This window comes from Flavobacterium sp. P1_E4, from assembly GCF_056405915.1.
On sequence record NZ_JBFUBE010000002.1, the window covers coordinates 346,029 to 403,699 of the forward strand.

Sequence of the window (57,671 nt, forward strand, 5' to 3'; positions counted from 1 at the left end):
ACAATAGATATCAACTTATGAAAACAGAAGAATTAACAAATAATGTTTTAAGAGCGCTAGACGAAATCAGACCTTTTCTGAATTCAGATGGTGGAGACATTACGCTTATTTCAATTGATGAAGGAAAACACGTAAAAGTACGCCTTGAAGGGGCATGTACAAGTTGTAGTGTAAACCAAATGACGTTAAGAGCTGGAGTGGAGACTACCATTAAAAAGTATGCTCCTCAAATAGAAACGGTTGTTAATATTATTTAAGGCGCTGAAAAATAGATTAATATTTGTTTTTATTAATTTTTAGAATAACTCTTTAATGAAAAAAAACCAAGTATAAAATGACAAAAATCATATTGACTCTTGTTAAATAGATGTCTCATACTTGTTAAAAATCAATAAAAAGGTTTTTTTAAAAGATTATTAATAGCAAATTACCAATAAAACCACTGTTTTTTTTGTTATACACAAAAAACAATGTGAATAATTCAATATTTTTTTCTTTGAAAATTCAAATAAAAATTTACATTTGTAGCACTAACCTATAAAATTTGAATTATGAAAAAGCAGTACTTATTAATTATTCTATTTTTGTGTTTTTCTAAAAATTATGGACAGGAACCGATTCAAGAGGCATATGTATCAAAAACGTATGTAAATGTTGATGAAGAATGGAGTGAATTAAATTTTAGTTCCATGGTTGATGTGTCATCAAATAGACAAGGACAATTAAAGATAGCCAATGCTGAATTTTTGACTGAACTAAGTGGAGGCAAGGCTAAAATGTTGGATAAAAGTGCATACATTACAGCAGTTTTGGACGCACAAATATTGACTAAAACTAAAACGGAAAAAAATGGTTTACTAAATTTGACGTATGAGGGAAAGTTAGTGTTTAAAACCTTTGAAGGTTCATATGCACCACCTGTGAAAATTACTTTCATAGTGAATCAGGCTGATGTGGTTGGCTTAAAAATTCATAATAACGAGAACAATAAAGATTACGCATTAAATCTTACAATAAAAGATTAAAATCGAAGTTTAAACAACTCCGATTTTTTAATAAAAAAGTTAAATTATATAATGGACGTTTTAATAAAAATTAAAGATAGAGAAGGAGTTGTTCATGAATTACAGGCCCCAACAGATATGGCGATGAACATAATGGAATTATGCAAAGCCTATGAGCTTCCAGTTGAGGGAACTTGCGGAGGAATGGCGATGTGTGCTTCTTGTCAATGTTATGTTCTTAATGATATTCCGTTGCCGGATATGGGTGATGATGAGGAAGCTATGTTATCTGAAGCTTTTTACGTAAAATCAAACAGTCGTTTGGGTTGCCAAATTCCTATTACAGAAAGTCTTGAAGGATTAGAGTTGGAATTGGCTCCAGAAAATTAAGGAAGTATTTTACTAACTATATAAATTAAAAAAAACTGTCTTCGAAAATTATTTTTGGAAGACAGTTTTTTTGTTTATATAATTGCGAATTATTAAGCAGGAAGAATTTTTACAAATCTATTAAGAATGCAAAATTCTATTTTATTGTATTAAACCATTTCGGTTTTTAGGATAATTTGTTCTTCGATAGCATCCCAAAGACCTATTCTTTTTTCTAAAGCCAAAATCGAAATCGCTTCAACTTCTGACCATTTTTTTGGATCTTCGCCGCAAAGTTCGGTAACCATTGTCATTGCCATAGGGCCATGCTCATCAGCATCCAATTCGATATGTCTTTCAAAGTAATAAAGTAATTTGCTTAGGTCATTATCAGGGAATTTGGACTGAAAATTTTTCAAAATTTCTGTAAACATCTTTGGAATTAAATCTTCTCGTCCAAACGTAAATGCGGCGGCTATTTTGTGTGGCTTTCCTTCTTCAATAACTCTAAATGTAAAATCAAGAAACTCTTTTATATTTGGATGTAAATCGCTTTTTTTGATGGCAACAAATATATTGTGAAGTGAGTTTACTTCGTCTAAAAAAGCCTCAATACCAGTTGTTTTGGCGCCGCAATCTTGCATTGCCTCTATATACATTTCAAAATGACTTAAACGTCGACCGTCAATACTTAAATCACTTTCTTCTGCCAGTACAATTTCATTAATTAAATATCTGGTTTCAGGATGTGGTGTGGCAAACCAAGGCGTTGAAGTACATGTTAATTTGTTTTGCAAAGCTTTTAACAAAGACATAAAATCCCAAACTGCATATACGTGATTTTCTAAGAATTGATTTAAATCTTCAAGAGTATTTATTTTTTGATATAAAGAATGGTTTAATAGTTGTTGTTTTTGGGTTTGAATGCCTGAATTGATTGTTGCAATATTCATTAGTTTTCTTTTTTTGTGTAAAATTAGAAAAGCTTCTTGTTACCAAGAAGCTTTGACTATCAATTTTATAAATACTTTAATAGTTGTTTAGTGCTATTTGAAAGCAGGAATTCCAGTAACGTCCATTCCTGTAATCAATAAATGAATGTCATGTGTACCTTCGTATGTAATTACGGACTCTAAGTTCATCATATGACGCATGATGGAATATTCTCCGGTAATTCCCATTCCCCCTAGTATTTGTCTGGCTTCACGTGCAATATGGAGTGCCATATCCACATTATTTCTTTTAGCCATTGAAATTTGGGCAGTTGTTGCTCTTCCTTCATTTCTTAGGACTCCAAGTCTCCAAGTTAGTAATTGAGCTTTGGTGATTTCGGTAATCATTTCTGCCAATTTTTTTTGCTGCAATTGAGTTCCTGCAATAGGCTTGTCAAACTGAATTCTTTCTTTAGCATAACGCAAAGCAGTATCATAACAGTCCATTGCAGCGCCAATAGCTCCCCATGCAATTCCATAACGAGCTGAGTCTAAGCAGCCTAATGGTGCTCCTAATCCAGATTTATTTGGCAATAAATTCTCTTTAGGTACTTTTACATTGTCAAATATCAATTCACCAGTAGATGAAGCTCGAAGCGACCATTTGTTATGCGTTTCTGGAGTTGTAAAGCCTTCCATTCCACGTTCTACGATTAATCCGTGTATTCTTCCTTGTTCATTTTTTGCCCAAACGATGGCAATATCTGCGAAAGGAGCATTTGAAATCCACATTTTGGCACCATTCAAAAGATAGTGGTCTCCCATATCTTTAAAATTAGTAATCATGCTTCCTGGATCCGAACCATGGTTGGGTTCAGTCAAACCAAAACACCCCATGAATTCTCCAGTGGCTAGTTTTGGTAAATATTTCATTCTTTGTTCTTCGTTTCCGTATTTCCAAATAGGATACATTACCAATGATGATTGTACTGACGAAGTAGAGCGAACCCCTGAATCACCACGTTCAATTTCTTGCATAATTAATCCGTAAGAGATTTGGTCTAATCCTGCTCCACCATATTCTGCAGGGATATAAGGTCCAAAACCACCTATTTCACCTAGTCCTTTTATAATTTGTTTAGGAAATTCAGCTTTTTGAGCGTATTCTTCTATAATGGGAGAAACTTCGCGTTTTACCCAAGCACGGGCGGAATCACGAACAAGTTTGTGTTCCTCACTTAATAAATCATCTAGATTGTAATAATCTGGGGCTTGAAATAAATCGGGTCTCATAATATAACTGTTTTATTGATACAAATCTACATAAAGAAATATAACAAAACTAAAATAAATTGTTATAAAAATAAATTTAAAAGAAGAGTAATTTCATAATGTAAATATACGGCAATGTATTTGAAAGCATTTCAAAATGATACAATTATTGGTAGTCAAACAACTGGAGTTGATGAAGAAAATAATAGTTTGAAATAACTAAAGAATTTCAAACATTATTTCAGTGATAAAGTGTTTTTATTTTTTAAAAAAAGTAATATAATACATAATATTGTTGCTTATGTATAAGTATAACAGATGGTTATGTTGTGGTGAGAAAGTAAAGATTAAGTATTGGATGGAGCTTTACAATTTTGTAATATTGCTAAATAAACGGATAGATATTTATCCTTTATTTTTCCCTCAAATTAACCCAAATCAAAATTATGAAAAAGAAAATTGTACTTATTTTATTTCTAGTAGTAGGAGCAATAGGGTATTCGCAAACCTTAGATTRTAGTAAATTAAAAAACATAAAAGCGTATAACCCAGATTATCCTACTAGGACTTTCGTTATAAAGGGAGCGACCCAAGAAAGTTATGATAAAGGAGCACTTCAGTTGGTTTGGAATGTTAAGTGGACAACCGACTGTGAATATGAAGTTACTTGTGTAAAAAAACTTGGTGAATCTCAGATGGAGGTAGGTGATCGAATTATTATGACAATTGTGAGTATTGACGGTGATTGTTTTACCGTTAAAAGAACCTTTTTTGCTAAAAATTTTCCAGAAGGAGATGTTGATCCAGGAAGCACATATTGTTTAGCAAAATAGTAGATAGAGTCATCTAATAAATGTTTGCTGTTGAGGATGGTCTTTTTGTATCTAAATGTAATCCATCCAAATATTTTCAGCGAAGATCAGTTTGCTTGATATAAGGTATAAGCCCTAGTATTGTTGTGATTTTTTGAATCTCAATATACTAGGGTTTGTTTTTTACCAGATCCACCATTCGACCTTTCCGCCTATATATTGTCCCCAATTTTTGATGCCACTTTGAGCGAGATAGGGCGAATAGAGATTGTTGGAGGCAAATTTGTTATAGTGTGCCACACTATAAACAAACCGAAAATGAGGTCTAGACCAAACACTTCGCTCAGATGTTGGGACTAATGTTGGAGCAATTGTAAATTTTGTCATTTGGGCAAAATCCTGTGTACCATCCTTTCGCCAGGCCAGATCAACTTCATGGAGCAAATGCAGCCAGTTTTTGATATACCAAGTACCTCTTGCCCCAAAAGCAATATCCTGTTTTCTGTTGAACAATATTTGTTTGCCCAGATAATCTGTTGTGGTGTTTAGACTGTCACTCGCTCCTCTGCTTTTGGTATAAATTGCGTATCCATTCAGGGAGTAATTTTTGTTGAGATTTAATAAAAAAGTTTCGGTAAGGGCTAGTGAATAGGCTTTCCTAAAACTATTAGTTTCCAGATTAGGGCCTCCATAGGTGACATAAGTTTTACTACTACCTCCATCACCTCCGTTGGCAATTCCTGCGCCATAACGGGCACTTATCGCGTTAAAGGAGCCAGGTAGTTTTGATGTAATGTTTTTATAATATTTGGCACCCAATACATAACCAATATCAGCTGGGTAATTGTATTTTGTCGTTTCATCTTGACTAGTTCCTGAAGGAAGCCTTTGAAATTCACCAAGTAATTTCACATAACCTTTCTTAGTTATAAGGGAGTGCTCTAGAATGGTGACATACCTGTTGCGTAAACCTAAGGAGGGTGTCCCGTTTACAATGTTAAGATAGAAATTGGGAGGTAACGTCGATGTAGTGTCAATTGAACCTGTAAAAATAACAGAAACTTGAGTGTTTTTGTATTTTATACCAACACCTTGCCCTGAATGATCGTCAAAATAATAATGGTCAATAATATGTATGTCATCTCCACGGAATAATCTCGCTCCTAACCATACACTCCAATTACTGCCCATTATATTATTGGCTTCGGCAAATAATTCGGGTAGAGCTGTTGTGATTCCTCCAATAGATTTATTGGATACATTGCCTATTAATTGGCCCTGAGTTGTGTAAAAAGCAAAACGTGCCTGAACATTGATTTGTGTAGTGTCTTTACTGGCGATAGTGGGTGTAAAGTGCATTGCAGTTGCCAACTCAAAATAATCGTTTTCCTCAAATCTTCCTCCAATAGACCCCATTCCATTTAAATTAAGGGATTGTGGAAATTCACTGTTTGGTGTTCCAAGGCTATAAGCTATTCCTGCTCGTCCGTAGCTTCCAATTGAAAATTTTTTGTTGGAAATAGTTGGAGCTGGAGTTTGACAAAATAATTTTAGTGACAATAAAAAAAAAGTTAGGAGAAATAAATGTTTTTTCATTCGGTTCTATTTTTAAGATGACTTTGAGCTACTTTTTAAAAATTGATATTTTGCTATAATGGTCGCTAAACCTTTTCTGAAATTGTTTTTATGGGTAATATAATGACAGTTTGAAATTCTTGATTTATCTCATTCTAATCAAATTTATGAATTTTTTTGTAATAAAAATTAACATTTAATTGTAAAGGATTGATGCTGAAAATTAATTTTCATTAAAGAGACTAGAGTAATTTATGATACAGTATTACGCAAAAAGATATTTCTCAAAGAAAAAATGCCTAGGGTGCTGTCACGGTAAATTAGATAAGAGTAATATTCTGGAAAGAGAAATGAGGATTTGAAAAAAAAGAAGAATGTACTACATTTTCAAATAAAAGTCTTTTGTCAATTCGATGTATTCGGGAGTATAGATATGTCTGCCTGTTTCGATAATTAATTCATCTTTCAAAACGGTATCACTTTCATTTCGGCTGAAAGCCAATAAGCTGCGTTTTATATCAGAGGTTGGATTGCCTTTAACTCTAGTGATTTTAAAGGGGTGTAATTCATATTCTTTGGCAATAGCCACAAAACTTTCTTCTTCTTTAAAAGGAATAATGACGCTAAAGATTCCATTTTCCGAAAGCAATAATGCGGCAACTTCAATTAAATCTTCAAAAGGCAAAGCGTCGGCGAAACGAGCCAAATCACGTTGGTGGTTGTCTGTTTTGTAATCTTCTGTATAAAAGGGAGGATTGGAAACGATTAAGTCATATTCGTCTTCAGGTTCTTCTACAAATTCATCCACTCCGGCATGAAAGCAAAATAAACGATCGCCCCAAGGTGAATTTTCAAAATTGTCTACGGCTTGTTCATAAGCATCTTCGTCAATTTCCAGTGCGTCAATTTGCTCGGCATGGCTCCTTTGTGCCAGCATCAAAGCTATAATTCCAGTCCCGGTTCCAATGTCTAAAATGCTGAAAGGATTATTTTCAATAGGAGTCCAGGCTCCAAGCAAAACACCATCGGTACCAATTTTCATTGCACAACGATCTTGTTCCAGTGAAAATTGTTTAAATTGGAATTTAGACATAAAGATTCTAGATTTTTTAGATTAACCGAATTAACAAATTATCGATTAAACTTTCTAAAGATACATTTCAATCAAGCCTTCCGGTAAATCCATAATGACTTTTTTGTTTTCCCTGTCAATTTTTACAAGGAAATGATCAATCATTGGAATTAAAATCTCGGTGTCTCCTTTAAGTACTTCGAAAAGTGGTTGAGCAGTAGTGTCGTTGATAGATTGAATTTCTCCAACATATCCCAAACGTTTGTCTTCTACTTCAAAGCCAATAACTTCATGAAAGTAGAATTTGTTACCTGTAAGTTTGGGTAACATTTTTAAAGGAAGGTATAAGTCATTACCTAATAAGGCATCGGCTTCTTCTTCGGTATTGATATCTTCAAAACGAATTCTGAGGAAATCATTTTTGTGTAATGAGCTATTTTCAATAAAAAAAGGAACCAAGTGTTTGTTGCATTCAACAAACACTGATTCCAAGTTTTCGTATAACTCAGGTTCGTCCGTGTCTAAATAAGCAAGAACTTCCCCTTTGAAACTAAATTTTTTGGCGATTTTACCCAAATAGAAACAATCTTCTTTACGCATTTTCGCCTTCTAAATTATGCTTCAGTTGTTTCGTTATTTTCTTCTGCAGCAGGAGCTTCTTCAGCTTCAGCAACAACTTCTTCTTCAATAGCAGGAGTTGCAGCAGCAATAGCGTCAGCTTCAGCTTGTGCAGCAGCAGCTAAACGTTTTGCATTTACTTCTTGTTCTGCTTTAAAAGCTTTAGCTTTAGCATCAGCTTGCGCTTTAGATAAACCATCTTTTTTAGCATCAACTTTTCCAGCTTTAGCTTCTAACCAAGCAGCTAATTTTGCATCAGCTTGTTCTTGAGTCAAAGCACCTTTACGAATACCTCCATCTAGGTGGTGTTTCAATAAAGCACCTTTGTAAGAAAGAATAGCTTTTGCTGTATCAGTTGGTTGAGCACCATTGTGCAACCATTTTACTGCGCTATCCAAGTTCAATTCGATAGTTGCAGGGTTTGTGTTTGGATTGTAAGTACCAATTTTTTCTAGGTATTTACCATCTCTTTTTGAGCGAGCATCTGCTGCTACAACCCAGTAAAAAGGTTTTTGTTTTTTACCGTGTCTTTGTAATCTAATTTTTACTGACATAATCGTATGATTAAATTTTGAGGTACTCGACCTCGATTAATTAAGGGTGCAAAGATACATCTTTTATCGAAATTATCTAAAAAGTTTATTATTTTAGTGATTAATAGTTTATTAGCTGTTTTTTTGTCTTTATTTTAAATAAGAAAACTCACAAATTAGCTCGAAAACCTTTATGTTTGTGAATCAAAATCAATTTTATGAGTAGGTTCTTTTCGGTTATAGCCCTGTTTTTTGTTTTAGTATCCTGTGAGGATCAAGTCAAATTTAATAATCCTGCCGTTCAAGGATTAAAAAACAATGTGCTTTGGCAAGCCACTTTGTTTAATGCTGTTCAGGCTGCTGACGGTTCTTTGACTATTCAGGCATATCAAAAAAATGAAATTTTAACGCTGACAACTTCGGCTACATCGGTTCAAACTTATCCTTTAGGAGTTAATCTTATCAATAAAGCTACATTAGTAGAAAAAGTTGGTGATGTAAATACTATTTTTTCAACGGGCATAAATAGTGGCGATGGCCAAATTGTAATCACAGAGTTGGATGTGGTAAATCATACCATTACAGGTGAATTTAAGTTTAATGCAATAAACATAGCTATTGATCCTTTGACGAAATCAAATGTAAATTTTCAGAAAGGGATTTTTTATAAAGTGCCATTAACGATAGCCACAAAATAGTCAATATTTAAATGTAAAAACCGATTTTGGATAAAAAGAAAAGGGATTGTTTTTTTTGTTAAAAAAATAATAATTGAGGGTCTTTGAGGAACTATTTCGGTTGATTTTTAAATTAATAAAGAAATAAAAGTTAGTTTTTTATCGTAGAAATAGAGATTTGTTAAAAAGCAAAATAGAGGCATATCATAAATTATATCATAAATAAGCTAATTTATAGTTGTTTAGAAAAAAAATAGAGTACATTTGCTTCAATTATTATAAATAAGTACTTATGAATATTTTTGTTGGAAGCCTTCCATTCAGTATTGAGGAAGCAGATTTAAGAGAGTCTTTCGAGGCTTACGGAGCAGTTGATTCAGTTAAAATTATCACAGATAAATTTACAGGAAGAAGTAAAGGATTCGGATTTGTTGAAATGACAAATGACGATGAAGCTCAAAAAGCAATTGACGAATTGAACGGAGCTACTGTTCAAGGACGTGCAATCGTTGTAAACAAATCTGAACCAAAACCAGAAGGCGAAAGAAGAAGTTTTAACAACAACCGTGGAGGTGATTCTCGCGGAGGTTATGGTGGAAACAGCCGTGGTGGAGACAACCGTGGTGGTGGAGACAGAGGAGGAAGATATTAATATTCTTTTCAATCATATATAAAAAGGTGTCAATGTAAATTGACACCTTTTTTGTTGCGTTATGTTTGTAGTAGTAGAGGTACATTAAGGTGTACCTCTACATATAACTTATAAATTTGCTACCAACCAATCACCAACTTCACTGGTAGAATATGCTTTTGATCCTTTAGCTACTAAATCTTCGGTTACGATTCCTTGTTCCAATGATTTGTTAACTACGGCTCTGATCGCTTCTGCTTCTGCTTTCAATCCAAAAGCATCTTCAAACATCATAGCGGCTGACAAAACTGTTGCCAATGGATTAGCAATATTTAATCCTGTAGCTTGTGGATAAGATCCGTGGATTGGTTCGTATAATGAAGTATGTTCACCAACTGATGCTGATGGCATTAATCCCATTGAACCAGAAATTACAGACGCTTCGTCAGTTAAGATATCACCAAATAAGTTTTCAGTAATCAAAACATCATAAGAGTTAGGCCATTGAACTAAACGCATAGCAACAGCATCCACAAATTCATAAGAAACTGTAACTTCTGGATAATCTTTCTCCATAGCTTGAACAGTTTCTCTCCAAAGACGAGAAGTTTCTAATACATTGGCTTTATCCACACAACACAATTTTTTAGAACGTGTCATTGCCAATTCGAAACCTTTTTTTGCCAAACGTTGAACTTCAACTCTTGTGTAAACACAATTGTCAAAGGCAGTTTCTCCGTCGTCTCTTCTTCCTTTTTCTCCAAAATAAATTCCTCCAGTTAATTCTCTTAAGAAAACCAAATCAGTTCCTTCGATACGTTCTCTTTTTAATGGAGAATTATCTATTAATGATGGGAAAGTAAAGGTTGGACGTACATTGGCAAACAAACCTAACTTTTTACGCATTAACAATAACCCTTGCTCCGGACGAACAGGTGCGCTTGGATTGTTATCGTATTTCGGGTGTCCAATAGCTCCAAAAAGAACAGCATCGGCAGCCATACAAATTTCGTGAGTTTCGTCTGGGTAAGGAACACCAACGGCATCAATAGCACAAGCTCCCGTAAGTGCGGGTGTCCAAGTGATTTCGTGGTTGAATTTTTTGGCAATGGCATCCGAAACTTTAACTGCTTCGTTAATTACTTCTGGTCCGATTCCGTCTCCGGCTAAAAGGGCAATGTTGAATTTCATTGTTTTTTATTTTTAAGTTTCTAAGATTCTGAGTAGCTAAGTTTCTAAGATTTTTTAAAAAAGTCTGCAACTTAGTATCGTTTTTAATTATTTTTCAAATTTCTAAGATTCTGAGTAGCTAAGTTTCTAAGTCTGTTTTTGAAAACTTAGAAGCTTAGATTCTTAGCAACTTAGTGTCTTTTTAATGGATCACATTTAACATTTTTTGAGTGGCAATAATAGCGGCAACGGTTTGATCAGAATCAAGTCCTCTCGTTTTAAATTCTTTTCCGTTGTTGGTCCAAGTGATGATGGTTTCGCATAAAGCATCCGAGCTACTGCCAGGAGGAATACGAACTGCATAATCGACTAATTTAGGCAAAATCATCTTTTTGTTTTTATAAATTTTGGAAAGGGCATTCATAAAAGCATCAAATTGACCGTCACCTTGTGCATTTTCTTCAAAAATTTCACCGTCGATTTTTAAACATAGAGTAGTAGAAGGGCGCAATCCTTTGGCGTGAACCAATACATACGATTCCACTACAATTTTTTCTTCATAAGATTGACTGTCCAATACATCTGAAATGATATATGGTAAATCTTCTTTGGTAACTGTTTCTTTTTTGTCTCCCAATTCGATGATTCTTTGCGTAACCAATTTCAAATCTTCTGGATTTAGTTTCAATCCCAATTCTTGAAGATTTTTTTCGATATTGGCTTTGCCCGAAGTTTTTCCTAAAGCATATTTTCTTTTTCTTCCAAAACGTTCAGGAAGTAAATCATTAAAATACAAATTGTTTTTGTTGTCTCCGTCAGCGTGAATTCCTGCAGTTTGTGTAAAAACATTATCACCTACAATAGGTTTGTTGGCGGGGATTCTATAGCCGGTAAATGTTTCAACGAGTTTACTTACCGAGTATAATGAGGATTCTTTTATATTGATTTTCACCTCAGGCATAAAATCATTAATGACGGCAACAGTACTTTCAAGCGGAGCATTTCCAGCGCGTTCTCCCATTCCGTTTACGGTAACGTGTAAACCGTTAATGCCAGCTTTTACAGCTTCCATTACATTGGCAATACTTAAATCATAATCGTTATGAGCGTGGAAATCAAAATGAATGTTAGGATATCTTGCAGTGATTTTAGATATAAATTCAAAAGTGTCCGATGGAATAAGAACACCTAAAGTATCTGGCAATAATATTCTTTTAACGGGTTGTGCCACCAAAAAATCCAAATATTGAAAAACATATTCAGGAGAATTTCGCATACCGTTGCTCCAGTCTTCAAGATAGACATTGGTGGAAATTCCGTTTTCGTTTGCCAAAGCAATAGACTGTGCAATTTCGGCAAAATGCTGTTCCGGTGTTTTTTTTAATTGATGGGTTAAATGATTTAAAGAGCCTTTGGTCAATAAGTTTTGAACTTTTGCTCCAGCTTTTTTCATCCATTCGATAGAAATTCCACCATCTACAAAAGCCAATACTTCGATTCTGTCGGTATATCCTTTTTCTTCAGCCCAGGACATAATTCCGCTCACACCTTGAAATTCACCTTCACTTACACGAGCTGATGCAATTTCGATACGGTCAATATTTAGTTCTTCTAGCAATAATTGCGCAATGGTTAACTTTTCTGCAGCAGAAAAGGATACTCCCGAGGTTTGTTCACCGTCGCGGAGTGTAGTATCCATTATTTCAATTTTTCTTTTTTCCATATTGCTTTTTGTATTCCTTTTAAAAAGGGTATTTTATGTTTTTACTATTCTACTTTGATTTCAAATAGACTCAATGTTATTCCTTCATAATGTTTGGGTAAACCGTCATAATCCGGGGTGATAATTCCAAGGAAATTAAAACCACATTTTTGATAATAGTCGATTAAGGACTCGTTATCTCCCCAAGTATCCATTCTCAAAAAAACCAAATTATTTTCTTTTGCAAATTGCAATCCCCAATCGATTATTTTTTCTACAAAATGATGACCTCTGAATTTTGGATGCGTCACAATTCGATGAAAATAAACGGCTTTGTCGATATTTTTCTCTTTCCAAATACTTTTGTCTTCGAATGTTATCGCAAAAACACAAGCAATTTCACCATCAATTATGATCTTCCATTGGCGATTTTCAGCAATTTCTGTTTCTACTAATGCTCTGTCAAAACCTTGCCATTGTTTATTGAACTTAGTTTTTTGATAGGCTATTGCCATATCATAAAATTCAAAAATACTGTCTATGTCTTCAATCGTGCTGGACTTGAAATTCATCTTGATAATTTTATATTTTTCCTCGCACTTCATTTAATTTCATTGTCATAGAAATTGCTTCGGTTTCTATCCAATGGTTGTATTCTTCTATGGCCTTCAATCGTAATTCATTGTCTAAATAACCTTCTTCTACCATTTGAAGTGAACTTGCCACTTTTGACCAAATTCCTATTTTCGTTTTGTAATCTGAACGCTCTTCATTATAAAGTTCATCAGAATTAATTTTTTCAATAGTATGAAAACCTGCTTCCTTTAATAAATTAGGTAAATCTTTAGCAATTTTATTATTCATTCCTGCGTCTTGTCTCCATTTTAAGAACGTATTGTAAAAAGCCTGCATACTTTCTGGCGGTGATGGATTCCAATCTAGATTTGTATGATCATAGTCCAAAATGGAGATTTGTCCATTTGGTTTCAAAAGTGATTTCATTTTTAATAAAGCCTCTTTTGGATTGCTCAACCATTGCAATACTCTGGCTGAAACTATTAAATCAAATTTTTCGTCTGGATTGAAATCAAATAGATCAACGTGAATTAATTCTAAATTCTTGACGTTCTGATGAGATTCCTTTCCGCTTAAAATTAAACTTTCGGTGTTATCAATTCCTGTAACTTTTCCGTTTTCGCCAACTATAGCAGCAATGTCTTTTGAAATAAAACCTGTTGCACAACCTATATCCAAAACATTCATGCCCGGTTTTAAGATAGAAGAAAGATGTCTGTAATCATTAGTCAGACTTCTGTCATTATATACTTTATTAGCATCTTGATTGTCTCTTTGAATGTGTTTGTTTGCTTTCATAAGATTATTTTATACCTCCGAATACGGAGAAATTACTGTTTTTATGTAAAACGTCTACATATGAAAAACCAACTTTTCTCAATACTTCCAATTGGTACATCACCGATCTTGGAGTATCTTCTTTGGCAATATAATCGAACACATTTTTTTGATATGCTTTTCCTCCCACACCTTCTAAATAATCAGCATACCGTTTCCACATCAATTGATCAATCGCAGGATGGTCGTGTTTTATTAAATCTGAAATCCAAAAACAACCTCCCTTTTTTAAACTTTTATATATTTTAGAAAAAACAGCTTCCCATTCCTCATCAGATCTTAAATGATGCATCGCTGCTCCGGTTACCACAATGTCAAAAGTTTCGTCTGGCAATTCCATATTCAAAAAATCAGTTTGAATAGTAGTGATTTTCCCTTCTGAAACTTTGAAAATTCTTTCTTTTGCTTTATCCAACATCGGTTGGCTCAAATCAATCAAAGTGGAATCAAAATCGGGGATTAACCCTAATAACTTTAAAGTATAATTACCCGCACCACAGCCCAAATCCAAAACTTGTTTGGCGTCGGGACAACAGGCGCTAGCCGCTTGAGTCAATAATTCTAAACTCAAAGTAGCATCAACGGTACTGATTTGGCCTGTTTCTAAATTAGAAAAACGCTCTACTTCATTGTCAAAACGCTGTTGTATTTCAGATAATGTTGATTTCATATCTATGATTTAAAATTATTTTTTGTTCTCCAAAACCATTTCATAATGCTCCACAACAGGGAACGGATTGTAATAATGGTGCAATAATCTTTTCCATTCTAAATAGGCTTCAGATTCTCTAAACCCTACTGTATGATCTTCTAATTTCTCCCAATTGACCAACAGCAGGTATTTATTTTCCTCCTCAATGCATTTTCTTAAACTATGACTTGCATAGCCTGAAATGGATTGTATGAACTGACTAGCGATTCCAAAATCTCTTTCAAAATTTTGTTCTTCGCCTTTTATTACCTTCAGAACAGCCATTTCTAAAACCATATCTATTTTTATATACAAACCCGACAGATTTAAAAAATGTGTCGGGTTTCTTAACTAATTATTTTTTGTTTTTTTTAGTAAGGCAGTTTATCTGCAAACCCTGTAATCTCTTCTTTAATGTTTTGCAAGTAGTCAATATCATCAAATCCGTTAATCATATTGTTCTTTTTGTATCCATTAATATCAAAAGATTCTTTTTGACCAGTTACTTTAAGCGTAATGGTTTGCTCAGGCAAATTAATTTCCAATTCTGTATTTGGATCTGCTTCGATAGCTTTGAAAATAGTTTCAGCAAACTCTGGGCTTACTTGTACTGGTAAAACACCAATGTTCAAGCAATTTCCTTTGAAGATATCTGCAAAGAAACTAGAAACAACAGCACGGAATCCGTAATCGTAAACCGCCCAAGCTGCGTGCTCTCTTGAAGAACCCGAACCAAAGTTTTTTCCGCCCACTAATATTTTTCCGCTGTATGTTTTATCGTTTAAAACAAAATCTGCTTTTGGAGTATCGTCTCCATTGTATCTCCAGTCTCTGAAAAGGTTGTCTCCAAAGCCTTCACGTTTAGTAGCTTTCAAGAAACGAGCTGGGATGATTTGATCCGTATCAACGTTTTCTATTGGTAGTGGCACTGCACTACTCGTAAGGATGTTAAATTTATCGTATGCCATTTTTAAATTATTTTACCGCAAGGACGCTAAGGCGCAATGCTATTTTATTATTGGTTTTCAGCAAAGGCGCAAAGGCTCGATGCATTTTTATATCTTAATTCTAATAATTATTTACAAATCTTTTGAAGCCATTTTTGATAATTGGAACATTAAAATTAATTAGAAATCCCATTCTTTTATCAGCTAATTTAAGATATGATATTATTTGTGCTTGATGTACAGGTAATATTGTATCTACAGATTTTAATTCTATTATTATTTCTTTTTCAACTAAAATATCAATCTTGTATTCCTTTGATAAATCAAAACCTTTAAAATGTAAAGGAATACCAAATTGACTTTCTGCTGAAACATTTCTCAATTGCAATTCTCTTAAAAGACACATTTCATATACAGATTCTAATAAACCAGGTCCCATAATTTTGTGAACCTCAAGACTAGCTAAAAATATTTGTTTGGCTAATTCTTCGTATTTATCTATATCCATATTTTCTTTGCGTCTTAGCGCCCTTGCGATGAAAAATTACATCAATTCTCTTGGATCTGTCAGTTTTCCTGTAACTGCTGCTGCTGCTGCCATAATTGGCGAAGCTAACAAAGTTCTTGATCCAGGACCTTGACGACCTTCAAAGTTTCTGTTTGATGTACTTACAGCATATTTTCCGGCAGGAACTTTGTCGTCGTTCATTGCCAAACAAGCTGAACAACCTGGTTGACGCAATACAAAACCAGCTTCAGTAAGTATGTCCAAAAGACCTTCTTCTTTGATTTGTGCTTCTACAACGTGAGAACCAGGAACTAACCAAGCAGTTACATTGTCTGCTTTTTTTCTTCCTTTTACAATTTCAGTGAATGCTCTAAAATCTTCAATACGACCATTGGTGCAACTTCCTAAGAAAACAAAATCAATTGGTTTTCCAATCATTACGTCGTCTTCGTGGAAGCCCATATAGGCTAGAGATTTTTTATAAGTTTCCTCTCCACCTTCCACTTGGTTAGCGTTTGGAATATGTTTTGTGATACCAATTCCCATTCCAGGATTGGTACCGTAAGTAATCATTGGTTCAATATCTGCTGCGTCGATGTTTAATTCAGCATCAAAAACGGCATCAGCATCAGTTTTCAAAGTTTTCCAGTAAGCAACCGCTTTTGTCCAAGCTTCTCCTTTTGGAGCGTATAAACGACCTTCCAGGAAATCGAAAGTTTTTTGGTCAGGAGCAATCATACCACCACGAGCACCCATTTCGATACTCAAGTTACATACGGTCATACGACCTTCCATTGACATTTCTTCAAAAACATTTCCAGCGTATTCAGCAAAATATCCAGTACCTCCAGAAGTTGTCAATTGTGCAATAATATATAGTGCAACGTCTTTTGGACCCACACCTTTACTTAAAGTTCCATTAACGTTGATACGCATTTTCTTTGGTTTTGGCTGCATAATACATTGAGTAGCCATAACCATCTCCACCTCTGAAGTTCCGATACCAAAAGCAATAGCTCCAAAAGCACCGTGAGTAGAAGTATGAGAGTCACCACAAACGATAGTTGCACCAGGCAAAGTAATTCCGTTTTCAGGACCTACAACGTGAACGATACCATTTTTTTGGTGTCCTAATCCCCAGTGTGAAATACCATATTCAGCTGCATTGTCTTCCAACGCTTTCAATTGGTTTGCAGATAAAGCATCGGCAACTGGTAAGTGTTGGTTTATAGTTGGTGTGTTGTGATCGGCAGTTGCAAAAGTACGCTCAGGATACAATACCTTGATACCTCTTTCTTTTAAACCTAAAAAAGCTACAGGACTAGTCACTTCGTGAATAAAATGACGGTCAATAAAAAACACATCTGGTCCATCTTCTATTTTACGCACCACGTGCGAATCCCATACTTTGTCGAATAATGTAGTACTCATTTTAACTATTTTTTAGTGTATTTCTCTTTTATAATCTTGACAGTCTCCTATCAATTATACCATTGGCAACAAATTTAAAAAAGAAAAGAGAGGCGTCAATTTCGAAAAGCGTTTATATACGATACCCAAAAGGGCTTTACAACACTATTGCACTTTAGTTCGTTGTTTTCGATAAAAAAATACACTTTCTAAATTTGACTTTGAATTCCTTTTCAAAGTAGATTTGATGCTTTTTGTTCTGTTTTTAATAATTTGCAAATTTATTACAAATAAAACGCATAAATATCTAATTTGATTGAAAAATCACAACAAATATTAAAAAAATAGTGATTATTGTTATGTTTTATATTCTCAAAATTTACTCAAAATGAATCAAAAAACCAATTTATGAAGGGGTAAATAATGCCGTTTTCGAGTTTTTTGACCTTCTTTTTTTTGCTAAAATACTACGACATCCAAAAAAGAGAAGAGATGAATATTTGATTAGAAAGTAGGTTTTTGGATGAATCTAAAACTATAAATAAGTTGGGCGTGCCACCGTTGAGAAAAGGGGCTTGCTTTTCGCACCGCTTATACAGCCCCTTTCCTCAACGCTGTCAGGCTGTCCGCTACTTCGGTAGCTAGCTTCTATCCCTCACGCGTCTGTAAGAACATTTGCGTCTGCAAGAAATATTTGTTTTACGAACGAAATTTGAAATTCCGAGAACTAATAGGTTCCTAATGGACGATTGTTTTTCGTTGCATCTAAATATGCATTGATTAAAATCCATTGCGAGCAACGCGCTATATTATAGTAATGGATTAAAGTCCGCTGAAAACAGGTAGGAAGCACCAATACTATTAGTACGTCGAACCAATAGTATTGGTAGGTCGTACCAATAAAACAGGTAGTTCGAACCAATAGTATTGGTTGGTCGAACCAATAAGACAAGTAGGTCGTACTAATAGTATTAGTAGGTCGTGCCAATAAAACAGGTAGGTCGTACTAATACTATTAGTAGGACGTACCAATAAAACGAGTATGAAACACTAATACTTTGGAATCAACGTCTCGTTTATGTCATTTCTAAATATCTTCATGTGTTGATTAATATTCGAAAAATGTTCGTTTTTATAAATGAAATTTTGGATCTACGGTTAAATCCTAGTTTTGTAAAAAGTCGTTTTTGTTAATAACTTAAGACTCTCAATCCCCATAAAAAAACCTAAATTTGAACTTCCACCATTTTGTGTTTGAACACTTTTTACTGTCCATAAAATCAATATTTTAGGATAATAAAAGTTAGCAAATTGGAACTTTAATTTTGCTTTTCAGAAACTATGTACTTAATATTCGATACCGAAACCACAGGATTACCCAAGAAATGGGGGGCACCCATTTCTGATACCGACAACTGGCCAAGATGTATTCAAATCGCGTGGCAGTTGCACGACGATATGGGGAAACTCATCGAGCATCAGGATTATTTGGTAAAACCTGAAGGATTCAATATTCCCTATGATGCCGAGCGTATTCACGGAATCTCTACCGAATTGGCCGAAGCCGAAGGGATTTCTTTGGCTGAAGTTTTGGAGAAATTCAATATAGCTTTAGGCAAAGCCAAATTTATTGTGGGTCAGAATCTAGGTTTTGATATCAATATTATGGGTTGTGAATTCTACCGAATGGGCGTTACTTCGCCTATGGGTGAAATGCCAATTTTGGACACTTGTACCGAGGTTACCGCTTCATTATTGAAATTACCGGGAGGACGTGGAGGAAAATTCAAATTACCTACGTTAACCGAATTACATAGTTATCTTTTCAACGTTCCTTTTGCGGAAGCGCACAATGCCACCGCCGACGTTGAAGCTACCACTCGTTGTTTCTTGGAATTAATCCGTAGAGATATTTTTACCAAAGAAGAGCTCGATGTTGAGGTAGGTTATTTCAAGGATTTCAAAAGTAAAAATCCACACGAAATTGAGCTGATAGGTTTAAAACACATTAACCTAAAAGAAGCTTCAGAAAGAATCCGACTTCAATTTGGTGAAAAACAAGCCGTTTCGATTTCCAAAGAAGAACTTACAGAGAATAAAAAAGTATTGGTAGATGCGACTTTTGCGCATTTACACAATCATACACAGTTTTCGGTTTTGCAATCAACAATCGCAATCGGAGCTTTGGTTTCGGTTACAGCCAAAAATAAATTTCCTGCCGTGGCAATGACCGACACCGGAAATATGATGGGAGCTTTCCATTTTGTGAGTGCGGTGATGAATCACAACAAAGCGGCTTCAGCCAAAAATGCAGCTTTGGTTGAAAGTGGGGAAGAACCAACAGAAACAGAAATCAAACCTATAGTAGGTTGTGAGTTTAATATCTGTGAAAACCATTTAGACAAATCCAAAAAAGACAATGGATATCAAGTCGTTTTGTTGGCCAAAAATAAAAAAGGCTATCACAATTTGGCTAAAATGGCTTCTATTGCTTACACTGCAGGTTTTTATTATGTACCAAGAATCGACAGGACGATTGTCGAAAAATACAAGGAAGACATCATGGTTTTGTCTGGAAATTTATATGGAGAGATTCCAAGTAAAATTCTGAATATAGGCGAGAACCAAGCCGAAGAAGCTTTGATTTGGTGGAAAGAACAGTTCGGTTCCGATTTGTATCTTGAAATAATGCGACATAATCAAGAGGATGAGAATCGGGTAAACATAACCTTGGTTGAATTTTCAAAAAAGCACGATGTAAAATTAATCGCTACCAATAACACCTATTACGTAAATAAGGAAGATGCCAATGCACACGATATTTTGTTGTGCGTAAAAGATGGTGAGAAACAGGCAACGCCTATTGGTCGTGGTCGTGGGTATCGTTATGGTTTGCCTAATCAGGAATACTATTATAAGTCGGAGGAGGAAATGAAAAAACTCTTTGCTGATTTGCCTGATGCGATTACCAATATTCAGGAAATTGTAGATAAAGTCGAAATTTACTCGCTGTATCGCGATGTATTGCTTCCGAAATATGATATCCCTGAAGAATTTGTTAATCCTGAAGATGAAAAAGATAATGGAGTCCGTGGAGAAAATGCCTATTTGAGGGATTTGACCATGATAGGTGCGAAAAAAAGATACGGAGATATTACTCCCGACATTCAGGAACGTTTAGATTTTGAGTTATTGACGATTTCGAATTCGGGTTATCCTGGGTACTTTTTGATTGTTCAGGATTTCATCGCCAAAGCAAGAGAAATGGATGTTTCCGTTGGTCCTGGCCGTGGATCGGCTGCGGGTTCTGCCGTAGCTTATTGTTTAGGGATTACCAATATTGACCCGATAAAGTACGATTTGCTTTTTGAGCGTTTCTTGAATCCTGATCGTGTGTCTATGCCCGATATTGATATCGATTTTGATGACGAGGGGCGTGGACGTGTAATGGATTATGTAATCAATAAATATGGAGCCAATCAGGTGGCGCAGATTATCACTTATGGTAAAATGGCAACCAAATCAGCCATTCGTGATACTGCTCGTGTATTGGATTTGCCGCTTTTTGAAGCCGATAGAATTGCTAAACTGATTCCGGGAATGATGCCGTCCAAATGGAATTTGGCTCGTTTTATTTCGGAAAAAGAAGAAGATGTCAAAAAAGCCTTGAGATCGGATGAGTATGAAAATGTAAAAGAACTGATCGCTATTGCCAATGAAGACAGTTTGGCTGGAGAAACCATTCAGCAGGCGAAAATTCTTGAAGGATCAATGCGGAATACCGGTATCCATGCCTGTGGGGTAATCATCACCCCATCGGATATTACCAATTTCGTTCCAGTAACTACCGCCAAAGATTCGGATTTATATGTAACCCAATTTGACAACTCCGTTGCAGAAAGTGCCGGACTGTTAAAGATGGACTTCTTGGGTCTGAAGACCCTAACTTTGATAAAAGATACCGTAAAATTGGTAAAGTATCGAACCGGAATTCAACTGGATCCTGATACTTTCCCGATAGACGACGTCAAAACGTATGAGCTGTTCCAAAGAGGAGAAACGGTTGGGATATTTCAATACGAGTCACCTGGAATGCAAAAATACATGAAGGACTTGAAACCGACGGTTTTTGGAGATTTGATTGCGATGAATGCCTTGTATCGTCCGGGACCTTTGGAGTACATACCTTCTTTCGTTCGAAGAAAAAATGGAGAAGAACCTATCGTATATGATTTAGATGCCTGTGAAGAATATCTTGGGGAAACTTACGGAATTACGGTTTATCAAGAACAGGTGATGCTTTTGTCCCAATCGTTGGCAGGTTTTACCAAGGGTGAGGCGGACGTTTTGCGTAAAGCGATGGGTAAGAAGCAAAAAGACGTACTGGACAAAATGAAACCTAAGTTTGTTGCCCAAGCAGCAGAGAAAGGACATGACGCAAAGGTTTTGGAGAAAATTTGGAAAGACTGGGAAGCTTTTGCGAGTTACGCATTTAATAAATCGCACTCCACTTGCTATGCTTGGATCGCTTATCAAACGGCTTTTTTAAAAGCGCATTATCCTGCTGAATATATGGCAGCAGTTTTGTCGAATAACATGAGTGATATCAAGCAGGTTTCTTTCTTTATGGAAGAATGTAAACGCATGGGTTTACAAGTTCTTGGACCCGATGTCAATGAGTCGTATTATAAGTTTACGGTAAATGATGATTACGCAGTCCGTTTTGGGATGGGCGCTATAAAAGGTGTTGGTCAAGGTGCTGTGGAAACGATTGTAGAAAACAGGAAGGACGGAAAATACAAGTCTATTTTTGATTTGACCAAGCGTATTGATTTACGCGCAGCAAATAAAAAAGCATTAGAAAACTTAATTCTGGCTGGTGGGTTCGACTCGTTCGAAGGAACAACCAGAGCTCAATATTTTCATGATGATGGTGATGGAATAACCTTTTATGAAAAATCCATTAAGTATGGATCCAAATTTCAGGAGAATGAAAATTCATCACAGGTGAGTTTGTTTGGTGAAAGCAGTGATGTGCAAATTGCTGAACCGGTGGTGCCTCCATGTGAAGACTGGAGCACCATGGAAAAATTGGCCAAAGAGAAAGAGGTAGTTGGAATTTATATTTCTGGACATCCGCTGGATGATTACAAATTTGAGATGAAATATTTTTGCAATGCCAAACTCGAAGCTTTGAAAAACATGGAAATGTATGTGGGTAAGAATTTGACTTTTGGTGGAATTATTACCAATGTGCAGCATCGTGTGGCCAAGAACGGAAAAGGATGGGGAACCTTTGTGTTGGAAGGCTATGACGAGAGTTATGAATTTAAAATTTTTGGGGAAGAGTATTTAAAGTTTAGGCATTTCTTTATTCAAAATAATTTTACGTTCATGAAGATCCTGATAAAAGAAGGTTGGGTAAATCAAGATACGGGCAAGAAAACAGATCCAAGAATGCAGTTTGTACTCGTGCAATATTTACAGGATGTGTTGAGTACTTTTGCCAAGAAATTGATCCTTTTGCTGAATATTAAAGATATAGAGACTGAATTTATTCATAAACTAAATCGTCTTTTTCAGGATTATAAAGGAGAAAACACTGTGGCTTTTGAAATTATGGAATTGGAAAAAATAAAGCGAATCGTTGAAGCAACTCCTGAGTTTGCCGAAAATGAAGAAGAATCTTTTGTGGATGAAAATGAAGAAGCAACAGAAGTAGTTGAAATAAAGCCAGTCACAGAGGTAGAAGAAATAAAAGTAGTGACCAAATTATCTATGCCGAGTAGAAAGCTAAAAGTCCAAATTTCGAATGAATTATTGTTTGAATTGGAGAAAATGCAGATTAATTTTAAATTAAATTGATTTTTAAAAGTTAAATTTTCAGATGTATTTTGTGTTTTTTAGTTAAAATTATGCATGCATAGTAAAAAAAAGACGCAAGTATTAAAAATAGTGTTAATTAGGTATTGAGGCGCTTAAAGTGATTTTAAAGAATAGTTAAAATTATTTTAAGTTTGCGCAAATTAATTAACAAAAAATCATGAAAAAGAGTTTATTATTATTCGGATTATTGGTCTCTACAATGACTATGGTAGGACAAACCACAAGTACTGCAGACAGTAAGCCAGAAACTTGGTATTTTAAATTAGGAGGTTCTTATTTTATGCAAACTGCAGCTACAGAATTTCCAACCGTTGGAGGACAACCTGCAAACAGAGATGTTTATGAAGGGGGCCCTGGAAGCAATAAATTAGTTTCAAGAGAAAGTGTTACAGGTTCTTTTGGAGAAGGTTTTAGAAGTGGAATTACAGCGGGTTACCGTTTTTCTACTCGTTTAGGAGTTGAGATGGCTGCTAATTATTATTCTAGTCAAAGTAAAACTATGGCTCAAACTACTAATAGACTTTATGCTTATAATCCAAATACTACTGCAGCGACTTATTTGAGTTTTGATGCAGAAGGGAAAATTAAAGCTTTTGATTTAGCTCCAGCATTAGTATTGTTTTTAGGTGAATCTCATGGTTTTGAACCGTATACCAAAGTAGGTGTAATTGTTCCAATTCACGGTACTTTAAATATTGATACAAACAAAGAATTGTTGACATATGCAGGAGGTAATCTTGTGAATACTACCAAAATTTCTCAAACTGATGTTGTAAAACCAAATGCAACAGTTGGTTTTATGGCTTCTATAGGTACTTCTTATAAATTAGGGAATCATATCTCTGCTTTTGCTGAGATCGAATACCGTAATTTTACAGTACACGGAAAAACTAAAGAAACTACAGATTATTCTGTGAATGGAGTTGATCAATTAAGTACGCTTTCTACAGCTGCAATCCATACTAATTATGGAGATAAATTAACTTCAACTTCAAATAATGCACTAACAAATCCTAATGGAGTTGATACTACAAAACCAATGGACGAATTGAGTTCTTATGTTGGAATTAGTGGATTGGGTCTGACTCTTGGATTGAAATACAGCCTATAATCAAACACGATCGAAATAGAATGAAGACCTTCTGAAAAGAGGGTCTTTTTTTTAGGGCTAAATATTTTGAAATCCGGAATGCCCTAGCCCCGATGGAAACGGCATCCTGTTGTCCCGGTGTTCGGGACAATAGATATAGTGTACAGCGGGAAATAGCTCCAAATCAATTTTAAAATAGCAATTAGTAATACATTTATAATGAAAACTAATTTGGGAATGGTATTTGGTTGGTTTTTAATTTCTAAATTTGTGCTCTAGTTAAAACAAATTAGCATTTTAAACATAAAATAAAAATAGTATGGCATTAGCAATAACAGATGCTACTTTTGAAGAAGTAGTTTTGAAATCGACACAACCAGTAATGGTAGATTTTTGGGCAGCATGGTGTGGACCTTGTAGAATGGTTGGACCAATCATTGACGAACTTAGCAACGAGTACGAAGGTAAAGTAGTTGTGGGTAAAGTTGATGTAGATGCAAACCAAGAATTTGCTGCAAAATACGGTGTTAGAAACATTCCAACAGTATTGGTTTTCCATAACGGAGAAGTAGTAGGAAAACAAGTGGGAGTAGCTCCAAAACAAACGTATGCAGATAGTTTAGACGCATTGTTGTAATCGGTAACGGTTATAAGTTTATATAAAAAGGTTTGGCGAAAGTCAAGCCTTTTTTGTTTTTAAGCATTTTGTTGCGTTAAAATTTTCACCATTAAGATATTAAGTCAGTTAAGCTTAATGACGCTTAATTTCTTAATGGTTAAAAGAAAACGAACCTTTTAATGGTTTGCTTTCAAATTGTCGATGACACAATGTAGTGTGTTCAAAGTTTTTTATACATTTGGAATATGAAGATCGAATCGCAAATAGAAAAAATATCTAGTTTTCAGCATTTGGAATTGTTGGCAAATCAAGTGGTGGAAGGTTTTATTTCTGGAATGCATAAAAGTCCGTTTCATGGATTTTCGGCAGAATTTGCCGAGCATAAAGTATATAATGTAGGGGAAAGTACCAAACACATCGATTGGAAGTTGTTTGCCAAAACTGATCGATTGTACACCAAGTGTTTTGAGGAAGAGACTAACCTGAGATGTCATATTATTATTGACAATTCTTCGTCGATGCATTATCCTAAATTGAAGGACGATCAGCAGTTTTATGAAAGTAAAATAGGTTTTTCGGTATTGGCTTCGGCGGTTTTGATGAACCTGTTGAAGAAACAACGTGATGCCGTGGGATTAAGTGTGTTTTCGGATAGTTATGAATATTATGCTCCTGAAAAAGGAAGCGATCGTCATCATAGGATGATTTTGAACAAACTTGAGAGTCTTTTGGATAGTTCTAAAGAGAAGAAGCAAACGGATACTATTACTTATTTACATCAGATAGCCGAGAAAATCCATCGCCGTTCGATGATCATTTTGTTTACGGATATGTTTCAGTCTGAAAACGAAGAAGCTCTTTTTAATGCCCTGCAACATTTGAAACACGATAAGCATAAAGTGGTTTTATTTCATGTTGTAGACAACGAAACGGAGCTTAAATTTGATTTTGACAATGCCCCAAGGAAGTTTATCGATGTAGAAACAGGAGATGAGGTAGTCATTTTTGCAGATAATGTGAAGGAGGAATACGAAAAACAGGTGGGTGATTACTTTAAAAAGCTGGCTTTAACGTGCGCTCAAAACAAAATAAAGTACATTCCTGTGGGGGTTGGTGAAAGTTTTGAAAAAATTTTGACGGCCTACCTAATTGAAAAACAAAAGTTTGGGTAAAGCAGTTGAAATTTTTTTAAAATTCTCTAATAAAAGGCTTGTGTAAATGAAAATCTATTGTATCTTTGCCACCGCAATAAAGCAGAGGTTTGGTAGTTCAGTTGGTTAGAATACATGCCTGTCACGCATGGGGTCGCGGGTTCGAGTCCCGTCCAGACCGCAATATTGGGAAAAGCCTTTCGTAACAGAAAGGCTTTTTTGCCCAAATACGGTATCTAAAGCTAGTTGTGTTGTTTCTCGTCCTATATGACGAGACCGGTTTGTAGTTAGACCAATGAAAAGCTTTCCACTTTGTGGATGGCTTTTTTGATTTTTAGGGAGTTACATTTTTTTTGATTCTTGTGTTATAAAATAGTTGCGTAAACGAAAATCTATTGTATATTTGCACTCGCAATAAAACAAGGTTTGGTAGTTCAGTTGGTTAGAATACATGCCTGTCACGCATGGGGTCGCGGGTTCGAGTCCCGTCCAGACCGCAAATATTGTTTAAAGCCTTTCCTTCACGGAGAGGCTTTTTTTATGCTTTTTCCCCAACTAAAAAATTATTGGCGAAGTTCTTTTTACTTTTTTAGTTATAATTCGCCAATATCTCATCCCCTAATTCATCCCCCGTGTTTTTTTAATAAAATTTAATGTTTTTAATTAAATATTGTAAATTATCTCCAATAAAATCAGACTATTTTAGGCATTGATTATCTTTTCGATAAGTATTTATATTCTATTATATTATTAAAGCAATACAGAGCAGATTTAGTGCTTTATTTTTTAATTTAGAAGTTGCCTTGGTTTCTAAGTTACTTCTATCCGTTTTTTTTTAGACAAAAGTTTTGTTTGTATTTAACGACCACGTTAATTTCTTGGCTTGTGTAAACAATAAACTTGCTTAGAATAAATTTGCGTTAATCCAATTGTTTTTTTGTTCCGTTCAGTAAGGGGTGATTAAAGGGGGTAGTAAAAGTGTCCAATATAAATGGTTCAGTTTTAATCAGGGTAACATGGGGGAATTATTATATTAATTAAACAAATCTGCAATCATATTATGGTAACTGTTAATATTCAAATTTATTCCTTCAGTACATCTCTGGAAATTCCCTTTATTTTTACTTTTAGAGTCAATCTCAATAACGATTCTAAACGCTAAATCATCACTTATTTCTTTATTAGACATATTTACTACATGTCGCATTACATACCACCTATTATGCGATTTTGCTAATTCGGCAGAAGTAACTACGGCTTTTGCTTTAACTTCCAAATCAGATGTTTTATTATAAATATCTAATATATATCCGATTATTACATCGCAATAATCAAACTGATAGTTTGTTTGGTAAACCCACTCAAAGTACATTAGGCAGAATTCATTAAATAATTCTGTATCTGTGTTAAAAAGATTGTCTAGAGTCTCTAAATTTATTTCATAAAAAAAAGAATAATGTAAGGCGGTATTTCTTTTTAAGAAAAACACAAAACTTTCAAATTTATCTACATCCCAATTCTGGGTACGTTTAAAATCTTCAAACCATTGATTATCTATAACAGATTTTAAAATAGGCTGTTTAGATAATACATATAACAGTTTATTTCTTAACGTAGTAATATTACTAAAGCGGTCTTCTTTTTTATGTTTAGTACATTTTTCGATTATTACACCAATTTCTCCATTAGCAGTAAGTTGCGAGTATGGAACTCGATTTCCATCGGTAAAAATATCATGTAAAATTGCTCCAAAAGAATATATATCTGCTAAGGGTGTTACTCTTCGAAATTCTGTTGTTTGCTCAGGTGCACAATAATGAACAGTTCCGTAGGCATTATTGCTAGTAGTTATAGTTTGGGATAGGATTTCTTTATCTTGGGAAATTAATCCAAAATCAGCTAACTTCCATATCCCATCGTGTTTTAAAATGTTTTGGGGTTTTAAATCTCGGTGTACAAGCCCTTTACTATGTATAAATTCCAGAGAATTTAAAATATCACCTAATCCATCAGGATTTCGATTTTGCTTTTTAGAATTAATTATCTCATTCACATACACATCTTCAGCTATTGGCATTAAAAACCAAGGGTTGTCACTAGTTAAATCGTCGTAAATAATTGGTATAAAATATTCCTTAGGCAAAAGTTTTTGGGTTTTAACTTCCCTAATGAATCTAATTTTTAATCTGTCGCAAAGTTGTTTATCTCCTAAAAATTGCGAAGAAGGACTAAAAGTTTTACGGGCATATTCATATCCATCATCACAAATTACCTTTTCGATAATTCCAAATCCTCCTTGGTTAATTACTTCTACTACTTTTAAAATTTTCATCTAATAAAGTTATATTTAAAATTTTCTAATTCTAGAATACAGATACTACCGTACTCTTCTTTTTTAAGAAAGCTTCCGTTATCAATACATATAATTTTACTTCTATTTTCTATGCTTGTAGCTATAATCTCTTTTGGAGTAGGACTATGCCCATGAATTAGTGTTCTGTTCTTTATCCAGGTCTCATCATAATATTTAAATGGTTCTCTTTCCCATAAAATAGTTTGAATATCTGCATAAGGATTTTCAATTTTCATATTTAAAGATGCATGTACAAATATGAAATTTTCAATTTCGTAGTAGTAAACAAAAGACTTGATTAAATCAATATATTTAGTTGGGATTTTATCAATAGAACTTGTCAAGAAACTTAGTAAGGTTTTTTCTCCGCCATTTTTAAGCCAACTATTTAGATTATTTATATTTCCGAAAGAATCTAAAAGCATTTGTTCGTGATTGCCTTTTAGGCAGATAAGATCAAAATTATGTTCTTTTAGCAGTAAAATTGTATCTAGAACTCCTTTGCTATCTTCTCCTCGATCAATAAAATCGCCTAAAATAATTAGACGATCTGTTTTTTTTAATTTAACATGCTTTAGAGCTTTTCTAAAAGCAGTATTATTTCCATGTATATCTGATATAACAAAAGTTCTCATAAGTATTAGTAAAAATAAATAAAGTTTTTATTTTTTTCTAAAAAACATCATTTAAAAGCATTAAAAAACATAGGTCTTATTTATCTAAGAAATCTCTAAGTTGTTTTACATTGATTAAATCACTTGTGTAAATGCTGGATTTCTTATATCCAAAACAAAACTCCCTTTTGCATTACCTTTTGTGTCATCTACTCGTTGTTGGTAAAGATGCTCAGGAGCAACTTTTAATAACTCAACTAAATCAATAAACTTTATATTCCAAACACCATCCAAAAATTCTACTTCCTTAATTGTATTACCCATTACGAATTTTACGGAATGCCATTCTACCCAAAAATATATTATTATTTCTTTGTAATTTTTCCAATATCTTTCGGCATCTTTTCGGTTAAATACAACTGCATATGTCGGGTCTATTCCATATAAATCCTTGGCTTTAAAGAAAGGAGTATTCTGGGTTTTTAAGTCGGCTATTAAGCTGTTATTTTTTAATAGATCAGGAGCAAAAGGATTTACAGTTTTTTCTGGATTAATAATTAAGCCTAGTTTCGTTCCAAATTTATTTACGAATGCTTGTTCTATTTTTTCTCCATCCTTACACCAAAGAGTTTTATTTTGTAAATCCTGGGGAGTAATTTCGACACCGTCCTTATTATACTGTTTATAAGCCATATTCAAAGATTAATTGGCCCATCATTTACATAGATGCACTTAGGATTTTTTTTAATTGTAAAGTTTACAAAAGCTCTAAAATCTTCTTCCGAAATACCTTTTGCACCAGTCAATTCTATTAATTTTTCCCAATAGAAAGTATTACTTTGTGTAGATTTTCTTCTTGACCACTTTTTTATTTCAGTGCCACTTCGTACTCTACTGGACGAACTATTTTCGGAATTATCACTGTTTTTTATTTGCAATAATTCCCCTTTGGAATTACAAAAATCTACAGCATCGATAGAGCTTCCCCAACAGCAAACCCATCCATAATCACAAAGTTTTAAAGATAAGTATTCTTCAAGTAAATCGCCAATAATATTTTCTATAGACATTTGTAAGCTATGTCCCTCTACGATTTTTTTTAACTCAGCAGGGGATGTATCGGCTACTCTTAAAGAAAAAATTAATCCTACAATAGGATCAGAATGCGTTTTAGAAGAATTTCCAACTCTTACAGATGGTCGATTGTTGTAACCCTTTTTGTATGCATCAATAAATTTAATTACATAATCTTTTAAAGGAACAGGTTGTTCAACTTTATCAATTTTTTTAGGATAACCAAGTTTTGGAAGATTTCTAATGTCATTAAAGGCACATTTTAATACAATTTCCAAATCACTAGAATAAGATTCCTTACAGTGTTCTTTTGCATAATTTGTTATAACATCTAAATCAAATGGCTCAGTAAATTTTGTATCTACAATCATCAGTAAAATTTTTACCAATGATATGAATTATTTTATAAAATTAATCAAATAAGGAGTAGCTATTTTCCAACAAAGTGGTTTTTTCTATTTTCTTAATAAATTGGTCATAACTAGTACTAAGGTATCTGGAATGTTTAAATGTTATATAATCCTCTGTACTTAAATTATATAAATGGTTTTTAATTTCTCTTCCAATCGCTCTCCCTAGACCAACAGGTACAGCGTTTCCAATTTGCTTATACTTGTCGGTTGTATTCCCAGCTAATTTCCAATCAAGAGGAAATTCTTGGATTACTTTATATTCTTCAACACTTATAGGTCGTATTTCACTTGGATGACATAAATCAGTAGCAGGCATAGCAGGATTAGTAACTACAGTGGGGGAAGGTCTTTCCCAATTTAGTCTTCTCATAAAGCCAGTTTTACCTCCACCAAGAAAGAAAGCTTTTCCTAAAGCTTCCATTTGTAAATCAATAGGTAAATCTCTCCAATTTTGTCCACTTTTTAAATTCTTATACAAGTTTGCTCTTTTTTCAGAATAGAAAATAGATTCGTGTTTTTCAATATTTTGTAAAATTTTAAAAGCTTCTTTTATAGTTTTCCATTTAGGCAAGTCATATTCTCCATTTTCAGAGTGGGTTGGAGTAAGTCTATTTACTTTTACAGAATCTTTAGTTCCTATGATTACAACTCTTTCACGAATTTGTGGTGTCCCGAAGTTGGCAGAATTATACAAGYCAAAATTAATATTGTATCCAGCATTTTCTAACCTTTTTATTACATAATATAAAGAAGAGCCTTTTTCATTTAAAATCGATAATGGGATTTGCTCAATAATTTCATCTTTCTCGTCTATTTGTAATATAGAAGACATAAGTCCTCTCACATTTTCTATAACAAAATATTTAGGAGATATTTCTTCAATGATTTCTAGATATTTTAGAAAAACGTTTCCTCTTGAATCAGCAAACCCTAATCTTTTTCCAGCAGTACTAAAAGCTTGACAAGGTGGCCCTCCAACAATAACATCGACTTGGTTTTTGTTTTTTAATCCAGAAAATTTTAAAATATCTTCAACAGAATAATTTCTAATATCTCCAATAAGACCAATGTTTGGTTTGTTTAAAGTAATCGTATTTCTACAGGCTTTGTCAAATTCGCAAGCCAATACAACATTAAATCCTTCTCTTTCTAATCCTATATCTAGTCCAAGTGCACCAGAGAAAAAAGAAAGGGTTGTCAGTTCTTTTTCTTTAACTTTTACTTTGGAAATTTTGTCTTCAATCACTTCTTTTATCATTTTGCGAAGTTATAAAATTTTATTTTTTATTTTAAAAATCACCCCATTGATTTAAGGCCGCATACAGAATAAAATTTGCATGCATAGATATTTTACTATTAAGTTCTAAATAGTGCTTAAAATCAATTGGAAAAGCTGTTATCAGGCAATATTTTAATTGGTTGTTTTATTAAAGAATACGAAACCTGCATTTTAAAAATTAATTAAATTGTTTCACTAATTATTTGCAGATTCAACATAATTTCAAGGAATTTGTTGTGTTTATTGTCATTCAGTTTATTATCGACAATAAATTAGTCTTGCAATCATTATGTAAACAGTTTCTGTTTTTAAGTAACTGGCTCAGATTATATTTCTTGTGTTTACTTGATTCAGCTTTGTATTATTGTTCTAATCTGTTTTAATACAACACTGTTTTCATAAAACATTGTTTTCATTCAACTGCGTTTTCATTCAAACAGTGTTTCATTCAACCAGTGTTTTTTCCCATATAGCGTTTTTCCCCATATAGCGTTTTACTTATACTCTGTTTTTTCCCATACAGCTTTTCATAGTTTCATAGTATTTATTAGTTATTATAGTATTATACATTACCCTTGTTATATAATCTATTTAATTTTTTCCTTAATTCTACAAGTAATATACCTTTTAAGTCAATATCATTAGTAATAAAGCTTCTGTATATATTGATTAATTCTTTATAGTCTTTATTTTTGTTATTCGTCTTTATTGATTTATCAAACAAGGCAGAGAATTTAACAATACCCATATCTTTCATTGCCTTAAACATCAATTGCTTTTTCAAAATTGGTACGTTATTAATTTCAATTATTTTTTCTTCTGAAATTGTATCTACAAACACAATGGCAGTCATATGTTTTTCAATTGTTTGGGATAACTCATTCCAGTTATCTTGTATTCTCCCAAGAGTATCGAATTTGCCTTTTAAGGTAGTTCCAGAAATTTTTTTAGCATTTATTTCAAACCGTAGAAAATAAAACTTTTTGTACACATTTTTTTCAATATTTGTCCAAATAATATTCTTGTTCATTTCAAGGTATTTGTCATAAAGAACAATTCCGTAATTTTTAAATTTAAAGTATAATGTAGTTTCTTCAAAAACTACTCTTTCTGCATTTCGCAATTTGACAAAGCATTCAATTATGGATCTCATATTAGATTTTAATAAGAGGGTAACGCCTATTTCTAATTTTGTTACTATCATCTTTTTAAGATCATCTACATCAATTTTAATCCCTTTAGCAATTAACTCAATGCATTCTATATATTGGTCAAGATTTAGATCACTTCTCGAATTTTCTTGGAAATACCACTTTCTGAGACTACCGCTAATACTCAAAGAAAAAACATCTGTTTTTATATTAAGTGTTAATAATACTTTTAAGGTGTAAGCTTTTTTTGGTGTTTTTGGGTTGTATAATTTAGCAACCAGAAATTTTTTATTATAAATAAAGCCATCATTATTTTTGGGCTCTTTCCAATCAAAAGTGCCTTTTTTAAGATTATAAACTGGAATGTGTATCTTAATGTTATCAATCATAATTTCTATTTTTTAATTATAAACTTTACCAAATCACTTCTTCGAATTAATATTTTCCCATTAGGTGTTTTTTGGGTTGACTTTAATCCCTTTTTTCTATAACCATCAATAATTTTTCTGCTTAATCCAAATTCTGTTACTATGTCAGAAATGGACAACCAATCTTTGTTGTATTCTGGACGTTCGGAGAATTCAGTTAGCAATTTATCCATTCTAATAGCCAACTTTACAAGGTTGCTAAAAACTCTCTTTTCGATCATAATCATTTTACTCATAACTTTTTAAATTTTGTTGTTTTTAATTTGGGTTATATAATATTGGAGAATAGAAAAGGCTCAGAATATTACACTTAAAACCCTTCTTTAAGTATTGGGAATTCACAATATTACTTTACAGGACTTTTTTTACGTACTCTAGTGAAATTTATTCCCTTCATTATTTCTTTCATAGAAGAGTCGCTAATACCAGTATAAGAATATGTTTGTCCTAATTTTTTATGCCCCATCATCTTGGATATATAAAATGCATTGACATTTTTTTGTGCCATTAGTGTTCCAAAAGTGTGCCTAGATGCATGGAATGTTACTCGTTTGTTTATACCACTTAATTCAGCTAATTTTTTTAAATACTTATTTGCTTTTTGGTTGTATAATTCTGGAAATAAACTCTCGTTTTCTTTACGTTTTGTAATGTATTTACAAATTATCAGTTTAGCTTCCAGTCCTACAGGTGTATGCAATAATTCTCCTGTTTTTTTCTGTACGATACTAATCATACCATTTTTATAATTTTCTTTTGTAAATTTAGATACATCGCTAAAACGCATTCCTCCTACATAACAGCTAAACAGAAACATATCTTTAGTAACTTTTAGATGTGGATGTTTAGAAATGTCACAATTTTTAAATAATTCTAATTCTTCAGGGGTTAAGTGCAATTTTCTTTCGTTTGGTCTTTGTACTTTATAATCGGCCCAAGAATTATCGGTAATTAATCTTTGTTTTGTAGCTTCTTTTAAAATGGATTTTAAAAATTTGGTCATATTGTAAACACCACTTTTACCTTCGATTAAAAACTGTTCAAACCTTACCATAAAACTATAGTCAATCTCTGTAAACATTAATTTAGGACTAAAAGCTTTAAGTTTTTTCTCAAGTGTTATGTAGTGTACCTGAGTGCTTTCTTGGATTTTTAAAAAATGGCGTTTACAGTAAGAATCGAAGAAATTGTAAAAATCCAATTCAGTATTTGATTTTCCATTCCAGAAATTAGAAATATCTTTTGTGGATAATGTTTTACCAAGACTTTTATTTTCTCTTATAAAGTCTTCTAGGTTTTGTTTTTGTTTTTTAATTATAGCATTCAAGGTAGCAAAACCTTTACCTTTTGCTTGTTCTGCTTGTTTATCCCAATGTTTTTCTTCTATACTTTCGGATAAAGATAATTTTTGGGTTAAGCCATTTCTTTGTAGAAGAATGTAAATAGGGCAAGTACCATCTTTTCTTATTTTGTCTGTTCTTAATACTGCTCTCACAGTAAAATAATTTGTTTGCATTTTTGTAATTGTTTATAGTTTATATATGCAGTAACTCTAGTGAGGAAATTTTTCCTTTCGAATTTCAGGCTAAATTATATATAAAAAACTTACAAAAATAATTCAATTCATTGATTATGTGTGATTTGTGTAAATTAAACTTTAACATTTTTAACATAACTACCTGTCTTTTAAACAGAAAAAACTTATGCTATTGGAGTTTTTTAAACGAAAAAAAAATAAAAAAAGATTTAAAATTAAAAATGTTAACTTCTATACTGTAGAAATTACATAGAATATCCTGTTTGTTAAACCATTTTATCATAAAAATTTACTGGATACATCCCCTTATACACCCCCTGTTGCTTTTTAGCTTTTGTAAAGCCTTGGTTTTACTCAGAATATTTGGTAAAGTTTTAGTCCCGTCCAGACCGCAACATATTGTTTGAAGCCTTTCCTTAAACGGAGAGGCTTTTTTTATGCGATAAAATTTAGTTTTATCCCAGAATCCCGAATAGGAGTATCTTGATTTACTTTTGAAACGAAAAATTAGCCACGGATCCCACGGATTAGACTGATTCTCACAGAACTTTATTTTTCGTGTAGCTATTATAATCCGTGTAAATCTGTTTGGTCAGTAAAATCCGTGGGCAATTGCGCAATTTGGGTCTTTTCTATTTGTTAACTCTGTTTCTTTCCTCTTCAGCTCCAGTTTGGCGTTCTCGTGATGATTTTAATTTACTGTTTCCAAAACTGTTTGAATAAGTAAGAGTATAAGTTCTGTTACTAAAGTCGAATTTGTTATGGGTTTTTATATTTTGATCTGGCAAATCTGTTCCTCCCGAATATTTATTGGAATCAAAGAGATCATTTATAGAAAATTTTAAGGCACCCCATTTATCACTAAATTTCTTCTGAAACCCTATGTCAACTCCAGCTACGGCATCATATTTTGCTGTACCAAAAAGACTGGGTCCATAATAATAGATGGTTGTTTCGTTTGAAATTGTTTTTGTTATTTTGAAGGATTGCGTTGTATTTGCCTGAAAATTGCCTAAAGCTAAGCTGACGGTTTCTTCATTATACAATCCCTTAATTTTTTGGTCGATGTAGATTAAATTATTCTGCATTTTCCACCAAGGATTAACTTTTATAGGCAGTCCTAAGGTAATGGATAGTGATTTTGTGTAATCTAAATTGGTTGGGGTATATACTAGCCTGCCTGTCTCTTCATCAATATGTTCTTGAAATGATGCAATAGAAGATTGTTCATCGGTATATTGAAAAGAAAGTAGTATTGATTTGTAGTTAATGTCGTATTTGAATGAGTTTGAAATCGCGGGTTGTAAAGCCGAATTACCTGAAATAAACGTAGTTGGATTTATAAAAATTACAAATGGAGCTAAATCATTAAAAGTTGGTCTGGTTATTCTTTTCGAATACGATAAATTCATATTGAGCTCATCATTGAATTTTCGGCTTAAAAAAACGCTCGGAAAAAAAATTCCATATTGTTTGTCTACAACTTTCCCCTCGGTTTCGGTATCCAATTGAGAATCGGTGTATTCGTAGCGCAGTCCTAATTTTAAACTTATTTTGTCATTTATGATATACTCAAGAGCGGAATAGGCGGCTGCAATTTTTTCGTCCAAATTACTTTTGTTTGTCAATGTTGGGTCGGAAACCCAATTCTCTCCTTGCAGATTATCCACGTTTACACTATTGACAAAATTGGAAGAAGACCCTTTTATGCCGGCATCAAATTTTATTTTTTTATTGAATTTATCACTGTAATCCAAACTGCCAACCCATGTCGTTATTGGAGTTACTTTGCCGCTTCGGACTTTTTCAATGTATAGAAAAACCTTGTTTTCGTCAAAATAGGAGTTCTCATATGTGTTGGGATTATTGTCTTTGTAATACAAATAATCGATATTAAAACTTAAATAGTGATCATCTGCGAAATTATGTTTTAGGTTGTAGTTGGCGCCAAAATGTTTCCATTGATTTAATTCTTCATTTAAAGTTTCGGTGTAAGCAGTAGGTAAACCGTTTGTGGTATCAAAGCTATCATTATAGGCATCCATTGTCCATTTTGTATTGTAACCATTCAAAAGAATTCCGGTTACTGTTTTTTCAGACAATTGGTAATCCAATCCTATTCTGCCATTGTGGTTTTGTCTGGTCGGAAACCTATTGGAAGTTACGGTGGTTCCCAATGTATCATTGTCTTTTGTGTAAGCGCGGCTATTGTAAATTAGTTCTGTATGCTGGTCGAATAAATAGGAGTAACTTCCAAAAACATTGATTTTATCTTTTCTGAAATTAAAAGAAATATTATCGGTACCTGAAGGGTATTTTCCATAACCTGCAGCTATCGAATAATTTCCGTTTAGGCCAGTATCTGTACTCTTTTTGAGAACAATGTTTATAAATCCAGCATTACCTTCTGCATCAAAATCGGAAGGAGGCGTTGTGATTATTTCGATCGACTTTATATTATCTGCACTTATACCTTCCAAAAATTGTACAAGTCCGGATTCTGGGACATAGTTTTTTCTTCCGTCGATCATTACAACCACTCCGTTTTTACCAACCACTGAAATACTGTTGTTTTGTTTGTTTACCGAAATACCGGGAGAGCGTTCTAAGATGTCCAAAGCCGAGCCCCCAGCTGAGATAATGCTGTTTTCGACATTGATGACCATGCGATCTACTTTCTGGGTGTACAACTGTTTGGTAGCACGAACCACGACTTCTTTTAGTTCGACTTCACTTGATAATGAAATGGTTTTTGCTGTGTAATTGGTATTTAGATCAAATGGTTCCGAATATTGAGAATCAAAACTAACCATACTTACCATTAATAAATAATTTCCTTTTGGAATTTGGGCGAATTTATAACTTCCATTTGCATCGGTAATAACTCCTTTTACCAAAGTAGAATCTGATAGCTTCAGTAATAAAACATTTGCTGAGGGGAGGCCTTTTTCTTTATCTAAAACTAAACCTTCGATAGCGTAATACGATTGACAAAAAAGAGCTTGTGAGGATAAAAAGGCGAATATTAAAAAGCTAAGTTTTTGCATATCAATGAATTATTAAATCCATCTAAATTACAAAACAAACATACTACATTTTGTCTTTATCGTTTAACTGCTTATTTTTAATGGTTTATGGTAAACAAAAATATTTTTATAAGAAAAAGGATTGCCCTTTTTATACAACAAAAATCTAGTTTTAAAACAAAGTAGCACTATTTTGCCATACAATCCAAAGAAACAATCCCAGATACATCATACACACTACAAACTTCATAAAAGAGGAAGCTAAGAAGCCCAGTAGAGAGCCAGCAGCCGCTTTCAAAGCACGTTGATGGTCTTTATAGTCATAAATAAGTTCGCCAACAAAAGCACCAACAAACGGCCCGATAATAAAGCCCAACGGAATAGGCGCAAAAATCCCAACAACCAAACCGATATTGGTTCCCCAAATACCATATGAACTCCCGCCAAATTTTTTGGTTCCCTTGGCAGGAATGATATAATCCAAAACCGTTAGTACAATAGTAATCAATAAAGAAATCCCTAGAATCCAATAATTGGCAGGAACAGCATCAGTAAAGTACAGTAATACGATTCCAACCCAACTGATGCTTGGTCCAGGTAAAACAGGCAAAAAACTCCCGAAAACACCTGCGACAACGCAAACAAAACCCAATAACAAAAGCAGGATATCCATAAAAATATTTTTAGTAATTTTGAAGCCGAAAATGCAACACTCATTTCATTCACGAATATGAGAAAAATAATTGTATTTTTATAACAAATTAGTCCCATTCAAATAACAAACATTGAAGCAGTTTTCCCTTTTTTTAGTCTTTATACTTTTTAATTCCTGTCAATATTTTGACAAGCAGGTTCCTTCCGAAAAGGAATTGTTGCAAAAGGAATTGAAGTCCATCAATTGGAAAGAGGTAGACGAATATCCATCGGTTGTGGACTGTGATAAAATTGAAGACAAAAAACAACGTCAACAATGTTTTTTTGAGGTTCTAACCCAGTTAATACAGGAGAAACTGTGCAACGATACATTGGCTATGCTCTATCCTGAACTGGATACAATCGAGGTAAAAGTGACGGTTTTTCCTAATGCAACAATGAAATTCGAACCGCAGTTCCCAAAAGATTCGGTAGCTTATGATAAAATAAAAATCGATAGTATACTGAAAGCCCGTTTGGTGGACTTTCCAAAAATCAATCCTGCAATCAAGCGAGGATTACCTGTAAAAACCCAGTTTATACTTCCCGTAATTCTAAAAGTGGAGTAGTTTTAAGATTGCAAAAGGCAGATTACAGAATTTAGATTTTGCAGTAAATATTCAAGAGGAGCTATTTCCAGCTGTACACTATATCTGTTATCCCGAACCCCGGGACAACAGGATGCCGTTTCCATCTGGGCTAGGGCATTTCGTTTTCAGAACAAGGTAAAATCTGTAATCTGCCTTTTGCAATCTTAAATCTGAATTCTAAAACCTCCTCCCTTTCCATTCGTATTTTCCAAACAAGCAATACAAAGCCACAGCTGTACTGAAATACGGATACCACAAACTGCTTAAAAGCAAATAGCGTATTTTGTGTTTCGTCAAGAATTTATTTGTTTGTTGTATCAGCACAGTGTCAATCCCAAATTTGATCAGGAAATATAGCACAGGAGAAAAATAGGGAAGGATTCCAAATACAGTCAATACTACACAATAAACCAAGCCAAAATTCATCATAAAGACAAGCAATCCCAATCTTTTCCCAAAGATACTTTGATAGGAAGTAGTTTTGGAAGCCCAACGAACGCGTTGGTTAAACAACGATTTCCAATCATTCACTGGTTTTGTGGTTACAATAGTATTCTTCGATTTTAAATACGCTACTTTTTCAGGATATTGGGACAATGCTTTCTGCAGTAGAAAAACATCATCACCACTAGCAATTGTAGAGTTGCCTTCGAAACCTTTTAGTTCTTGAAAAAATGATTTGGTGTAGGCAAAATTGGCTCCATTACACATAAAACCTTTTTTGATTCCAAAACTGCCAATCGTTGCGCCCTGTAAACTGGCCAAATCCAATTGTTGAAAATGATGCAAAAAGGAATTATTGCAATCGTAGGTAACAGCTCCCGCAATCATTGAGACGTGATGTAACTGAATGAAATTGTCTAGCGCCAATAGCCAATTTTTAGGAACAGTGCAATCAGCATCGGTAGTGATGACCCAATCAGTTTTCACGATTTTCATAGCCGTTGCAATGGCGTCTTTCTTGGGAGAATTTGAAAGCCGAATATTATCTATAGTCGTAATCTGAAATCTATAATCTGCAACCTGCAATCTTTCCTCCGATTCATCATCAACTAAAATCACTTCAAACAATTCCGTCGGGTAATTCAATTTTGAAAAACTTTCCAGTAAAACCGGTAAATTCTCGGCTTCATTCCGGAAAGGGACAATAATACTAAAGCTAGTTTTTGGCGGTAAGCCAATGAATTCAAAGTGATTTATTTTGGTAAAACCATAAATGAGCCAACTTATGGTCAGCATATAAACAATCGCTATACCTAATAAAAAAAAAATCATAGCGAGGGCGCAGTTTTGGGTTTGAAATTCAATACATAATAACTTCCAATAATCACCGGCAATACCACATTTAGAAACCACATTAGCGTAGTCACAAAAACAACTACCCATTCATTTACGCCCAATATTCCAAAGAAATACACAGCTACACTTCCTTTTACGGCAAAATCCAAAAACTGAAAAGTGGGTAAAGAGGAAGCCAGAAAGTAAACGCTCGAAATGGCCGATATTAAAATCAAATACGGCAAATCGACATCAAATGCCAAAAACAAAAAATAGTATTGATGGGAGAAAACTAAATATCGTAAAATGGCCAAATACGTGTTTTTTTGATGAATGGTTTTTGGAATTTCGTTAGTTTTATGAATCAGTTTTTCTATCGAATAGCCTTTGAGAGTAATCTTTTTGGCTGAAAATAAAACAGCAAATAGGATTAGCAGACAGCCAAATAAAATAGTTACAGTTTTTGTGGTAATCACGTTGTACTGTGCATTGAAATACAATAATCCAAAAATACCAAAAACGACAGTCAGTATCATTTGGATTCCGTTGCAAATCAGGTTTAAGAATACTACTTTCTTGGCTTCTTTTTTGTCAAAATACAATGCTTTTCCGGCATATTCTCCCACACCGTTTGGCGTAAATAATCCGGCTGTAAGCCCAGCTAGGACTTGTTTGGTTGCTTCAGCCAAAGAAATTGGATGGAGATAGGAAACCAAATATTTCCATTTTAGAATTTCAAATAAACGGTTCAATACACTCAAAAGCAGAATAAAACCGATTCCTAAAACCGACTGATTTTTATGAAAGAGAACCAAGAATTTTTGCCAGTCCAGTTTGTCGTTGTTGGCCAATTGATTGTAAATAAAATAAAAGGCACCGCCTACAATCAAAAGTTTGACTAGAAGTACAAGGAATTGCTTAGTTTTGTGTGGTATTGAAATCATACCGCAAAGTAAAGGAAAAACTATTACACAAAGTCACGCATAAACTAGCAGAATTTTACAAATATTTAAATTATAACTAATAGATAAGAGATGAAGAATAACAAAACTTGGCACGATATACATCTAGAAACATCAGGATTTGGTAGTCGTTTGGCCGATTCAGTGGCTAAAGGAATGGGTTCTTGGAGATTCATTATTATTCAAAGTGTTTTTGTAATCGTATGGATGGGATTGAACCTTATTGGTTTTGTGTATCATTGGGATGTTTATCCTTTCATATTACTGAATCTTGTTTTTTCAACACAGGCAGCTTATGCCGCACCTATTATTATGATGTCGCAAAATAGGCAAAGTGAAAGAGATAGGATTCAGGCGCAATCCGATTATCAAACGAATAAAGATGCAAAGCTGGAAATTGAAGCCTTGGCAATTCGATTGGATAAAATTGAAGTTGAAAAATTGGACAAAATAATTACGATGCTGGAGGAAATGGAAAAGAATTCGGCCAAATAAATTAAAACTGCATCGTACCACCACTTAAAAACAGAACTTGACAAAAGAACGCATTATATTAGGAATAGACCCCGGAACCACAATTATGGGTTTTGGGTTGATAAAAATTGTCAATAAGAAAATGGAATTTTTGCAGCTCAACGAATTGCAATTATCCAAATACGACAATCATTACCAGAAATTGAAAATCATTTTCGAACGTACCATAGAATTAATAGAAACGCACCATCCCGATGAAATAGCTATTGAAGCTCCTTTCTTCGGTAAGAATGTACAATCGATGCTGAAGCTTGGTCGTGCACAGGGTGTGGCAATGGCAGCAGGACTTTCCAGAGATATTCCCATTACTGAATACGAACCTAAAAAAATAAAAATGGCTATCACCGGAAACGGAAATGCTAGCAAGGAACAAGTGGCCAAAATGCTTCAGCAATTACTAGGATTGAAAGAGTTGCCCAAAAATCTTGATTCAACGGATGGTTTAGCGGCAGCTGTTTGTCATTTTTTTAATTCTGGGAAAGTAGTTGGAGCCAAAAGTTATACGGGTTGGGATGCTTTTGTGAAGCAAAATGAAGAGAGAGTTAAAAAATAGTGGTCGGTGGTCTGTCTCAATGACTGAAATCTGAAACTGAAAACTAAATTATGTCAGGAATCTATATACACATACCATTCTGCAAGCAGGCTTGTCATTACTGCGATTTTCATTTTTCGACTTCAATGAAGAAGAAAGAAGAGATGGTTTTGGCTATCGCCAAAGAATTGCAAATGCGTAAAATCGAGTTTCAGAACGAACTCGTAGAAACCATTTATTTTGGAGGAGGAACGCCTTCTGTTTTGACTACGACAGAAATAGAATTTTTAATTTCAGAAGTATATAAAAATTATGATGTTGCCGAAAATCCCGAAATCACTCTTGAAGCCAATCCAGATGATTTATCCAACGAACGAATAGTAGAATTAGCGAAAAGTCCAATTAACAGACTGAGCATTGGAATTCAATCTTTCTTTGAAGACGATTTGGTGATGATGAATCGTGCGCATAATTCGGCAGAAGCCAAAAAATGTTTAGAGGAGGCAAAACAATACTTCGATAACATTTCACTGGATTTGATTTATGGAATTCCAGGAATGAGCAACGAGAGATGGAAGCAAAATATTGAAATGGCTCTGTCTTTTAGGATCCCTCATATTTCGAGTTATGCTTTGACTGTTGAGCCCAAAACTGCTTTGAACAAACTCATCCAAACTGGAAAAATTGCCAAGCCCAATGACGAATCAGCGCAGGAACATTTTGCTATTTTGGTAGAAACATTGGAAGCGAATGATTTTATCCATTATGAATTATCCAATTTTGGAAAAGACAATTATTTTTCAAAGAACAATTCAGCCTATTGGTTGGGGAAAAAATACTTAGGAATTGGTCCTTCGGCGCATAGTTATGACGGCGTTTCCCGAAGCTGGAATGTTTCGAATAATTCACTCTATTTAAAATCTATTCAGGAAGATAAACTGCCCAATGAAATTGAAATTTTATCCATTACCGACCGTTATAATGAATATATTATGACTGGTTTGAGAACGATTTGGGGCGTTTCTTTGAGTCGAATTGAAACTGAATTCGGAACGGAATATCTAGATTATTTGCATAAACAAGCTCAGAAATTTATAAGTGATGATTTGCTTTTTGTTGATAATGATATTTTGAAACCAACGCCAAAAGGAAAATTTTTGACTGATGGAATTGCATCAGACTTATTTATCCTGAACTAGTTTCAGGATCTGTTGATTTTAATTGATTTCTATATGGAAAAAGGATTTACATATATTTTGGCCAATAAAAACTATACTGTTCTATATGTTGGAGCAACAAAGAATCTTAAAAGCAGAATTGATTGTCATAGAAATGGTACAGGAGCAGTTTTTACAAAAAAGTATAATGCTACTATTTTGATATATTTTGAAGCGTTTGATAATTTAGCGGATGCTTTTAAAAGAGAAAAGCAAATCAAAAATTGGCATAAAGATTGGAAATGGAATATTGCAAAACTTTCAAATCCAGAATTAAAAGATTTATATTTGGACTTATAAAAGTGTCTCCAGATGAGATGCTGAAATAAATTCAGCATAAATGAAAACCACTATTGAACATAATAACCAAATTATTGAAGTTGATTTGTCAAAACCCATTGATATTTCGATTCCATTAACCAATACTGATGAGAATCCGATTGCCTGGTATATCGAAAAACCAGTAATAGAGCCCGTTGTTTTTGGAGATTGGATAGGCAAAGTTTCAGAAGGGAAGTCATCGACCAACTTTAATAATATTTTCTTCAATCCACACGGACACGGGACACATACAGAATGTCTGGGACATATTACAAGAGAGTTTTACAGCATTAATCAATCATTGAAACAGTTTTTCTTTTTGGCCGAATTGGTTTCTGTTGTGCCGGAAATACAAGGTGATGATTTGGTAATAACCAGAAATCAGATTAAAAAGGCGTTGGGCAATAAGATTCCCGAAGCCATAATTATCCGAACATTGCCCAATTTCAAAATAAAAAAATCACTGAAATATTCGAATACTAATCCGCCTTATGTGGCAGAAGACGCGGCGCTTTTCATTCGCGAAAGCGGAATCAAACATTTACTGATTGATTTGCCGAGCGTTGACAAAGAACACGATGAGGGAAAACTGTTGGCTCATAAAGCATTTTGGAATGTGAAAAATGTTGATGATTTAAATGCTAGTGCGAGATTGGACTGTACGATTACCGAAATGATTTTTGTTGCTGATGAAGTGGAAGACGGAAGTTATTTGTTGAATCTGCAAATTGCTTCTTTCGAAAATGACGCAAGCCCGAGCAAGCCAATTTTATATAAGCCTATAAATATTGAAGAGTAAACCGAATTCTAAAATAAACAAGCATGATTACCGTTTCTACTGATAAACAAAAGCTGAACGTTCCTTTTATTCAACATTTTTTGAAGGACATTTATTGGACGGCGGGAAGAACCATTGAAGACGTCCAAAGAACCATAGATAGCTCGGTTTGTTTTGGAATTTATTTGGATGATATCCAAGTTGGTTTTGGAAGAGTTATTACTGATTATGTTGTTTTTGCTTATATGATGGATGTTTTTATAGCCGAAGAGCACAGAGGAAAAGGATATTCATCTATTCTGATTTCGGCGATGATGGAAGAACCTTCGTTGAAAGAAGTGAAAATATGGAGATTAGCGACAAGGGATGCTCATTTTTTGTATGAAAAATTTGGTTTCAAAGAGTTGGCATTTCCCGAACGAATGATGGAAAAAATAGTATCATGAATCTAGAAACTTATTACGAATATTGCCTTTCCAAAAAAGGAGTTACAGAACATTTTCCGTTTGACGAAGATACTTTGGTTTTTAAAGTGGGCGGTAAAATGTTTGCTTTGTCTTCTCTATTACAATGGGAAAAAGGAGCTCCTTCAGTGAATCTTAAGTGTGATCCAGAACGAGCACAGGAGTTACGAGCCGAATACGATGCCATCCAGCCCGGCTTTCATATGAGCAAAATACATTGGAACACAATTGCCGTAAATCAAGATGTTCCAACTGCCTTACTGAAAGAATTGATAGATCATTCGTATGGCTTGGTTTTTAAAAGTTTAACCAAGAAAATTCAAATTGAAATTATCGACCCGAGGTAAAATATTTGCCGAACAGGCGAAGCAATTAGAAAAATAGACATTACTTTTGTGCAACAATTAAAAAACGTAGCAACTCAGTTACTTAGTAACTCAGCAACTTTATAAAAAAATGAAAGATCAAATTAAAAAGTTTTTAAACGAAGAACAAGATCCAAAAGCGATTGAGAAAGTCACTTCAAAATTGCAGGATATTTTAATGAAAAATGAAGAAGTAGGTTATATTGCTGTGCAAAAAAAACCAGCATTGACTGTACTTCCAGATAGTATTGTAATGACCAATAAAAGAATCATCATTTGTCAGCCTAAGAATTTAGGTTTGTCTATGAATTTTATTGATTACACTTGGGATGAGATTGAGGGAACTTTTGTAAAAGAGAACATTCTTGGATCTGAATTTTCTTTTTCTACCAAAACAGAGATGCAGGTTTCAATTGATTATATTCCGAAGATTCAGGCGCGTAAAATATTTACCTATGCCAAAGAACAATTGGATATTTTGAAAAATAGCGCTAATCCGGTTTCTCCAATTACCGAAGAAATCGCTCCAACATTAATTCAAGAATCAGAATTAATCGAGGAAATGGAAACTGAAGAAGTGACCGATTTTGCCGAAATAATGCCTGTGGTCTCTAATTATGCAGAACCTATCGTAGATAATACAACTGCTTCAGCTGAGAAAAGAACAAGTGAATTAACACAAGACGAACTTTTTGCGAAGCTTCAAAACTATAAAAAACTCCTTGATAACGGTTTGATTTTACAAGGTGAATATGACGCTTTCAAAAAAGAGATTTTGAGTTATATGTAGTAAAATTGGAAGAATCAAAAAACAAAACAAAACCCGGCAACTTAACTGATGTCGGGTTTTTTTATGCGTTTAGTTTTCGATACTGTAAAGGAGAGCTGTTTTTGATTTCTTTGAATTTTCTGTTGAAATTTGAAATGTTATTAAATCCGCATAACTCGGCTATTTCCAATACAGAAAGCTCATTTTTCTTCGATAGTAATTTACCGGCATGTTCTATTCTGATTTCTATCAGAAATTGAAAAAAAGACTTATTGGTTCTCACTCTAAAATAACGACAAAAAGCATTTTTGGTCATATTGGCTATCGAAGAAATTTCTTCAAGTGAAATGTTTTTTTGATAGTTGTTCATCACATATTCAAAGACATTTTGCATTCTTTTCCCCTCGTTATCCGTTATTTTTTTGTCATATATATAACAAGAAAGGGGTTTTTTATCCGCTAGGTTAAGATTTTTTATAGTTTCTAAAAATGTAATAAAACGATCAAGTTCATTTTCTGTTTTGTTTTTTTTGAAACACTTGATGATTTTTTTTGGACTGTCCTTAATAATAAACCCGTTTTTGCAGTTTTCAAAAAAAGGTTGAATGGTCTTGAATGTGGGTAATTCAAAAAAATCTTTTCCGAAAGAGTTATTAGTAAAAAAAAGGGAAAGCATTACGGATGATTCTTCAGAGTTGGTGTCACTTCTAAACACATGTGGTAAGTTGCTGCCAATGACCAGAATATCTCCTTTTTGATATTGAGTTATAGTGTCTCCTACCAATAATGTTCCTTCTCCCTTTTCGATATAACTTATCTGTGTCTCTTCATGCTGATGCAGTTTATTGTAAAACATAAGTTCTCTATCTTCTTGATAGATAATTGATTCTGTACCTGTTTTTGTGATTTTAAAAGGAAAAACTTTCATGAGTAAAACATATTTAAACCAAATGTATATATTATTAAAAAAATGCGCAAATATTACTCTTATATTTTTAAATTAAATGCATAATGGATAATATAGTATTATTTAATGATAATTTATTAAAAGAATTTTCAGTGTCTTGCAGGTAATTTTGTCTAAACAAAAATTTAGTAATTATGAGTGTTCAATGGAATGGTGTAATGCCGGCAGTTACAACAAAATTCACTGCAGACGATAAATTAGACTTCAATATGTTTGAGGTAAATGTAAAAGCCCAACTGGAAGCGGGTGTAAGTGGAATCATTCTGGGAGGAACTCTTGGGGAGGCAAGTACATTATTGGAAGAAGAAAAACGCGAACTCGTAAGAGGTACCGTAAGCATTGTAGAAGATTCGGTTCCAATTATAATGAATATAGCTGAACAAACCACTCGTGGAGCCATTGAAGCTGCAAATAAAGCCGAACTAGATGGAGCAAAAGGATTGATGATGTTGCCTCCAATGCGTTATATGGCAACTGATCATGAAACAATAAAGTACTTTTCTGAGGTGGCAAAAAGCACTTCTTTACCAATAATGATTTATAATAATCCAGTAGATTATAAAATTGAAGTGAAGCTGGATATGTTTGAAGAATTACTAAAATTTGATACAATTCAAGCAGTGAAAGAGTCTACAAGAGATATTTCAAATGTGACCAGGATTATCAATCGTTTTGGAGATCGTTTAAAGATTTTATCAGGTGTTGATACATTGGCATTGGAGAGTTTATTGATGGGATCTCATGGTTGGGTTTCGGGATTAGTTGATGCTTTTCCTAAAGAAACAGTTGCAATTTATAAATTGGCTAAAGAAGGAAGAATTGATGAGGCAATAAAAATTTACCGCTGGTTTCTACCTCTTTTAGAGTTAGATATCAACGCACAATTGGTTCAAAATATTAAATTGGCTGAAGTGGCTACAGGTTTGGGAACAGAATATGTTCGTGCACCTAGATTGCCTCTTCAAGGAGCCGAAAGGGAAAGAGTATTGGCAATTATCAATGAAGGATTGAGAACAAGGCCTACTCTTCCTAATGTGTAATAATAACCGTTCTTTTTAGGTTATTTAGTTAAGTTTGGTTACTTAAAGTGTTGGCTCGGAGATAGTTTTAATCAAGACTATCTCTTGTGTCGACGGTTTTATTTTTACAAAATTTTAAGTCTTGCTTTCGCGAAATGATAGCCAAATAAATTAATGAAATTAAATTCAGACAATGATTACAGGAAAAAATTATATAGGAAGTCATCTTGTGGGCAGTGGGACCAAAACGTTTAAAACGATAAATCCACAACTTAATATTGAAAATGATTGGATATTTACGGAAGCAACTCCAGAGGAAATCGAGCAAGCAGTTGCTTTGGCGGATCAGGCATTTAAAATCTATAAAAATTGTTCGGGGCAGGAAAAAGCAGCTTTTCTAAATGCTATTGCTGATGAGATTTTAGCTTTGGGAGACGAATTGTTAGAAACCTACTGTACCGAGTCTGGATATCCAAGAGGTAGAGCAGAGGGTGAACGAGGCCGTACTATTTTTCAATTGCGATCTTTTGCAGAGATGCTGAATGAAGGAAGCTGGGTTGAAGCGACCATAGACACTGCAGTTGCAGAGAGACAACCTCTCCCGAAAGATGATTTGCGTAAAATGTTGATGCCATTAGGTCCCGTAGTAGTCTTTGGTTCTAGTAATTTTCCGTTTGCTTTTTCAACTGCAGGAGGAGATACCGCTTCTGCTTTGGCAGCGGGTTGTCCTGTTATTGTAAAAAGTCATTCAATGCATATCGGAACAGGTGAAATGGTAGCATCGGCAGTGATTAAAGCAGCCAAAAAGACCAATATGCCAGAAGGTGTGTTCTCAAATTTAATTGGTAGCGGAGTAGTTTTAGGAGCTAGTTTGGTAAAACATCCTTTGGTTAAGGCAGTTGGCTTTACGGGAAGCATTAAAGGAGGAAGAGCATTGTATGATTTGGCCTCCCAAAGACCCGAGCCAATCCCTGTTTTTGCAGAGATGGGAAGTATAAATCCAGTTGTTATTTTGCCTAAAGCTTTAGCGAATGAAAGTAAAAAATGGGCTGCTACTTATGCCGGATCAATTACTTTAGGAACTGGTCAGTTTTGTACCAATCCAGGTTTGTTATTGGCTATTAAAGGAGAGGATTTGGATAATTTCACAACCCAATTGACTGAGGAAATGGAGAAAATAGCACCATCCTGTATGCTTCATCCGTCCATTAAAGCCGATTTTAATTTAGGAAAAGAGCTGTTGAAATCTCAAAAAGGTGTTCGTACAGCCACAGAATACAAAGGAAAGATAGCTCCAAACTATGCTCCCCAAACATTGCTTACAGTTGAGGGGAAAACATTCTTGGAGAACCCAACTTTAAGTCATGAAGTTTTCGGTCCGTTTTCTATTTTGGTTCAATGCGATGACGAAGCGCAGTTGGTTTCCATAATTAATCAATTGGATGGCCAGTTAACTGGAACTATTATTTCTGAAGATTCAGAGATTGAAAATTATATCAATGTTATTGCTTCTTTGCAAAATAGAGTTGGAAGACTAATTTTCAATGGAGTACCAACGGGTGTAGAAGTTTGTCCTTCTATGATTCACGGTGGTCCATATCCTGCTTCTTCCGATTCAAGATTTACAGCAGTTGGAATCCACGCAGTGAAACGTTGGGTTAGACCTTTTAGTTTTCAAAACTGGCCTGATAAGTTATTACCTTTAGAATTGCAAAACGAAAATCCGCTTGGAATTTCGAGATCAGTTAATACAATACAAACCTCTTTACCTATCCTGTAATGTCTAGAAAAACTTTTTTTTGCGTAGATGCACATACCTGTGGAAATCCTGTGAGAGTAGTTGCTGGTGGAGGTCCAAATCTTATCGGGGAGAATATGAGTGAGAAACGACAACATTTTCTCAAAGAATACGATTGGATTCGGAAAGGATTAATGTTCGAGCCTCGTGGTCACGATATGATGAGTGGGAGTATTCTTTATCCGCCAAGTAACCCAGAAAATGATTTTGGAATACTTTTTATAGAAACCTCTGGTTGTTTGCCCATGTGTGGACACGGAACAATTGGCACCATCACTATTGCTATAGAAGAAGGATTGGTTACTCCAAAAGTTCCTGGAAAAATACGAATGGAAGCTCCGGCGGGACTGGTTCAGATAGAGTACCAACAAACTGGTAAAAAAGTGGACTGGGTTCGTTTGACGAATGTAAAATCGTATTTGGCTGCTGAAGGATTGACTGTCGATTGTCCAGATTTAGGCGAAATTACTTTTGATGTGGCTTATGGTGGAAATTATTATGCAATTGTGGATCCACAAAAAAACTTTTCAGGAGTACAAGATTTTACGGCTGGCAAAATTGTGCAATTCAGTCAGGAAGTTCGCAAACGAATCAATGAAAAATATCCAAATCTATTTATTCATCCTGAAAATGATACCATTCGTGATGTGAGTCATATGCTTTGGACAGGAGATCCTTTAGATCCAGCATCTTCAGGTAGGAATGCTGTTTTTTATGGGGACAAAGCTATTGATCGCTCTCCCTGTGGCACTGGAACTTCTGCTAGATTGGCTCAGCTTCACGCCAAAGGGAAATTGAAAAAAGGAGAAGATTACATTCATGAAAGCTATATCGGTAGTAAATTTATTGGTAGGGTTGTTGAAGAAACTTCAATAGGAAACATAAAGGCGATTGTTCCAAGTATTCAAGGATGGGCAAAAGTGTATGGATATAATAACATTATCATTGATGATGAAGATGACCCATATGCGTTTGGTTTTCAGGTAATTTAGTTGAATATTTAAAATTATATTGTATTTATAATGAAGAAAGTAAGTGTAATAGGAGGAGGAATAGTAGGGTTATGTTCTGCATATTATCTAGCCAAAGAAGGATATGAAGTAGTTGTTTTTGATAAATCGGACATGACTGATGGTTGTTCCTACGGTAATGCAGGAATGATTGTTCCTTCACATATTATTCCGATGGCACAACCAGGAATGATCGCTCAAGGGATGAAGTGGATGTTTGACAGTCAGAGTCCATTTTACGTAAAACCAAGATTAAGTTACGATTTGATAAAATGGGGGCTACAATTCTACAAGCATGCTACGCCTCAACATGTTGAGAAATCAATGCCGGCACTTAGAGATTTGGCTTTGCTGAGTAAGGAATTATTTCAGGATTTAGACCGTGAAAAGCATTCTTTTTTCTATGAGGAGAAAGGATTATTAATGCTTTATAAAACAGATAAAGTAGCTGAAGAAATAGAACATGAGGGAAAAGAAGCAGAATGTTTGGGACTAGAGGTAGATTTTCTTTCTAAGGAAGCCGTTTCAAAATTGGAAACGGGAACTAGAACCGATGTTGTTGGGGGTGTGCATTATAAAAGTGATGCCCATTTGTATCCCCAAAAATTCATGCAGTTTATCAAAGAAGAACTGCAACGTATGAATGTTGTGGTGCATACAAATACCTTGGTGAAAGATTTTAGAATAAAAAATAATCGGATTACTGAAATAATTACCGATAAAGGGAATTTTCCAATAGATGAGGTTGTTTTGTCTTCTGGATCTTGGAGTCCCGAGATAGCCAAGAAACTAGATATAAATATTTCCATATTACCAGGAAAAGGGTATAGCTTTACATTGAATAACAGAACCGAAAAACCTTCAATTCCATCCATTTTATGCGAAGGAAAAGTAGCTGTTACCCCTATGAATACTGATATTCGTTTTGGTGGAACTATGGAGATTACCCATACCAATGATTTGAAAATAAATCAAAACAGACTTCAGGGTATTGTGAACAGCATCAATGAATTTTATCCCGATTTAAAAATTAGCAGACCAGAAGAAAAGGATACTTGGTTTGGTTTTAGACCCTGCACACCTTCGGGATTACCAATCATTGCGAGAGATAAAAAAGTATTAAATTTGGTATTGGCTACTGGACATGCCATGATGGGATTGAGTCTGGCACCGGCAACAGGAAAAATAGTGACAGAAATTATTTCAAATAAAACCACTTCGGTTAATACTCAAATGTTTCAATTATAAACGATGCGATACGATAAAATAAATTCTTCCTTATTTATAGAAAATAGACAACGCTTTTCAGAAAAACTAAAAAATAACAGCATTGCAATTCTCACATCCAATGATGTCATGCCTACCAATGCAGATGATGTGATGGGTTTTGCCCAAAACAATGATTTGTTTTATCTCACGGGAATCGACCAAGACGAAACCATTTTGGTATTATATCCTCATGCTTTTAAGGAAGAAAACAGAGAGATTCTTTTTATAAAAGAAGTAACAGAACACAGCAAAATTTGGGATGGTGATTTTCTAAACAAAGAAGAAGCTTTCCAAATTTCGGGCATTAAAAATGTAAAATGGATTCATGAATTCGAAAAGACATTACAACTCTTTGCTTTTGAAGCTGATACTTTTTATTTAGGACATAATGAGCATATAAAAAGAACTACTTTTGAAATGGCCACCAGACAAGATCGTATGATTCAATGGTGTAAAGAAAAATATCCTTTACATCAGTACGACCGAGTGGCGAAGATAACACGTGAGCTCAGACCCATAAAATCCGATGAAGAGGTAAATCTCATCAAGAAAGCAATTGCACTAAGTATAGAAGGATTCAAAAATATTTTGAAAGCTGCGAAACCCAATTGTAAAGAATACCAATTGGAGGCGGAACTTATTTACGAAGTGATTAAAAATGGAGGAACGCGACATGCCTTCAAACCAATTGTGGCTTCGGGGAAAAACGCGTGTGCTTTGCATTACAATTCTAATGATGGTATTTGTAAAGAGGGGGAAATGGTTTTGGTAGATTTTGGAGTTTGTTATGGCAATTACAACTCGGACACAACGAGATGTTTTCCAGTAAACGGAATATTTTCTTCTCGTCAACGCGAAGTTTATCAAGCTGTTTTAAATTGTTTGAAAGAGGGATCAAAATTATTAAAACCAGGTGTATTGTCAAGTGATTATGAAAAACAAATGGCTTCCTTGATAGAAAATGAGCTGATAGGACTTGGATTGCTAACGTTAGATGAGATTGCAAATCAGAACCCTGATGCTCCGGCTTACAAAAAATACTTTATGCATGGAACAGCGCATCATTTAGGATTGGATATCCACGATGTTGGCTTGTATTCCCGCCCATTTGAAAAAGGCATGGTGCTCACCTGTGAACCTGGAATTTATATTAGGGAAGAAGGAATAGGATGTCGTTTGGAAAATGATTACCTGCTTACAGAAGATGGAAATATCAATTTGTCTGAAGGGATGCCTATTGAAATGGATGAGATTGAGTTGTTAATGAAACAATAGATAATGTAACATTTTATGTTTTTTTAGGACTAAAAAAGTACATCAAAGAAAATAAACTTATCAAACCAGTTTTTGTATTATTAACCAAGACCATATAAACGCAATGAAAAAGATTTTCCTTATTTTTTATCTCTTTGCCCAAACCATGTTTGCGCAAAACACCATCAATATTGATAAACTAAACTGGTTGCCAGAATCCCATTCTTTTTGGGTGAATGAACAAGATAATATTGCAGTTTATGATGCCAAAAAACTAACGGAGAGCAAAATAGTTTTGACAAAAGACCAAATGAAAGCTTCGGGTTTTCAAGGGGAAATTGAAAAGTTAGTTTGGAATACCACTAAGGCTAAAGTATTGATTTACACTAATTCAAAAAAAGTTTGGCGTGGTAATACCAAAGGCGACTATTGGTATTTTGATCTTGCAACTGGAAAGGGCTATCAATTAGGAAAAGGATTAGAGGCTTCTTCGCTAATGTTTGCTAAGTTTTCAAATGACGATATAAATGTGGCTTACGTTTCTAAGCATAATATTTATGTAGAAAATTTGCAATCACATGCAATTAAACAATTAACGAAAGACGGAACTGCCAAAATAATTAATGGAACTTTTGATTGGGTTTATGAAGAAGAACTTAGCTGCAGAGATGGTTTCAGATGGAGTCCTGACGGGAACAGTATTGCTTTTTGGCGTGTGGATGCTACCGATACTAAATACCATTTAATGATCAATAATACAGATTCATTGTATTCTTATGTGGTTCCGGTTGAATACCCAAAAGCGGGTGAAAAACCATCATCAGTGAAAATTGGTGTTATTGATATAGCTTCCGAAAAAACAAATTGGTTGGCAATTCCAGGCGATGCAGATAATAATTATTTGCCAAGAATGGAATGGATTGGTAAAAATGAATTAATGATAGTGCAATTAAACAGACATCAAAATGAAGCCACAATCTACAATTGCAACTCAAATACAGGCAAGGCGTCTGTAATTTATCAAGAAAAATCAAAAGCTTGGATTGATGTTTTTGACATATCATCGGGTGTTTATGATGGATTTTCATGTACACTGGTAGATAACGGAAAATCTTTTCTTTGGAGTTCTGATACCGATGGTTGGATGCATGTCTACAAAATAAGCATGGATGGGAAGAAAAAAGAACTAATCACCAAAGAAAATTACGACTCTTATTTTTTAGCCTATAACAAAGAAACCAGAACTATTTATTCTACTTCAAGTCCTACGGATGCTACACAACGATATTTGTATGAAACCAATTTAGATACAAAAAAAACAAAGCGTACTACACCAATGGAACTTGATGGAACTAATGAATATAAATTTTCTCCCGATGGTGCTTTTGCAAAACATACTAATTCGAATATCAACCGCAATTGGAATACGCGTTTGGTTGCTTTAAAGAATCATGAAAAAATATTTCCATTAGGGAAAGATAATTTTGTAAAACCAGAAAGAGACTATTCATTAGAGAAGTTTAAAGTAAAGACTATTGATAATGTAGAGCTTGACGGAATAATGGCAAAACCATTGGACTTTGATCCAACAAAAAAATACCCTGTTTTTTTCTATGTTTATGGAGAACCAATGGCATCTGTTGCCAATGATGAGCCTTATTTTAATGATTTTATTGCGGCTCTGATTCCAGCAGGTTATATAGGAATTGCTCTTGACAATAGAGGAACTCCTGTTATGAAAGGAACAGAATGGAGAAAATGTATTTACAAGAATATTGGAATAATCAATACACGTGATCAAGCGATGGCGGCCAAAGAAATTTTGAAATGGAATTTTATCGATACGGATCGCGTGGCAGTGCATGGATGGAGCGGTGGCGGAGCAGTAACCCTGAATTTGTTGTTCCAATATCCTGATATTTACAAAACGGGTGTGGCCATTGCAGCGGTAACTGATCAGCATTTTTATGACAATATCTATACGGAACGATATATGGGATTACCAAGTGAAAGTGAAGCGGCTTACAAGCAAGCGTCTCCGGTTACGTATGCCAAAAACTTAAAAGGAAATCTGCTATACATTCATGGAACGGGAGATGATAACGTACATTATAAAAATGCAGAGGTACTGATCAATGAATTGGTAAAATATGATAAAATGTTCAATTTGATGATTTATCCAAATCGTACGCACAGCATCAATGAAGGAGAAGGGACAAGTCAACATTTGGGAGATACATTTATAAAATTTATTCTGGAATATTCTCCTCCCGGAGCAAAATAGCATTTTTATGAATTCAATAAAAAAGAGGATAGCCTGTAAAGTAGCTATCCTCTTTTTTGGTTTATGCTATCACGAATTGCGGGACTAAAGTAGTCAAGCACAATTCAAGGTTAGATTTTTTTTTGATTTTAAAGTTTAGCTGGTAAATATAGTACAAAACACCTCTATTATTGGTGCAATAAACCAATAGTATTGGTATAATATATCTCTATTATTGGTGATAAAGACCAATAGTATTGGTACAATACACCCCTATTATTGGCACGACAAACCAATAGTACTGGTGTTTAATACCTCTATTATTGGTGATAAAAGCCAATAGTATTGGTTCGAAGCACTAGTATTATTGGTAGGACATACCTATAGCACAGGTGCTTTCTACTACTTTTTTTGGAAATTAAGCTTAAATAGTAGAAGGAATTAATTTTGGTCGTATCCAAACGGATTGTCAATACTATACATTGGTGTGGTAAACCATTTCGGACCGTCTTTGGTCATGTAAAAATGATCCTCATGCCGAATGCCAAACTCACCGGGAATGCAAATCATGGGTTCGTTACTAACTACCATTCCTTCTTGAAGTGTTAAGGTATTCCCTCTTACCAGATAGGGATGTTCGTGGATGTCTAATCCAGTTCCATGCCCCACACGGTGCGGTAATCCGGGCAATTGATAATCCCCACTCAATCCGGCAGCGGCAAGAACTTTTCGGGCGGCGTCATCTACAGATCCGCAGGTAGCACCAATTTGGGCTGCATCAAAGGCTGCTTGTTGGGTTTGTTTTTCAAGATTCCAAATTTCTCGGTGTCTTTCGGTCGGTGTTCCATATACATAGGTTCTGGTAATGTCCGAAAGATAGCCTTCCAATTGACAACCAGTATCGACCAAAACAATGTCATTTTCTTTTAAATCATGAGGAACAGTCACACCATGCGGATATTGAGAATCATCCGAGAACAAAACGATGCAAAAATAGGATCCCGAAGGAATTCCCGCTTTTATATGAGCATTGTTTATAAATTCGGTGACTTCTTTTACACTAATCCCTGGACGTAGGATCCGAGCCACGGCACGGTGTACTTCCATGGTAATGTCTTTAGCTCTTTGAATAATCGCGATTTCATTGACTGATTTTTGGATTCTACATCCAGTTGTTATTGCTTGTGCATTGATAAAGTTGTAAGCAGGATTTGCTTTAGAAACGCCATCTATTAAAAAATATGCTGCCGATTCATCTAATGCAATAGTTCCTTCATGAATATTTTTGTTTTTCAATAAATTCCCCATTAATGCATAAGGAGATTCATGTTCTTCCCAACAATTTATGGTGGCTTCTATTTTTTGATATTTTTTAAAAGTGCCCTCTTCAAATTTTGGAACAATGTACTCCAGGCTTCCGTCGGCATACAATAAAGCTCCAACCATTCTTTCGGAAGCATTCCATTTGGTCCCCGTAAAATAATACAAGTTGGTTCCTGCATTAAGATAAACGGCTTTAATGTCTAAGTCGATCATTAATTGAGCCGCTTTTTTTATTCGGCCTAGGTATTCTTCCAACTGTATGGGCTGAATGCCTTGGGTTCTATTGGCTATTTTATCCAATTCAATTT

General features: G+C 34.3%; 54 protein-coding genes and 2 tRNA genes (1 of these 56 only partly in view). 27 read left to right on the forward strand and 29 right to left on the reverse strand.

Annotation, left to right across the window (positions count from 1 at the left end; all coding sequences use genetic code 11):
- The first annotated feature begins 17 nt into the window (after positions 1-17).
- The 3 genes from AC1DY0_RS03285 to AC1DY0_RS03295 all read left to right on the forward strand — a co-directional run bounded on the left by AC1DY0_RS03285 (position 18) and on the right by AC1DY0_RS03295 (position 1,394).
- Entirely contained in the window at positions 18-257 is a 240-nt protein-coding gene (locus AC1DY0_RS03285) for a NifU family protein (RefSeq protein ID WP_477187245.1), read from the forward strand.
- A gap of 294 nt (positions 258-551) precedes the next feature.
- Positions 552-1,025 carry a hypothetical protein gene (locus AC1DY0_RS03290; RefSeq protein ID WP_477187246.1) on the forward strand — a complete coding sequence of 158 codons (474 nt, stop codon included), beginning with the start codon at positions 552-554 and terminating at the stop codon, positions 1,023-1,025.
- A gap of 51 nt (positions 1,026-1,076) precedes the next feature.
- Entirely contained in the window at positions 1,077-1,394 is a 318-nt protein-coding gene (locus tag AC1DY0_RS03295; RefSeq protein WP_326401187.1) for a 2Fe-2S iron-sulfur cluster-binding family protein, read from the forward strand.
- Between the two features lie 149 nt (positions 1,395-1,543).
- Here AC1DY0_RS03295 and AC1DY0_RS03300 read toward each other — a convergent pair whose 3' ends face one another.
- Positions 1,544-2,326 (reverse strand): DUF3050 domain-containing protein, encoded by a 783-nt coding sequence (locus AC1DY0_RS03300; RefSeq protein WP_477187247.1) that lies wholly within the window; start codon positions 2,324-2,326, stop codon positions 1,544-1,546.
- 93 nt (positions 2,327-2,419) lie between these two features.
- A complete protein-coding gene (locus AC1DY0_RS03305) occupies positions 2,420-3,598 on the reverse strand; it encodes an acyl-CoA dehydrogenase family protein (RefSeq protein ID WP_477187248.1) in 1,179 nt (392 codons plus the stop codon).
- Between the two features lie 425 nt (positions 3,599-4,023).
- Here AC1DY0_RS03305 and AC1DY0_RS03310 point away from each other — a divergent pair, with 425 nt between their 5' ends.
- Positions 4,024-4,410 carry a hypothetical protein gene (locus AC1DY0_RS03310; protein ID WP_477187249.1) on the forward strand — a complete coding sequence of 129 codons (387 nt, stop codon included), beginning with the start codon at positions 4,024-4,026 and terminating at the stop codon, positions 4,408-4,410.
- 162 nt (positions 4,411-4,572) lie between these two features.
- Here AC1DY0_RS03310 and AC1DY0_RS03315 read toward each other — a convergent pair whose 3' ends face one another.
- The 4 genes from AC1DY0_RS03315 to AC1DY0_RS03330 all read right to left on the reverse strand — a co-directional run bounded on the left by AC1DY0_RS03315 (position 4,573) and on the right by AC1DY0_RS03330 (position 8,208).
- On the reverse strand, positions 4,573-5,985 hold the full coding sequence (locus AC1DY0_RS03315) for a carbohydrate porin (RefSeq protein WP_477187250.1): 1,413 nt from the start codon (positions 5,983-5,985) through the stop codon (positions 4,573-4,575).
- Positions 5,986-6,343: 358 nt separating this feature from the next.
- On the reverse strand, positions 6,344-7,057 hold the full coding sequence (locus tag AC1DY0_RS03320; protein ID WP_477187251.1) for a tRNA1(Val) (adenine(37)-N6)-methyltransferase: 714 nt from the start codon (positions 7,055-7,057) through the stop codon (positions 6,344-6,346).
- 54 nt (positions 7,058-7,111) lie between these two features.
- A complete protein-coding gene (gene rimM / locus AC1DY0_RS03325; protein ID WP_477187252.1) occupies positions 7,112-7,636 on the reverse strand; it encodes a ribosome maturation factor RimM in 525 nt (174 codons plus the stop codon).
- Positions 7,637-7,650: 14 nt separating this feature from the next.
- Entirely contained in the window at positions 7,651-8,208 is a 558-nt protein-coding gene (locus AC1DY0_RS03330; RefSeq protein WP_477187253.1) for a 30S ribosomal protein S16, read from the reverse strand.
- Between the two features lie 197 nt (positions 8,209-8,405).
- Here AC1DY0_RS03330 and AC1DY0_RS03335 point away from each other — a divergent pair, with 197 nt between their 5' ends.
- Entirely contained in the window at positions 8,406-8,885 is a 480-nt protein-coding gene (locus tag AC1DY0_RS03335) for a DUF6252 domain-containing protein (protein WP_477187254.1), read from the forward strand.
- 271 nt (positions 8,886-9,156) lie between these two features.
- Positions 9,157-9,516, forward strand: a complete 360-nt coding sequence (locus AC1DY0_RS03340) for an RNA recognition motif domain-containing protein (protein WP_077374089.1) — start codon at positions 9,157-9,159, stop codon at positions 9,514-9,516.
- A 108-nt stretch (positions 9,517-9,624) separates the two neighbouring features.
- Here the strand turns inward: AC1DY0_RS03340 and leuB are convergent, their stop codons facing one another.
- The 9 genes from leuB to leuC form a co-directional block, all read right to left on the reverse strand.
- A complete protein-coding gene (gene leuB / locus AC1DY0_RS03345) occupies positions 9,625-10,686 on the reverse strand; it encodes a 3-isopropylmalate dehydrogenase (protein ID WP_477187255.1) in 1,062 nt (353 codons plus the stop codon).
- Between the two features lie 181 nt (positions 10,687-10,867).
- On the reverse strand, positions 10,868-12,388 hold the full coding sequence (locus tag AC1DY0_RS03350; protein ID WP_477187256.1) for an alpha-isopropylmalate synthase regulatory domain-containing protein: 1,521 nt from the start codon (positions 12,386-12,388) through the stop codon (positions 10,868-10,870).
- A gap of 44 nt (positions 12,389-12,432) precedes the next feature.
- Positions 12,433-12,939 (reverse strand): GNAT family N-acetyltransferase, encoded by a 507-nt coding sequence (locus AC1DY0_RS03355; RefSeq protein WP_477187257.1) that lies wholly within the window; start codon positions 12,937-12,939, stop codon positions 12,433-12,435.
- Between the two features lie 10 nt (positions 12,940-12,949).
- On the reverse strand, positions 12,950-13,741 hold the full coding sequence (locus tag AC1DY0_RS03360; RefSeq protein ID WP_477187258.1) for a methyltransferase domain-containing protein: 792 nt from the start codon (positions 13,739-13,741) through the stop codon (positions 12,950-12,952).
- 4 nt (positions 13,742-13,745) lie between these two features.
- The gene (locus tag AC1DY0_RS03365; protein WP_477187259.1) at positions 13,746-14,450 is read right to left on the reverse strand and encodes a class I SAM-dependent methyltransferase; all 705 of its coding nucleotides are present in this window, start codon (positions 14,448-14,450) and stop codon (positions 13,746-13,748) included.
- A gap of 15 nt (positions 14,451-14,465) precedes the next feature.
- Positions 14,466-14,786 carry an antibiotic biosynthesis monooxygenase family protein gene (locus AC1DY0_RS03370; protein WP_477187260.1) on the reverse strand — a complete coding sequence of 107 codons (321 nt, stop codon included), beginning with the start codon at positions 14,784-14,786 and terminating at the stop codon, positions 14,466-14,468.
- Positions 14,787-14,842: 56 nt separating this feature from the next.
- Positions 14,843-15,439 (reverse strand): 3-isopropylmalate dehydratase small subunit, encoded by a 597-nt coding sequence (leuD, locus tag AC1DY0_RS03375; RefSeq protein WP_116796909.1) that lies wholly within the window; start codon positions 15,437-15,439, stop codon positions 14,843-14,845.
- 100 nt (positions 15,440-15,539) lie between these two features.
- Positions 15,540-15,926, reverse strand: a complete 387-nt coding sequence (locus AC1DY0_RS03380) for a GxxExxY protein (protein ID WP_477187261.1) — start codon at positions 15,924-15,926, stop codon at positions 15,540-15,542.
- Between the two features lie 36 nt (positions 15,927-15,962).
- On the reverse strand, positions 15,963-17,357 hold the full coding sequence (leuC, locus tag AC1DY0_RS03385) for a 3-isopropylmalate dehydratase large subunit (RefSeq protein WP_477187262.1): 1,395 nt from the start codon (positions 17,355-17,357) through the stop codon (positions 15,963-15,965).
- Positions 17,358-18,677: 1,320 nt separating this feature from the next.
- On the opposite strand from leuC, the gene dnaE reads away from it, so the two are divergent.
- The 6 genes from dnaE to AC1DY0_RS03415 all read left to right on the forward strand — a co-directional run bounded on the left by dnaE (position 18,678) and on the right by AC1DY0_RS03415 (position 26,579).
- Complete coding sequence (gene dnaE / locus AC1DY0_RS03390) at positions 18,678-23,201, forward strand: DNA polymerase III subunit alpha (RefSeq protein ID WP_477187263.1); 4,524 nt, start codon at positions 18,678-18,680, stop codon at positions 23,199-23,201.
- Positions 23,202-23,379: 178 nt separating this feature from the next.
- Positions 23,380-24,333 (forward strand): outer membrane beta-barrel protein, encoded by a 954-nt coding sequence (locus tag AC1DY0_RS03395; protein ID WP_477187264.1) that lies wholly within the window; start codon positions 23,380-23,382, stop codon positions 24,331-24,333.
- A 298-nt stretch (positions 24,334-24,631) separates the two neighbouring features.
- On the forward strand, positions 24,632-24,949 hold the full coding sequence (gene trxA / locus AC1DY0_RS03400; RefSeq protein WP_077377586.1) for a thioredoxin: 318 nt from the start codon (positions 24,632-24,634) through the stop codon (positions 24,947-24,949).
- A gap of 227 nt (positions 24,950-25,176) precedes the next feature.
- Positions 25,177-26,103: a DUF58 domain-containing protein gene (locus AC1DY0_RS03405; protein ID WP_477187265.1), complete on the forward strand. Its 927-nt coding sequence runs from the start codon at positions 25,177-25,179 to the stop codon at positions 26,101-26,103.
- 86 nt (positions 26,104-26,189) lie between these two features.
- A tRNA-Asp gene (locus AC1DY0_RS03410) sits at positions 26,190-26,263 on the forward strand.
- A 242-nt stretch (positions 26,264-26,505) separates the two neighbouring features.
- Positions 26,506-26,579, forward strand: a tRNA-Asp gene (locus tag AC1DY0_RS03415).
- 536 nt (positions 26,580-27,115) lie between these two features.
- On the opposite strand, the gene AC1DY0_RS03420 is transcribed toward AC1DY0_RS03415, so the two are convergent.
- From AC1DY0_RS03420 to AC1DY0_RS03465, 10 genes are all read right to left on the reverse strand, one after another.
- The gene (locus AC1DY0_RS03420; protein WP_477187266.1) at positions 27,116-28,414 is read right to left on the reverse strand and encodes a protein kinase domain-containing protein; all 1,299 of its coding nucleotides are present in this window, start codon (positions 28,412-28,414) and stop codon (positions 27,116-27,118) included.
- Positions 28,411-29,070 (reverse strand): metallophosphoesterase, encoded by a 660-nt coding sequence (locus tag AC1DY0_RS03425; RefSeq protein ID WP_477187267.1) that lies wholly within the window; start codon positions 29,068-29,070, stop codon positions 28,411-28,413. Before AC1DY0_RS03425 ends, AC1DY0_RS03420 begins: the two co-directional genes overlap by 4 nt.
- A 114-nt stretch (positions 29,071-29,184) precedes the next feature.
- Positions 29,185-29,742 (reverse strand): hypothetical protein, encoded by a 558-nt coding sequence (locus AC1DY0_RS03430; RefSeq protein WP_477187268.1) that lies wholly within the window; start codon positions 29,740-29,742, stop codon positions 29,185-29,187.
- 2 nt (positions 29,743-29,744) lie between these two features.
- A complete protein-coding gene (locus tag AC1DY0_RS03435; RefSeq protein ID WP_477187269.1) occupies positions 29,745-30,494 on the reverse strand; it encodes a SinI family restriction endonuclease in 750 nt (249 codons plus the stop codon).
- A gap of 40 nt (positions 30,495-30,534) precedes the next feature.
- Positions 30,535-31,794 (reverse strand): DNA cytosine methyltransferase, encoded by a 1,260-nt coding sequence (locus AC1DY0_RS03440; protein WP_477187270.1) that lies wholly within the window; start codon positions 31,792-31,794, stop codon positions 30,535-30,537.
- A gap of 583 nt (positions 31,795-32,377) precedes the next feature.
- Complete coding sequence (locus AC1DY0_RS03445; RefSeq protein ID WP_477187271.1) at positions 32,378-33,355, reverse strand: hypothetical protein; 978 nt, start codon at positions 33,353-33,355, stop codon at positions 32,378-32,380.
- Between the two features lie 5 nt (positions 33,356-33,360).
- Positions 33,361-33,630, reverse strand: a complete 270-nt coding sequence (locus AC1DY0_RS03450; RefSeq protein WP_477187272.1) for a hypothetical protein — start codon at positions 33,628-33,630, stop codon at positions 33,361-33,363.
- Between the two features lie 110 nt (positions 33,631-33,740).
- The gene (locus tag AC1DY0_RS03455; RefSeq protein WP_477187273.1) at positions 33,741-34,910 is read right to left on the reverse strand and encodes a site-specific integrase; all 1,170 of its coding nucleotides are present in this window, start codon (positions 34,908-34,910) and stop codon (positions 33,741-33,743) included.
- A 653-nt stretch (positions 34,911-35,563) separates the two neighbouring features.
- The gene (locus AC1DY0_RS03460) at positions 35,564-37,978 is read right to left on the reverse strand and encodes a TonB-dependent receptor domain-containing protein (RefSeq protein ID WP_477187274.1); all 2,415 of its coding nucleotides are present in this window, start codon (positions 37,976-37,978) and stop codon (positions 35,564-35,566) included.
- Positions 37,979-38,129: 151 nt separating this feature from the next.
- Positions 38,130-38,630, reverse strand: coding sequence for a DUF456 domain-containing protein (locus AC1DY0_RS03465; protein ID WP_477187275.1), 501 nt, complete (start codon positions 38,628-38,630; stop codon positions 38,130-38,132).
- 112 nt (positions 38,631-38,742) lie between these two features.
- On the opposite strand from AC1DY0_RS03465, the gene AC1DY0_RS03470 reads away from it, so the two are divergent.
- Positions 38,743-39,219: a hypothetical protein gene (locus AC1DY0_RS03470; RefSeq protein WP_477187276.1), complete on the forward strand. Its 477-nt coding sequence runs from the start codon at positions 38,743-38,745 to the stop codon at positions 39,217-39,219.
- Positions 39,220-39,417: 198 nt separating this feature from the next.
- Here the strand turns inward: AC1DY0_RS03470 and AC1DY0_RS03475 are convergent, their stop codons facing one another.
- Both AC1DY0_RS03475 and AC1DY0_RS03480 read right to left on the reverse strand, forming a co-directional pair.
- Positions 39,418-40,515, reverse strand: a complete 1,098-nt coding sequence (locus tag AC1DY0_RS03475; protein WP_477187277.1) for a glycosyltransferase family 2 protein — start codon at positions 40,513-40,515, stop codon at positions 39,418-39,420.
- Positions 40,512-41,462, reverse strand: coding sequence for a hypothetical protein (locus AC1DY0_RS03480; RefSeq protein ID WP_477187278.1), 951 nt, complete (start codon positions 41,460-41,462; stop codon positions 40,512-40,514). Before AC1DY0_RS03480 ends, AC1DY0_RS03475 begins: the two co-directional genes overlap by 4 nt.
- A gap of 90 nt (positions 41,463-41,552) precedes the next feature.
- On the opposite strand from AC1DY0_RS03480, the gene AC1DY0_RS03485 reads away from it, so the two are divergent.
- From AC1DY0_RS03485 to AC1DY0_RS03520, 8 genes are all read left to right on the forward strand, one after another.
- Positions 41,553-41,975, forward strand: coding sequence for a DUF1003 domain-containing protein (locus AC1DY0_RS03485; RefSeq protein WP_477187279.1), 423 nt, complete (start codon positions 41,553-41,555; stop codon positions 41,973-41,975).
- 37 nt (positions 41,976-42,012) lie between these two features.
- On the forward strand, positions 42,013-42,567 hold the full coding sequence (gene ruvC / locus AC1DY0_RS03490) for a crossover junction endodeoxyribonuclease RuvC (RefSeq protein WP_477187280.1): 555 nt from the start codon (positions 42,013-42,015) through the stop codon (positions 42,565-42,567).
- A gap of 50 nt (positions 42,568-42,617) precedes the next feature.
- Positions 42,618-43,745 (forward strand): radical SAM family heme chaperone HemW, encoded by a 1,128-nt coding sequence (hemW, locus tag AC1DY0_RS03495; protein WP_477187281.1) that lies wholly within the window; start codon positions 42,618-42,620, stop codon positions 43,743-43,745.
- 33 nt (positions 43,746-43,778) lie between these two features.
- Positions 43,779-44,063, forward strand: a complete 285-nt coding sequence (locus AC1DY0_RS03500; RefSeq protein WP_477187282.1) for a GIY-YIG nuclease family protein — start codon at positions 43,779-43,781, stop codon at positions 44,061-44,063.
- Positions 44,064-44,103: 40 nt separating this feature from the next.
- Positions 44,104-44,883 (forward strand): cyclase family protein, encoded by a 780-nt coding sequence (locus tag AC1DY0_RS03505; RefSeq protein WP_477187283.1) that lies wholly within the window; start codon positions 44,104-44,106, stop codon positions 44,881-44,883.
- 23 nt (positions 44,884-44,906) lie between these two features.
- The gene (locus AC1DY0_RS03510; RefSeq protein ID WP_477187284.1) at positions 44,907-45,308 is read left to right on the forward strand and encodes a GNAT family N-acetyltransferase; all 402 of its coding nucleotides are present in this window, start codon (positions 44,907-44,909) and stop codon (positions 45,306-45,308) included.
- Complete coding sequence (locus AC1DY0_RS03515; protein ID WP_477187285.1) at positions 45,305-45,673, forward strand: MmcQ/YjbR family DNA-binding protein; 369 nt, start codon at positions 45,305-45,307, stop codon at positions 45,671-45,673. Before AC1DY0_RS03510 ends, AC1DY0_RS03515 begins: the two co-directional genes overlap by 4 nt.
- 109 nt (positions 45,674-45,782) lie before the next feature.
- Entirely contained in the window at positions 45,783-46,481 is a 699-nt protein-coding gene (locus AC1DY0_RS03520) for a PH domain-containing protein (RefSeq protein ID WP_477187286.1), read from the forward strand.
- Between the two features lie 61 nt (positions 46,482-46,542).
- Here the strand turns inward: AC1DY0_RS03520 and AC1DY0_RS03525 are convergent, their stop codons facing one another.
- Positions 46,543-47,388, reverse strand: a complete 846-nt coding sequence (locus tag AC1DY0_RS03525) for an AraC family transcriptional regulator (protein WP_219318858.1) — start codon at positions 47,386-47,388, stop codon at positions 46,543-46,545.
- Between the two features lie 173 nt (positions 47,389-47,561).
- Between AC1DY0_RS03525 and AC1DY0_RS03530 the strand changes: the two genes are divergently transcribed.
- From AC1DY0_RS03530 to AC1DY0_RS03555, 6 genes are all read left to right on the forward strand, one after another.
- On the forward strand, positions 47,562-48,467 hold the full coding sequence (locus tag AC1DY0_RS03530; RefSeq protein ID WP_477187287.1) for a dihydrodipicolinate synthase family protein: 906 nt from the start codon (positions 47,562-47,564) through the stop codon (positions 48,465-48,467).
- 172 nt (positions 48,468-48,639) lie between these two features.
- Positions 48,640-50,226, forward strand: a complete 1,587-nt coding sequence (locus AC1DY0_RS03535) for an aldehyde dehydrogenase (NADP(+)) (RefSeq protein ID WP_477187288.1) — start codon at positions 48,640-48,642, stop codon at positions 50,224-50,226.
- Positions 50,226-51,236, forward strand: a complete 1,011-nt coding sequence (locus AC1DY0_RS03540) for a 4-hydroxyproline epimerase (RefSeq protein WP_477187289.1) — start codon at positions 50,226-50,228, stop codon at positions 51,234-51,236. The genes AC1DY0_RS03535 and AC1DY0_RS03540 overlap by 1 nt, the downstream gene beginning before the upstream one ends.
- A gap of 30 nt (positions 51,237-51,266) precedes the next feature.
- Positions 51,267-52,502 (forward strand): NAD(P)/FAD-dependent oxidoreductase, encoded by a 1,236-nt coding sequence (locus AC1DY0_RS03545; RefSeq protein ID WP_477187290.1) that lies wholly within the window; start codon positions 51,267-51,269, stop codon positions 52,500-52,502.
- A gap of 3 nt (positions 52,503-52,505) precedes the next feature.
- The gene (locus AC1DY0_RS03550) at positions 52,506-53,798 is read left to right on the forward strand and encodes an aminopeptidase P family protein (protein ID WP_477187291.1); all 1,293 of its coding nucleotides are present in this window, start codon (positions 52,506-52,508) and stop codon (positions 53,796-53,798) included.
- 103 nt (positions 53,799-53,901) lie between these two features.
- Positions 53,902-56,061, forward strand: a complete 2,160-nt coding sequence (locus tag AC1DY0_RS03555; RefSeq protein ID WP_477187292.1) for a S9 family peptidase — start codon at positions 53,902-53,904, stop codon at positions 56,059-56,061.
- 420 nt (positions 56,062-56,481) lie between these two features.
- Here AC1DY0_RS03555 and AC1DY0_RS03560 read toward each other — a convergent pair whose 3' ends face one another.
- On the reverse strand, positions 56,482-57,671 hold the 3' portion of the coding sequence (locus AC1DY0_RS03560; protein WP_477187293.1) for a M24 family metallopeptidase. 31 nt of this gene lie beyond the right edge of the window; the window shows 1,190 of its 1,221 coding nt (coding positions 32-1,221); its start codon lies off the right edge, out of view; the stop codon is at positions 56,482-56,484.

Coding starts and splice junctions, on each gene's coding strand:
- AC1DY0_RS03285 (WP_477187245.1), top strand. CDS start 18: ATGAAAACAGAAGAATTAACAAATAATGTTTTAAGAGCGCTAGACGAA.
- AC1DY0_RS03290 (WP_477187246.1), top strand. CDS start 552: ATGAAAAAGCAGTACTTATTAATTATTCTATTTTTGTGTTTTTCTAAA.
- AC1DY0_RS03295 (WP_326401187.1), top strand. CDS start 1,077: ATGGACGTTTTAATAAAAATTAAAGATAGAGAAGGAGTTGTTCATGAA.
- AC1DY0_RS03300 (WP_477187247.1), bottom strand. CDS start 2,326: ATGAATATTGCAACAATCAATTCAGGCATTCAAACCCAAAAACAACAA.
- AC1DY0_RS03305 (WP_477187248.1), bottom strand. CDS start 3,598: ATGAGACCCGATTTATTTCAAGCCCCAGATTATTACAATCTAGATGAT.
- AC1DY0_RS03315 (WP_477187250.1), bottom strand. CDS start 5,985: ATGAAAAAACATTTATTTCTCCTAACTTTTTTTTTATTGTCACTAAAA.
- AC1DY0_RS03320 (WP_477187251.1), bottom strand. CDS start 7,057: ATGTCTAAATTCCAATTTAAACAATTTTCACTGGAACAAGATCGTTGT.
- rimM (WP_477187252.1), bottom strand. CDS start 7,636: ATGCGTAAAGAAGATTGTTTCTATTTGGGTAAAATCGCCAAAAAATTT.
- AC1DY0_RS03330 (WP_477187253.1), bottom strand. CDS start 8,208: ATGTCAGTAAAAATTAGATTACAAAGACACGGTAAAAAACAAAAACCT.
- AC1DY0_RS03335 (WP_477187254.1), top strand. CDS start 8,406: ATGAGTAGGTTCTTTTCGGTTATAGCCCTGTTTTTTGTTTTAGTATCC.
- AC1DY0_RS03340 (WP_077374089.1), top strand. CDS start 9,157: ATGAATATTTTTGTTGGAAGCCTTCCATTCAGTATTGAGGAAGCAGAT.
- leuB (WP_477187255.1), bottom strand. CDS start 10,686: ATGAAATTCAACATTGCCCTTTTAGCCGGAGACGGAATCGGACCAGAA.
- AC1DY0_RS03350 (WP_477187256.1), bottom strand. CDS start 12,388: ATGGAAAAAAGAAAAATTGAAATAATGGATACTACACTCCGCGACGGT.
- AC1DY0_RS03355 (WP_477187257.1), bottom strand. CDS start 12,939: ATGAATTTCAAGTCCAGCACGATTGAAGACATAGACAGTATTTTTGAA.
- AC1DY0_RS03360 (WP_477187258.1), bottom strand. CDS start 13,741: ATGAAAGCAAACAAACACATTCAAAGAGACAATCAAGATGCTAATAAA.
- AC1DY0_RS03365 (WP_477187259.1), bottom strand. CDS start 14,450: ATGAAATCAACATTATCTGAAATACAACAGCGTTTTGACAATGAAGTA.
- leuD (WP_116796909.1), bottom strand. CDS start 15,439: ATGGCATACGATAAATTTAACATCCTTACGAGTAGTGCAGTGCCACTA.
- AC1DY0_RS03380 (WP_477187261.1), bottom strand. CDS start 15,926: ATGGATATAGATAAATACGAAGAATTAGCCAAACAAATATTTTTAGCT.
- leuC (WP_477187262.1), bottom strand. CDS start 17,357: ATGAGTACTACATTATTCGACAAAGTATGGGATTCGCACGTGGTGCGT.
- dnaE (WP_477187263.1), top strand. CDS start 18,678: ATGTACTTAATATTCGATACCGAAACCACAGGATTACCCAAGAAATGG.
- AC1DY0_RS03395 (WP_477187264.1), top strand. CDS start 23,380: ATGAAAAAGAGTTTATTATTATTCGGATTATTGGTCTCTACAATGACT.
- trxA (WP_077377586.1), top strand. CDS start 24,632: ATGGCATTAGCAATAACAGATGCTACTTTTGAAGAAGTAGTTTTGAAA.
- AC1DY0_RS03405 (WP_477187265.1), top strand. CDS start 25,177: ATGAAGATCGAATCGCAAATAGAAAAAATATCTAGTTTTCAGCATTTG.
- AC1DY0_RS03420 (WP_477187266.1), bottom strand. CDS start 28,414: ATGAAAATTTTAAAAGTAGTAGAAGTAATTAACCAAGGAGGATTTGGA.
- AC1DY0_RS03425 (WP_477187267.1), bottom strand. CDS start 29,070: ATGAGAACTTTTGTTATATCAGATATACATGGAAATAATACTGCTTTT.
- AC1DY0_RS03430 (WP_477187268.1), bottom strand. CDS start 29,742: ATGGCTTATAAACAGTATAATAAGGACGGTGTCGAAATTACTCCCCAG.
- AC1DY0_RS03435 (WP_477187269.1), bottom strand. CDS start 30,494: ATGATTGTAGATACAAAATTTACTGAGCCATTTGATTTAGATGTTATA.
- AC1DY0_RS03445 (WP_477187271.1), bottom strand. CDS start 33,355: ATGATTGATAACATTAAGATACACATTCCAGTTTATAATCTTAAAAAA.
- AC1DY0_RS03450 (WP_477187272.1), bottom strand. CDS start 33,630: ATGAGTAAAATGATTATGATCGAAAAGAGAGTTTTTAGCAACCTTGTA.
- AC1DY0_RS03455 (WP_477187273.1), bottom strand. CDS start 34,910: ATGCAAACAAATTATTTTACTGTGAGAGCAGTATTAAGAACAGACAAA.
- AC1DY0_RS03460 (WP_477187274.1), bottom strand. CDS start 37,978: ATGCAAAAACTTAGCTTTTTAATATTCGCCTTTTTATCCTCACAAGCT.
- AC1DY0_RS03465 (WP_477187275.1), bottom strand. CDS start 38,630: ATGGATATCCTGCTTTTGTTATTGGGTTTTGTTTGCGTTGTCGCAGGT.
- AC1DY0_RS03475 (WP_477187277.1), bottom strand. CDS start 40,515: ATGATTTTTTTTTTATTAGGTATAGCGATTGTTTATATGCTGACCATA.
- AC1DY0_RS03480 (WP_477187278.1), bottom strand. CDS start 41,462: ATGATTTCAATACCACACAAAACTAAGCAATTCCTTGTACTTCTAGTC.
- AC1DY0_RS03485 (WP_477187279.1), top strand. CDS start 41,553: ATGAAGAATAACAAAACTTGGCACGATATACATCTAGAAACATCAGGA.
- hemW (WP_477187281.1), top strand. CDS start 42,618: ATGTCAGGAATCTATATACACATACCATTCTGCAAGCAGGCTTGTCAT.
- AC1DY0_RS03500 (WP_477187282.1), top strand. CDS start 43,779: ATGGAAAAAGGATTTACATATATTTTGGCCAATAAAAACTATACTGTT.
- AC1DY0_RS03505 (WP_477187283.1), top strand. CDS start 44,104: ATGAAAACCACTATTGAACATAATAACCAAATTATTGAAGTTGATTTG.
- AC1DY0_RS03510 (WP_477187284.1), top strand. CDS start 44,907: ATGATTACCGTTTCTACTGATAAACAAAAGCTGAACGTTCCTTTTATT.
- AC1DY0_RS03515 (WP_477187285.1), top strand. CDS start 45,305: ATGAATCTAGAAACTTATTACGAATATTGCCTTTCCAAAAAAGGAGTT.
- AC1DY0_RS03520 (WP_477187286.1), top strand. CDS start 45,783: ATGAAAGATCAAATTAAAAAGTTTTTAAACGAAGAACAAGATCCAAAA.
- AC1DY0_RS03525 (WP_219318858.1), bottom strand. CDS start 47,388: ATGAAAGTTTTTCCTTTTAAAATCACAAAAACAGGTACAGAATCAATT.
- AC1DY0_RS03530 (WP_477187287.1), top strand. CDS start 47,562: ATGAGTGTTCAATGGAATGGTGTAATGCCGGCAGTTACAACAAAATTC.
- AC1DY0_RS03535 (WP_477187288.1), top strand. CDS start 48,640: ATGATTACAGGAAAAAATTATATAGGAAGTCATCTTGTGGGCAGTGGG.
- AC1DY0_RS03540 (WP_477187289.1), top strand. CDS start 50,226: ATGTCTAGAAAAACTTTTTTTTGCGTAGATGCACATACCTGTGGAAAT.
- AC1DY0_RS03545 (WP_477187290.1), top strand. CDS start 51,267: ATGAAGAAAGTAAGTGTAATAGGAGGAGGAATAGTAGGGTTATGTTCT.
- AC1DY0_RS03550 (WP_477187291.1), top strand. CDS start 52,506: ATGCGATACGATAAAATAAATTCTTCCTTATTTATAGAAAATAGACAA.
- AC1DY0_RS03555 (WP_477187292.1), top strand. CDS start 53,902: ATGAAAAAGATTTTCCTTATTTTTTATCTCTTTGCCCAAACCATGTTT.